This is a genomic window from Micromonospora sp. NPDC002575, from assembly GCF_042889525.1.
In the GTDB taxonomy this organism is placed as follows: domain Bacteria; phylum Actinomycetota; class Actinomycetes; order Mycobacteriales; family Micromonosporaceae; genus Micromonospora; species Micromonospora carbonacea.
The window spans coordinates 1-55,886 of the sequence record NZ_JBIARA010000032.1 but is presented as its reverse complement, the minus strand read 5'-3'; the positions used below and the strand labels follow the sequence as shown (position 1 = coordinate 55,886).

Genomic DNA, 55,886 nt, shown 5'->3' with positions numbered 1-55,886 from the left:
GGACAACCCAGCCGAGCGCCTACGTGATCTACTGACAACCACATAAGCCATCAGGTGTTGCGAGGACCCCCAGAAACCGCCCTGTTGTACAGGGGCCCCCTGCAAACACGTCCCTGCACCGCCGACGCACCCGCCGACGCGCCGGTGGTGGGACGCCGGCAGGGCGCTGGTGGGGCGTGGCGCGTACGGTGTGCCGCGTGCGTGTCGTACCCCGGTGGGCCCTGCTCTCCGCCGGCGCGGCGCCGGTGTTCCTGGTCGGCGGCTGGCTGCTCGGCGCGGCCCGGCAGCCCGGCGGGTTCGACCAGGTCTCCGGCACGATCAGCGCGCTCGCGGCCGTCGGCGCGGCCGACCGGTGGATCATGACGCTCGGTCTCGTCGGGCTCGGACTGTGCCACTGCGTGACCGCCGTCGGGCTCCGTCCACTGGCGCTCGGGGGGCGGGCGCTGCTCGCGCTGGGCGGGGTCGCCACGCTCGCGGTGGCGGCGTTTCCGCTGCCGGCCGACGGCGGCTCGACGCCGCACGCGCTGGCCGCCGCCGTCGCGTTCGGCGCGCTGGCCCTCTGGCCGGCGCTCGCCCCCGCCGGTGACGGGCCACGGGCCGGCCACCCACGCCCCGACGCTCTCGGGCCGGCCGGCGGCGTGGGCCACCGGCCGCGGCCCACCCTTGGCGGGTACGCCGGTGGGCGGGCGGCCTGGGCGGCGGTGGCGGTGGGACTGCTGGTGCCGGTCGCCTGGTTCGCGGTCGAGCTGGCCACCGGCGGGGAGCGGATCGGCCTGGCCGAGCGGGTGGCCGCCGGCGCGGAGGCGCTCTGCCCGCTGCTGGTCGCCGGGTGGCTGAGCCGGCGCTGACCACGGCACCGCCGGGCGCACCGCGGCCTCGACCTGTTAGCAGGGGGCCCCTGTACAACAGGAAACGTTAACAAGGGGCCCTTCCTTGTGCTCGCCCCCGTTACGGATCGTCGGCGGGGAGGAGGTGGGTCACGTGCGCCTCGCCCTCGGTGAGCGCCCTCGCCCGTTCCTCCGCCGCCCGGTCGGCGCCGGTGAGCCGGCCGCCGTGCTGGCGTAGGTGCTCCGCCCAGGACGGCACCTGGTAGACCTCGACGAAGCCGTGCGCCCGCTCCCCGGCCCGGAACAGCCCCCAGCGCATCGCCCCGGTGCGCCGCCGCGACCGGCCCACCGCCCGCATCGCCTCGACGAAGGCGTCCTGCCGCTCGGGCGGCACGGTGTAGGAGACGGTCACCAGCACCGGCCCGGTGCGCGGGTGCGCGTCCAGGGTCAGGTGCGGCTCGGGCCAGTAGACGGCCGGGTCCCGGTCGACCCCCCGGGTGTCGCGCAGCGGCCACAGCGGCACGGTGAGCGCGGCGACGGCCATGGCCGCCCCGGCCACGGCGAGCGCCGCGACCAGGCCGGCGAGCTCGCCGAGCGCGCCCCAGGCGATCGCGCCGAACGCCTGCCCGCCCGCGAAGACCATCTGGTAGACGGAGAGCCCCCGGGCGCGTACCCAGCCGGGGAGGAAGAGCTGCATCGCGGCGTTCACGGTGGACAGCACGGTCATCCAGGCCAGCCCGGCGGGCACCAGGGCCGCCGTGACCAGGGCCGGCACGGGCACGAGGGCGAGCACCAGCAGCACCCCGCCGTAGACCAGCCCGGCGACGAGGAGGAGCTGGCTGGCGGTGAGCGCCAGGCGTACCCGGGGCAGCACGAGCGCGCCGGCCACCGCGCCGACGCCGAGCGCGGCGAGCAGCACGCCGTACCCGCCGGGGCCCAGGTCGAGGCGTCGGCTGGCCACCAGCGGCAGCAGCGCCCACAGCGCGCTGCCGGGCACCACGAACAGCGCGGCCCGCAGCAGGATGCGGCGGACGACCGGCGAGTGGCGCACGTACCGGCCGCCGGCGCGCAGCGCGGCGGTGAACCGTTCCGGCATGGCCGCGCCGTCGGGGCGGTCGGGCCGCCAGCGCAGCAGCACGCCGGCGAAGATCGCGAAGGAGACGGTGTTCACCGCGAAGACCACGGCCACCCCGGCCTGGGCGACCAGCACGCCGGCCACCGCCGGGCCGACGGAGCGGGCCAGGTTGACGCTGATGGAGCCGAGCGCGGAGGCGCTGACGAGCTGCGCCCGGGGCACCAGCTCGGGGATCACCGCCTGCCAGGCGGGCAGGGTCAGCGCCTGGCCGACGCCGAGGGCGAAGGTGAGGGTGAGCAGCAGGGCCGGCGGCATCCGGTCGGCGGCGGTGAGCGCGGTCAGCAGCACCCCGACGGCGGCCAGGAAGCACTGCACGCCGATGAGCAGCCGACGCCGGTCGAGGGTGTCGGCGAGCGCGCCGGCGGGCAGGGCCAGCAGCAGCACCGGCAGCATGCTCGCGGTCTGCACGAGGGCGACCAGGGTCGGTGCGTTGGGTTGGTCGACCAGCAGCCACTGGGCGCCGACGGTCTGCATCCAGGTGCCGACGTTGCTGGCCAGCACGGCCAGCCACAGGCTGCGGAACGCGGCGAGGCGCAGCGGGGCCCAGGCCGACGCGGGCGGGGCGGGGGTCGGTGTGGCGCTCACCGGGCGCAAGGTACCCCGGTTCGGCCCGCCCAGTCGATCCTCGCGCGGATGCCGCCCGAGCGGCGGTTCCCGCCGGACCGGGCCGCCGGTCCCGACCGGCCCGCCGGTCCCGGCCTGCTCCGGCTGCGCCGGGTTCCGGTACGCCGGAAGCGGGCCGCCGGAGGCCGGCGACCCGCTTCGGGGAGGGCGAGGTGGATCAGATGATGCTGACGCCGTAGACGCTGAGCGCCTCGGTGACGGGCTGGAAGTAGGTGGTGCCGCCGCGGGTGCAGTTGCCGCTGCCGCCGGAGGTGAGGCCGATGGCGCTGCTGCCGCTGAACAGCGAGCCGCCGCTGTCGCCGGGCTCGGCGCAGACGTTGGTGCGGATCAGGCCGGAGACGGAGCCCTCGGCGTAGTTCACGGTGGCGTTGAGCGCCTGGACGGTGCCGCCGCGCAGGCCGGTGGTGCTGCCGGAGCGCTGCACGCTCTGGTTGACGAACGCGTTGGCCGCGCCGGTGACGTCCTGGTAGCTGCCGTTGTAGAGGTAGACGTTGCCGGTCGCGTTGGCGGAGTTGCTGTGCCGGACGATGCCGTAGTCGTTGCCCGGGAAGCTGGTGCCGGCGCGGGTGCCCAGGGTGCTGGTCTGGCCCGAGTTCGAGTACCAGGTCGAGGCGATGTTGGTGCAGTGCCCGGCGGTCAGGAAGTAGGTGGTGCCGGAGCTGCTGCGGACGTTGAAGCCGAGCGAGCAGCGGCCACCGCCGGCGGCGTAGATCGCCTGGCCGCCGGAGATGCGGGTGCTCAGCACGCCGGCCTCGGCCTCGATGCGGACCGCGCCGCCGGTCCGGGCGGCGGCGGCCTTCACGCGCTCCAGCTTGGCGCCGGTGACGGTGCTGTCGACGGAGACGACGACCTGGTTGGTGACCGGGTCGGTCCACCAGGCGGTGCCCGGGATCTTCGCGGAGCGCTCCAGCTCGGCGGTGGCCCGGTCGAGCTCGGCGGCGCCCCGCTTGACGAGCTTCGGGATGGCGCCGGAGGCGCGGACCTGGCGGGCGGCGGCCGCGTCGGTCACGGTGACGACCATCTTGCCGCTGGCGTCGGCGTACGTGCCGGCGGAGCGGTCACCGAGCCGGTCGGCCAGGGTGGCGGCGGCGTCGGGCGAGGCGGCGGGGGCGGCCTGGACGGGTGCGCCGATCAGCGCGGTGGCGACCAGGGTGCCGGCCGCGGCGACGGAGACGGCGCGGAGGAGCGATGACCTCGTGGGTCGCATGTAACAACCTCCCGGAAGGGGGTGACGGGTCGCGCCGGGGGTGACGGACCCGAGGACCACCGGCCGGAGCTGGGGTGAACCGGCCGAGTGATCTGAAGTATTCACATACTTAGATTAACTGGCAAGACCCGGCTTCGCCCTGTTTCGCCCGAGCCGCCGATGACACAGGTTCGAAACATTGTGGCCATCTGCCGACCCCGGTCCGTCGGCCGTCCCCCGGCGCCCTCAGCCCTCGCGGCGGCGGGCGCCGGGACCGGGCCGCGGGATCACGTCGCGCGGGGCGAGCACCTCGTGCCCGGCGGCGCAGCGCAGCTCCACCCGCACCTCGGCCCCGCAGTCGCGGTGCCCGACCGACAGCGGCGAGCCGTCCGGGTCGGCGAGGTGGCGGTCCCCCCAGCCGAGCACGGCGACCAACACCGGCCACAGGTCGAGCCCCTTGTCGGTGAGCCGGTACTCGTGACGCACCCGGCTGCCCGGCTCGCGGTACGGCTCGCGGCGCAGCACGCCCTGCTCCACCAGGGCCGCGAGGCGGTTGGTCAGCACCTGCCGGGGGATGCCGGTGCGCGCCCGCATGTCGTCGAAGCGACGCACGCCGTTGAACACCTCGCGGAGCACGACCAGGGTCCACCGCTCGCCGAGAATCGCCATCGCGCGGGCGATGGTGCAGTTCTCGACGGACCAGTCCAGTGCCGCGGGCCTCATGCCCACCAGGCTAGGTCTGATTGACAGACTCAGCAACGCGCTGCCAGGCTGCGTCCATGACACAGACGCAGCAGCCCGAGCGCAGCCGTACCTTCTCCTGGTCCGATCCCGTGGCGGGAGCGGCCCACATGGGCCGGCGCGGCGGCCTGGACCTGCTCCGGGCGATGATCGCCGGCGAGCTGGCCGCACCGCCGGTCATGCACCTGATCGACATGGGCCGGATGGAGGCCGACGAGGGGCGGGTGGCCGTCGAGCTGACGCCGCAGGAGTTCCACTACAACCCGCTCGGCACCGTGCACGGCGGGATCATCTCCACCCTGCTGGACACCGCCGCCGCCTGCGCCGTGCACACCACCCTGCCCGCCGGCGTGGGCTACACCTCGCTGGACCTGAACGTGAAGTTCCTCCGCCCGGTGACGGTGGACAGCGGCACCCTGCGCTGCGAGGGCACCGTCCTGCAGTCCGGCCGCCGCACCGCCCTGGCCGAGGCGAGACTGACGGACGAGTCGGGCCGCCTGGTCGCCCACGCCACCTCCACCTGCCTCCTGTTCCCCCTCCCCTGACCGTTCCCCCTCCCCCGACGGATCACGGGGTGGGTCAGCGGGCGGCGGCCAGGCGGGCGGCCCGGGCGTCGCGCTTCTCCTCGAAGCGGGACGCGTGGACCTGCAGGGCGTCCAGGTGGGCGGCGATCTGGTCGCGGGCGGCCTCGCCGTCCGCGTCCAGCCCGGTCACGTTGAAGACGTCCCACTGGCGCAGCACCGGGACGACCACCTCGTCGCGGTGCTGACGCAGGTCGTAGATGCCGGCCAGGGCGATCGCCACCGACTTGCGGGCGAAGCCCTCGATGCCCACGCCGGGCATCTGGAAGTCGGCGAGGACCTCGGCGATGGCCCGCATCGCCTGGCTCGGGGCCACCTCCAGGGCGGCGGCGAGCAGGTTGCGGTAGAAGACCATGTGCAGGTTCTCGTCGGCGGCGACGCGGGCCAGCAGCGCCTCGCACACCGGGTCGCCGGCCACCCGGCCCGTGTTGCGGTGCGAGATCCGGGTGGCCAGCTCCTGGAACGACACGTACGCCAGCGAGCGCAGCATCGAGTCGTCGTGCGAGTTGCTGTAGCCGGCGGTCATGTGCACCATCCGGGCCCGCTCCAGCGCCACCGGGTCCACCGCCCGGGTCACCGTCAGGTAGTCGCGGATGGCGGTGCCGTGCCGGCCCTCCTCGGCGGTCCACCGGCCCACCCACGTCCCCCACGCCCCGTCCGGGCCGAAGAGGGTGGCGATCTGGTGGTGGTACGAGGGGAGGTTGTCCTCGGTCAGCAGGTTCACGATCAGCGCGGTGCGCGCGATCTCGGGGATCGTCGAGTCCTGCGGCGACCACGCCTGCCCACCGAGCGGGCCGTCGAAGGTGCGCCCCTCGCTCCACGGCACGTACTCGTGCGGGAACCACTCCTTCGCCATCGAGAGGTGACGGTCGAGGTTCTTCGCCACGACGGGTTCGAGCTCGACGAGCAGGGCGGTCTGGCTGAGTGCGGTCACGAGGTTCTCCCTACGGTGGCGTAACTTACGCCACCGTAGGTCCTCCGCGCCGTACGCGCCAGTAACGCCCGCCCCGCGCGGCGTCCCCTCAGCTCACCAGGGGCGTCAGGTCCGCCCGGGGCGGCGTCCACTCCCCGGCCGCCGCGACCACCTGCTCGCCGGAGCGGATGTCCTTCACCTCGTCGGGCGCCCCGTCGGCGCCGGGGAACCAGACGTACGGGATGCCGCGCCGCTCGGCGTGCCGGATCTGCTTGCCGAACTTCGCCGCGCTCGGCGCGACCTCCGTGGGCACCCCCCGGCGGCGCAGCGCGTCGGCGACCGCGTTGCTCGCCGCCCGCCGCTCCTCGCTGGTCACCGCGACCAGCACGCACGTCGGCACGCTGCGGGACACGGTGAGCGCGCCCGCGCCGAAGAGCAGCCCGAGCAGCCGGCTCACCCCGATCGAGATGCCCACCCCGGGGAAGGCCGCGCCACCGGCGCTGACCAGGTTGTCGTACCGGCCGCCGGAGCAGATCGAGCCGAACCGCTCGTAGCCGGCCAGCGACGTCTCGTAGACGGTGCCGGTGTAGTAGTCGAGCCCGCGGGCGATCCGCAGGTCGGCCACGCACAGCCCCGGCGAGTGCGCGGCAGCGGTCTCCACCACCGCGGCCAGCTCGGCGACGCCCTCGTCGAGCAGCGGGTGGGTCACCCCGAGGCCGCGCACGGCGTCGGCGAACGAGGCGTCCGGCGCGGAGATCTCGGCCAGCGCCAGGCACGCCTTGGCCTGCGCCTCGCTCGCCCCGGCCGTCTCGGCGAGCAGCTCGGCCACCTTCGCCGGGCCGATCTTGTCGAGCTTGTCGACCGCGCGCAGGGCGGCCTCCGGGTCGGTCAGCCCGATGCCCCGGTAGAACCCCTCGCAGATCTTGCGGTTGTTGACCTGGATGGTCACCGGCGGGATCGGCAGCGAGCGCAGCGCGTCGCCGATGACCAGCGGCATCTCCGCCTCGTAGTGGGCGGGCAGGGTGTCCCGGTCGACGATGTCGATGTCGGCCTGGAGGAACTCCCGGTAGCGGCCCTCCTGCGGGCGCTCGCCCCGCCACACCTTCTGGATCTGGTAGCGGCGGAACGGGAACGGGAGCTTGCCGGCGTTCTCCAGCACGTAGCGGGCGAACGGCACGGTCAGGTCGAAGTGCAGGCCGAGGGCGTCGTCGCCGGCGGGGCCGTCGGTGTCGGCCTGGAGGCGGCGCAGCACGTAGACCTCCTTGGAGGTCTCCCCCTTGCGCAGCAGCTGGTCCAGCGGCTCGACGGAGCGGGTCTCCAGCGGCGCGAAGCCGTACAGCTCGAAGGTGGCCCGGATCCGGTCGAGCACGAACTGCTCGATCATCCGCTGCGCCGGGGTCCACTCGGGGAACCCGGAGATGGGCGTGGGCTTGCTCATGACGCTCCGTTCAGCATCCGCGCCGCCGGCGCGGGAAAGGTCGAGGCGCGGCCTAGAGACCGCGGGTGGGTGCGGCCGGGCGCGCGTCGCCCGAGGCCGCCACCTCGATGAGGTACGGGTTGCTCGCGCGCTCGCGGCCGATGGTGGTCGCGGGGCCGTGGCCGGGCAGCACCACCGTGTCGTCGGCCAGCGGGAGGATCTTGTCGCGCAGGCTGGCGAGCATCCGGGGCATGCTGCCGCCCCACAGGTCGGTGCGGCCGATCGAGCCGGCGAACAGCACGTCGCCGGAGAGGCAGACCTGCTCGGCCTCCCACTGCGAGCCCTCACCCGGCAGCCGGAACAGCACCGACCCGCCGGTATGGCCCGGGGCGTGGTCGACGGTGATCTCCAACCCGGCCAGCGACAGCGTCGCGCCGTCGGTCAGCTCGGCGACGTCGTCGGGCTCGGAGTAGGGCAGCCGGCCGCCGAAGAGCCCGCGCAGGTCCATCGACAGCCCCTTGGCCGGGTCGGCCAGCAGCTCGCGGTCCTCCGGGTGGACGTACGCGGTGACGCCCCGCGCGCCGCAGACCGGCGCGACGGAGAACGTGTGGTCGAGGTGGCCGTGGGTCAGCAGCACGGCGGCGGGGTGCAGGCGATGCTCGGCGAGGACGGCGTCGAGCCGGTCGATCACCCCGATGCCCGGGTCGACCACCACGCACTGCTCCCCCGGCCCGGTCGCCACCACGTAGCAGTTGGTGCCGAAGGCGTCCGCGGGAAAGCTCGCCACGAGCACGGCGCTCCCCTTCCGTCGCTGTCTTAGCCTGCACCGGAAGCCTAGCCGCAGCGACGCACGGACCGCGCCGGCCCACCCGCCCCCGTGGCCACACCGGCCCAGTGAGCAACTCCGATAAAGCCAGCCCGGACCTCGTACACCACTTTCCCAGCCGCTACCCGTACACTCTGGCGGGCGTGTGGCGTGGCGCACGTGACGCCCGACGGGTCGCGACGCCGACCGCCGGCGACCATCAGGGTAGAGGAAGGGGAGCACGGGTGGCTTCCAGCAGGGACCGGCAGCGCAAACTGGCGCGGGCCAAGCTCGACCGGCAGCTGGCGCGACGGGCCGCCCGGACCAGACGCCGGCGGCAGATCCAGGCCGGTGTCGGCGCCGCCGTGGTGCTCGTGCTGATCGTGGCCGGTTCGGCCTGGGCGCTGGGCGCCTTCGACGACGACCCGAAGCGGGACACGGCCGCCGAGGACGTCTGCCTCTGGACGCCGCAGGACGCCACCGCGAACACCAACCTCAAGGACGTGGGCACCCCGGCCACCAAGGGCCTGCCGACCGCCGGCACCCGGGCGCTGACCGTCACCACCAACCAGGGCGCCCCGATCACCGCCGAGCTGGACCTCGCGTCGGCACCGTGCGCCGGGGCGAGCATCGCCCACCTGGCGAGCAAGGGCTTCTACGACAACACCACGTGCCACGAGATCACCTCCGAGGGCGCGCTGCGCTGCGGCGACCCGAGCGGCACCGGGCTGGGCGGCCCGACCTACTCGTTCTACGACGAGAACGTGCCGGTCGCCCCCGAGGCCAGCCCGTCGGCGAGCCCCGCGCCCGACCAGCCCCCGGCGTACCCGAAGGGCACGGTGGCGATGATCGCCAACCCGCCGGGCGCCAACGGCAGCCAGTTCCTGATCTTCTTCAAGGACTTCAACCCGGACAAGCCGGCCTACCCGGTGATCGGGAAGGTCACCGGCGGCCTGGACGTGATCACGAAGATCGGCGCCCTGCCGACCGTGGACAATGGGAGCGGAGCCAAGGTCAAGCCGAAGACCGACGTGGTGATCCAGAGCCTCACCGTCGGCGAGCCGACGACCGCGCCGGCCCCGGCGCCCAGCGGCGCGTCGGCCAGCCCCAGCGCCGGCTGACCCGGCTTCCGCACACCCACAGCCTTTTGCGGCACCGGCCGCGCCCGAGACAGTCCAGGAGGATCGACCGTGACGTCCACCAGAGAGCGGCAGCGCGCGGCGGCGCGCGCCCGGCTCGAGCGGGAGATGGCCGAGCGCGCGGCCAGGGCCCGCAAGCGCCGGCAGACGCAGGCGATCGTCGGGGCCGGGGCGGCCCTGCTGCTCGTGGTCGCCGGCACCGTCTGGCTCGCCACCAGCATCGGCGGCGACGACGAGGCGCAGGAGACCGCCGCCGACCCCGGCTTCGTGCAGTGCACCTGGACCGAGGTTCCCAAGGAGCAGCGGACCAAGGAGATCAAGGACGTCGGGCTGCCGGCCGCCCAGCAACCGAACACCGGCACCCAGACCCTGACGTTCGACACCAACCTGGGCCCGATCACCGCCAAGGTCGACCGGTCCGCCGCGCCGTGCACCGCCGCCAGCTTCACCCACCTGGCGAGCAAGAACTTCCTCGACAACACCAAGTGCCACCGCCTGGTCACCGAGGGCATCAAGGTGCTCCAGTGCGGCGACCCGAGCGCCACCGGCAAGGGCTGGCGGGACACCGACGGCACCGGCGGCCCGAGCTACCGGATGGCCGAGGAGAACCTGCCGACCGACAAGCGCCCGCCGTACCCGGAGGGGGTCATCGCGATGGCCAACTCGGGGCAGCCGGGCAGCACCGGCAGCCAGTTCTTCATCGTCTACGGCGACTCGCCGCTGGACCCGAACTACACGGTGCTGGGCACCATCACCGGCGGGATGGACATCGTCAAGGACGTGGCGAAGGCCGGCGACGACGGCGCGTACGCCAAGCAGGCCGGCGGCGGCCACCCCAAGAAGGAGGTCGTCATCGAGAAGATGACGATGAGCGAGGCGCAGGGCTGACCGCCCGCCCCGCCCCGCACGACGAAGCGCCCGCCGGTCACACCGGCGGGCGCTGTCGTATTCGGGCCTTCGTGGGCGGCTCAGGACCCCGAGGTGACCCGGTAGGCGTCGAACACCCCGTCGACCTTGCGGACGGCGGCCAGCAGGTGCCCCAGGTGCTTCGGGTCGGCCATCTCGAAGCTGAACCGGCTCACCGCCACCCGGTCGCGGGTGGTGGTGACCGTCGCGGAGAGGATGTTGACCCGCTCGTCGGAGAGCACCCGCGTGACGTCCGCGAGGAGCTTGTGCCGGTCGAGGGCCTCCACCTGGATGGCCACCAGGAACGTGGAGGCGGAGGTCAGCTTCCAGCTCACCTCGACCACCCGCTCGGCCTGGGCCCGCAGGTCCTCGGCGTTGGCGCAGTCGTCGCGGTGCACGCTGACCCCGCCGGAGCGGGTGACGAACCCGAAGACCGAGTCGGGCGGCACCGGCGTGCAGCAGCGGGCCAGCTTGATCCACACGTCGCTGACGCCCCGCACCACCACGCCCGGGTCGGCGCTGTTCTGTCGGCTGCGCGGCGGCCGGGTCGCCACGGCGGTCTCGGCGATGTCCTCCGCCGCGCCCTCCTCGCCCCCGTACGCGGCCATCAGCTTCTGCACCACCGACTGCGCGGAGACCTGACTGTCGCCGACCGCCGCGTACAGCGACGCCACGTCGGCCAGGTGCAGGTCCCGCGCGATGGCCATCAGCGCGTCGGAGGTGAGCATCCGCTGCAACGGCATGCCCTGCTTGCGCATCGCCTTGACGATCGCGTCCTTGCCGGCCTCGATCGCCTCCTCGCGCCGCTCCTTGTTGAAGTACTGCCGGATCTTCGTGCGCGCCCGGGGGCTCTTGACGAAGCCCAGCCAGTCCTGCGTCGGCCCGGCCGTGTCCGACTTCGACGTGAAGATCTCGATCACGTCGCCGTTGGACAGCGTCGACTCCAGCGGCACCAGCTTGCCGTTGACCCGCGCCCCGATGCACTTGTGCCCCACCTCGGTGTGCACCGCGTACGCGAAGTCCACCGGCGTCGAACCCGTCGGCAACGGGATGACGTCACCCTTCGGGGTGAAGACGTACACCTCCTGGCTGGACAGGTCGAAGCGCAGCGCGTCGAGGAACTCGCTCGGGTCCGCCGCCTCCCGCTGCCAGTCCAGCAACTGCCGCAGCCAGGTCATCTCGTCGATGTGCGCGGGCGGGCCGACGATCTGGGTGCCCTTGTGCTCCTTGTACTTCCAGTGCGCGGCGATGCCGAACTCGGCGGTGCGGTGCATCGCGTACGTGCGGATCTGCATCTCCACCGGCTTGCCGGTCGGCCCGATGACCGTCGTGTGCAGCGACTGGTACATGTTGAACTTGGGCATCGCGATGTAGTCCTTGAACCGGCCCGGCACCGGCTGCCAGTTCGCGTGGATCACGCCCAGCGCGGCGTAGCAGTCGCGCACCGTGTCGACCAGGATCCGCACCCCGACCAGGTCGTAGATGTCGTTGAACTCGCGACCCCGCACGATCATCTTCTGGTAGATCGAGTAGAGGTGCTTCGGCCGGCCCGTCGTCTCCGCCTTGATCTTGGCGGCCTTCAGGTCGGTGCCCACCTTCTGCGTCACCTGGCGCAGCAGCGACTCCCGCTGCGGCTGGTGTTCCCCGATCAGGCGCAGGATCTCCTCGTACCGCTTCGGGAACAGCGTGCCGAATGCGAGATCCTCCAGCTCCCACTTGATCGTGTTCATGCCCAGGCGGTGTGCCAGCGGCGCCAGGATCTCCAGCGTCTCCTTCGCCTTCTGCTCCCGCTTCGGCACGGGCAGGAAGGAGAGCGTGCGCATGTTGTGCAGCCGGTCGGCCAGCTTGATCACCAGGACCCGCGGGTCCTTCGCCATCGCCACGACCATCTTGCGGATCGTCTCGGCCTTCGCGGCGTCGCCGAGCTTGACCTTGTCGAGCTTGGTCACCCCGTCGACGAGCAGGGTGACCTCGGGACCGAAGTCGGCCCTCATCTGGTCGAGCGTGTATTCGGTGTCCTCGATCGTGTCGTGCAGCAACGCGGCGACCAGCGTCGTGGTGTCCATGCCCAGGTTGGCCAGGATGGTCGCCACCGCGAGGGGATGCGTGATGTACGGGTCGCCGGACTTGCGGTACTGACCCGAGTGCCAGCGGTTCGCGGTGTCGAACGCGGTCTGGATCAGCCGCGCGTCGGCCTTGGGATGGTTCTCCCGGTGGCTGGAGATCAGCGGCTCCAGCACCTCGCTGACCTGGGAGGTCTGCCAGGGCGCGTTGAACCGGGCCAGCCTCGCCCGCACCCGCCGACCCGTCGGCGCGTTGGAGAGGGCGAAGCCGCCGCTCGGTGAGGGATCGTAGGTGACCTGCGACGGATCGTCGGCGACGTCGACCGGGGAAAGCGACGCCCCGGCACCCGCCCCCGCGTCGTCGGCGGCGGAAGCCGCGCCGTTCCCGTCAGCCACCGCCAGGGCGTCAGCGCCCCGATCGGTCACCGAACCGTCAGCGTCGCCTGTCGGGTGCACCGTGCCCTCCACCGGAGGGACGACATCGTGGGACACCGGCCTCCTCACCGATCGCCGGGATGCGCCGACCGTCCGGCCGGCCTGGTCTCGCGCCGCCCGGACGGTCACCCGCCCGGTCAGCAATGGGCAATCCTACCCGCACGCACGGTGCCCCGCCGCTCCGCCGGACGGTCCCCACCGGGTCCGCCCGGCGGCCGGGCCACCAATCGGGCACCGGGGCACGAACAGGCGCCCCACCCGCCCCGCGCCCCGGGGTCGTCGACGCCGGGACGAGGGGACGCCCCGGGCGGGTCACACGCTCAGCAGGGCGTGCACGGGGCGGGGGGCGAGCCGCTCACGCCCGCCGAGGAAGCCCAGTTCCAGCAGCACCGTGAAACCGGCCACCGTGCCACCGGCCCGCTCGACCAGGTCGAGGGTGGCCTCGGCGGTGCCCCCGGTGGCGAGCACGTCGTCGACCACCAGCACCCGGTGCCCGGCGGTGAACGCGTCCTCGTGCACCTCCAGCGTCGCCTCGCCGTACTCCAGGGCGTAGGAGGCCGAGTAGGCGGGGCGGGGAAGCTTGCCGGCCTTGCGCACCGGCACCACGCCCACCCCCGCCGCGTACGCGATGGCCGCCGCGACGACGAAGCCCCGCGCCTCGATGCCCACCACCGCGTCGAACGCGTCCCGCCCGTGGTGGGCCACGATCCCGTCGACGACCTGCCGGAACACCTCGCCGTCGGCGAAGAGCGGCATCAGGTCCTTGAACATCACGCCGGGCTTCGGGAAGTCCGGCACGTCCAGCACGCGGCTGGCGACCAACTCGGCGACCCGCGGGCCGCTGTCTCCCCGTACCCCGGCGCTGTGCGTCTCCGTCACGGCGGCCCGTCTCCCTTCATGGCCGACGGCGTCCCGCACGCTGCTCGCACAGCCTGCGGGACGCCGTCGGAACGTGTTTCCTACCGGTGTGGCCGATCAGCGCCGCTTGGCGCCGCCCGGCCGGTTGCCGCCGCCACCGGCGGGGCGCCCGCCCCGGGCGCCTGTCGAACGCTTGCCGGCGGGCCGGGCGCCCACCTTCGGGGCGGCCCCGGCCAGGGCCGCGTCGGCGTCGACGGGCTCGTCGGCGTCCGCGGCCGGGCGCGGCGCGCCCTTCGGGGTGATCTCACCCTTGGCGAGGGCCGTCCGGCGGGTCATGACCCGCTTGTTGTGCGCCTGGATCCGCGGCTCGTAGTTCTTCAGCAGCACCAGCAGCGGAGTGGCCAGCAGGATGGAGGTCAGGAAGGCGACCGCCATACCGACGAACAGCACCAGGCCGAGGTCCTTCAGCGTGCCCGCGCCCAGCAGGCCGGCGCCGATGAAGAGCAGACCACCGACGGGCAGCAGCGCGACCACCGAGGTGTTCAGCGACCGCATGAGGCTCTGGTTGATGGCCAGGTTGGCCGCCTCGCCGTACGTCTGGTTGTTGTTCGCCGTGATGCCCCGCGTGTTCTCCTGCACCTTGTCGAAGACCACGACCACGTCGTAGAGCGCGAAGCCCAGGATCGTGAGGAAGCCGATGATCGTCGACGGGGTGACCTCGAAGCCGACCAGCGAGTAGATGCCGGCGGTGAGGATCAGGTTCATGAACAGCGAGGAGACGGCGGCGGCTGCCATCCGCCACTCGAACCGCAGGACCAGGTAGACCGTCACCAGCAGGACGAAGATCACCAGACCGAGCAGCGCCCGGGAGGTGACCTGGCTGCCCCACGCCTCGCTGACCTGGTTGCCGCTGATCTGGTCGGCCTGGATGCCGAAGGCGCGGGCGATCTCGGCCTTGGCCGCGTTGGCCTGCTCGGCGTCGAGCTGCGTGGTGCGCATCTCGTAGAAGTCGCCGCCGGTGCCGCCGACCTTCTGCGCGGTGACCACCTCGGCGCCCGCCGCGGTGCTCGCCAGCGCCGTGTCGACCGTCTTCTCGGCGTCGTCGAGGGTGCCGACGCTGGCCGGCACCTGGAACGAGTTGCCGCCGGCGAACTCGATGCCCAGGCTGAAGCCGCGCAGGGCGAAGCTGAGCACGGCGACGAGGATCAGCGCCCCGGCGACGCCGAACCACAGCTTGCGCCGGCCGATGACGTCGAGGCCGGCCTCGCCCGCGTAGAGGCGGCTCGCCAAACCAGTCTTAGCCATCTCAGGCCTCCTTGACGCGCGAGGTGCGGTTGGCCTGCTCGCTCCGCGCGGGCGGAAGGATCCGGCCGAGACCGCTGACCCGCGGGGACAGGAACGCCCGGGTGCGGGCGAACATCGTCATGATCGGGTGACGGAAGAGGAAGACCACGACCAGGTCGAGCACCGTGGCCAGGCCGAGCGCGAAGGCGAAGCCCTTCACCGCGCCGACCGAGACGATGTAGAGCACCACGGCCGACATGATGGTGATCGCGTTGGCCGAGATGATCGTCCGGCGGGCCCGGGTCCACGCCCGGGGCACCGCGCTGCGCGGGCTGCGGCCCTCCCGGATCTCGTCCTTGAGCCGCTCGAAGTAGATGACGAACGAGTCCGCCGCCACACCGAGTGAGACGATCATGCCGGCGATGCCGGCGAGCGTGAGGGTGAAGCCGATCTGCCGGCCCAGGAAGACCAGCGCGCCGAAGACCAGCAGACCCGACAGCACCAGGCTCAGGAAGATGACCGAGCCGAGCAGCCGGTAGTAGAAGAACGAGTAGATGATGACCAGCAGCATGCCGATGCCGGCGGCGAGCAGGCCCGCGCGCAGGTGGCTCGCGCCGAGGGTGGCGGTGACGTTCTGCTGCTCCTGCGCCTCGAAGGTCACCGGCAGCGCGCCGTAGCGCAGCTGACCGGCCAGGGCGTTGGCCGTCTTGTTGTCGAAGCTGCCGGTGATCTGCGAGTCACCGGTCAGCACGCCCTGGATTTCCGGCGAGGAGACCACCTTGTTGTCCAGCACCACGGCGACCCGGCACTTGCCGTCCTGGCCCAGCGCGGTCTGGTCGCAGGCCTGGCCCTCGTTGTTGAACGCCTCGCGGGTCAGGTTGGTCCACTTCTCCTGGCCCCCGCCCTTGAAGTCGAGGCTCACCACCCAGGAGCTGGTCTGGTCGAGCACGGCGTTGGCGTCGCCGACGTCGGTGCCGAGCACCTTCGCCACGTCCAGCAGGTATTTCTGGACGCCGTCCTCGCAGGCGACCGCCTTCTGCTTCTCGTCCTTGATCGACGCCGGGGGGCGCTGGTCGAGCTGCGCGCAGGTGATCGTCGGCACGTTGAACTGCATCTCCGCCGGCAGCACGGCGACCTCGCGCGGGCTGAGCGCGCCGAACGGCTTGAGCTTGTCGGCCAGCGACGGGTCGGCGGTCAGGTCGGCCGGGGCCTGGAGGCCGCTCGCGGCCTGCCAGGCGGCGGCGCCGACCTTCTGCTCGACGGCCTTGCGCTGCTCCTCGACGCCCACCGGCACCGGCTCGGCGCTGGCGCTCGACGACGGCGCGGCGGCGCTCGACGAGGGCGACGGGGTGGCGCTGGCGCTCGGGGCCGGCGCCCCGCCGCCCTGGCCGCCCGCGCTCGGCGACGAGCTGGCCTTCGCCCCGGACGGCGACGCGCTGCCCGACGGCTTGGCGCTGCCGGACGGGGACGCGCTGCCCGACGGGGCCGGCGTCGGGGTGGGCGCCGGGGCCGCCGCCGCGCCGCTGCCGTCGGCGGCCTTGAGCACCTTGCGGAAGCGCAGCTCGGCCGCGCTGCCGACGTCGGTGAGGTCGCGGTTCTCGCCGGGCAGGGAGATGACGATGTTCCGGTTGCCCTCGGTGACCACCTCGGCCTCGGCCACGCCGTAGGCGTTGACCCGGTTCTCGATGATCTGGCGGGCCTCTTCGAGGTTCTCCGCCGTCGGGGGCCGGCCGTCGAGGCTGTTCGTCGCCTCCAGCGTCATCCGGGTGCCGCCGACCAGGTCCAGGCCGAGCCGGGGCTCCAGCCGGTCCTTGAAGCCACCACTGGCGCCGCCCGAGAAGAACACCAAGAGATAGAGGACGACGAAGATGAGCCCGAGCACGGCGAGCTGCCGTCCGGGCCGCATCTGTCCCTGAGGTGGTGGTGCCACGGCTGTCTGTCTCCCTGTTACGGTCGCACCGCCTTCGGCGGCGGCACGAGGGTCGGGCCGGGGGTCCCGGCGACGGGTGTCCGGGCCGGCGACCCGACGTCGACACGGCTGCCCACGGCCGCCGCGGGGGCGGCGGCCGGCAGCGCTCACGCGTCGGCGTCGGGCATCGGCCCAACTATCCAGTTTTATCGCTGTCTCCGCTGCCCCGTCCCCGGGACGACGGTCACTCCTTGACGGTCTCGGCGTCCTCGCTGGCCTCGGTGGCCTCGGTTGACTCGGGCCGCTCGGCCTGGCTCACGACGCGGGCGATGGCCGGGCGGGCGTACCGGGTCTGCACGCCGGGGGCGACCTCGAGCAGGACGGTCTCGTCGTCCACGCCGGTGACCGTGCCGTAGAGACCGCCGATGGTGACCACCTCGTCGCCGGGACCGAGGGTGGACTGCATCCGCTCCGCCTCGCGGCGGCGCTTCTGCTGGGGGCGGATCATCATGAAGTACATGACGCCGAAGAGCAGGGCGATCATGAGGATCGGCGTGAGACCGCCGGCCCCCCCGCCACCCGCTGCTGCGTAAAGCACGGTTACTGACCTTCCGATTGGCCTCCGGCTCGGCACGAGGGGCACCGGAGCGGAGGCGGATTCTCACGTCCTGTACAGACCGCGGCGAGTCTAGTCCCTGCACCTGGGAACGCCGAATGCGGCACAGATCACGAACGGATCACGGCTCATCGGGCGCGCCGGAGAACAGATCGGGCGCGGGAGGGGCACCGGTGCCAAATGTACCATTCGGTGGGGTACGACCCAGATGCCGCCAGGCCGCCTCGGTGGCCACCCGACCCCGGGGCGTACGCGCCAGCAACCCGGCCCGCACCAGGAACGGCTCGCACACCTCCTCGACGGTGTCCGGCTGCTCCCCCACCGCCACGGCCAGCGTCGACAGGCCCACCGGGCCGCCCCGGAACGAGTCGACCAGCGCGGTGAGCACCGCCCGGTCCAGCCGGTCCAGCCCGAGCGCGTCGACGTCGTACACCGTCAGGGCCGCCCGGGCCGTCTCCACCGTGACCGTGCCGTCGGCCCGGACCTCGGCGAAGTCGCGCACCCGGCGCAGCAGCCGGTTGGCGATCCGGGGGGTGCCCCGGGACCGGCCGGCGATCTCGGCGGCCCCGTCGTCGGTGATCGGCACCCCGAGGATGCGCGCCGACCGGCGCAGCAGCACCTCCAGGTCGGCCGGGGAGTAGAAGTCCAGGTGCGCGACGAAGCCGAAGCGGTCCCGCATCGGCCCGGTCAGCAGGCCCGACCGGGTGGTCGCCCCGACCAGGGTGAACGGCTCGACGTCGAGCGGGATGGCGGTCGCCCCCGGCCCCTTGCCGACGACCACGTCGACCCGGAAGTCCTCCATCGCGCTGTAGAGCAGCTCCTCCGCCGGCTTCGCGATCCGGTGGATCTCGTCGATGAACAGCACGTCACCCTCGGTGAGGCTGGTCAGGATCGCCGCGAGGTCGCCCGAGCGCTCGATGGCCGGGCCGCTGGTCACCCGGATGCCCGCGCCCAGCTCGGCCGCCACGATGTTGGCCAGGGTGGTGTTGTGCACCACCAGATCGTTGACCGTGAAGGTGTGGTCGCCGTCGACCGTCAGGCAGCGGCACCGGTGCAGGCCCGCGGGCTCCACCGAGGCGACCCGGTCGACGGCGAGACGCTCCTCGAAACGACCCCGGCGCGGCATCCACTCCGCGAGTCGCACGCCACGCTCCCCGATCACCGTCACCCGCTCGACGAACCGGGCGACGTCGTCCTGGCTGGTGATGCTCAGCCGCCACGACTCGTGCGGGCGGCCCTGGTAGCGGCCCCGCTTGAGCTTCAGCCGGGACTGCACACCGAGCCGCAACAGCAGGTGCTGCACGTCGGCGAGCAGCTCCCGGGAGACGCTATAGCAACCGACGACGATGTCGTAACGGTCCCGGCCACGACGGCTGACGGTGCCGTCGCAGGCGAAGTATGCCCCGAGGAACGCCCCGACCTGCCACGCGTCACCCTGGTAGACGAAGTCGGGCACCCGCTTCTGCCAGGCGGTCTTGCCCAGCAGCTCGTGCTCGGCAAGCCACGACCGCAGCCCGGAGACCCGCACGCGTGAACTGCGGGCGCTGTTGGGCCTCGTGACGTGACCGTGGCCGAGCCGGTCGCAGACGGCCCGGAAGTCCGCCAGGGCACCCGCGTCGCCACCGGTGAACGTGACCTGGTTGCTCGTGCAGCCGTCGCCGATCAGGTAGCCGGCCAGCTTGTATTCGTCGAGGGCCTCGGTGCCGTCCGGGACGAGCTCCGGGCACAGGACGTTGGCCAGGAAGTCCCGCTCGGTCAGGTCACCGGCCTTGACCCAGCCCTCGGGCGTCCAGAACGGATGGTCGGGCGCCGCGACGACGACCCGCCCGCTGGTCGTACGGATGCGAACGGAATCCAACTCGCCCTGCTCGTGCACGGCCGTCACCGTCGCGCCCACGCCGGTGCGGGTGATGACCCGGTCGCCCACGACGATGTCACCGAGCCGACGGCGGGAACCGTCTTCAAGGAGGACCAGCGCGTCGACGGAGACGGGCTTGCCGAGGCCGGGCGGGCCCGACAGGAGGATGTGGTCGGGCGGGGAGCCGCGCCGCATCGCGCTGCGCAGCAGCAGGTCGAGCTGCTCGCGGACCCGGTGCTGGGCGATGAACTCCTCCAGCCGCTTCGGCCGGACGCTGGCCTCGGCGTCGCGCTCCGCGTCGTTGACGTACGCGGAGACGAGGTTGCCGTCGGGGCCGGTCATCGGGTCCGGCCGAGCAGGCGGATGGCCTGCTTGAGCAGGACCGGCACGGGCGGCGGCGGGCCGTCGACGGTCTCCGCCACCGCGGCCACCGCCTGGTCGGCCTGGCCCGCCGTCCAGCCCAGGCCAACGAGGGCCTGGCGGACCTGCTCGGGCCACGCGCCCCCGGTCACCCCGGCCGCCCCGTCGGCGCCCACCGGCACCGGGCCGATCCGGTCCCGCAGCTCCAGCACCAGGCGCTCGGCGCCCTTCTTGCCGATGCCGGGCACCCGGGTCAGCGCGGCGGTGTCGGCGTTGGCGATGGCCTTGCGCACCGCGTCGGGGGTGTGCACGGCGAGCACCGCCTGGGCCAGCCGGGGCCCCACCCCGCTCGCGGTCTGGAGCAGCTCGAACAGCTGCTTGGCGTCGTCGTCGGCGAAGCCGTAGAGGGTGAGCGAGTCCTCCCGGACCACCAGGCTGGTGGCCAGCCGGGCCGGCTGGCCGATCCGCAGGTCGGCGAGCGTGCCGGGGGCGCAGTGCACCGCCAGGCCCACCCCGCCGACCTCCACCACCGCGTGGTCCGGGCCGGTCGCGGTCACCGTCCCGCGCACACTGGCGATCATCGTGCTCCTCCTCGTCGTGCCCGGTCGGCCGCGGCGGCCAGCTTCGAGCGGGTGCCGCCGCGCCAGACGTGGCAGATGGCCAGGGCCAGGGCGTCGGCGGCGTCGGCCGGCTTCGGCGGCTCGGGCAGCCGCAGCAGCCGGGTCACCATGGTCGTCATCTGCGCCTTGTCGGCCTGGCCGGAGCCGGTGATGGCGGCCTTGACCTCGCTCGGGGTGTAGGTCTGCACGGGCAGCCCGGCGCGCGCGCCGGCCAGCACGGCGATCCCGCTGGCCTGGGCGGTGCCCATCACCGTGCGCACGTTGTGCTGGCTGAACACCCGCTCGACGGCGACGGCGTCCGGCCGGTGCTCGGCGACCAGGTCGGTGAGCGAGCGGTCCAGGTGCAGCAGGCGCAGCGGCAGGTCGTCGTCGGGGTCGGTGTAGACGACGTAGTAGGCGACCAGGGTGCAGGGCCGGCCCGGCACGCCCTCGACCACGCCGACCCCGCACCGGGTCAGCCCCGGGTCGACGCCCAGCACGCGCACGCCGCCTCCTCCCCACCACGTCGGCAGTACGTGTGTTCGACACCCTACTGGGCGGCCCCGACGCCCGGCTGCGGGGACACGCCGGGGGCCAGGGGACACGCCGCCGACGGGCCGGGGGCCGTGCCGCCGAAGGAGAGGGGGTCCCGCCGCCGTGGGGCCGGGGGTCGCACCGGCACACAGCCGGGACGTCGAGTATGTGCCCCGACCCCATGTGCCCCCGGGCACCCAGCTCGTAGCTTTGTGCGCCATGACGGCAGAACCCGTGGCGGGCCCCCACGTCGTACACGTCGACCTGGCCGGTCGGACCGCGCTGGTGACCGGCGGTGGCGGCGGCATCGGCCGGGCCTGCGCCCTGCGGCTGGCCGCCGCCGGGGCCCGCGTGCTGGTGGTCGACCGCGACGCGGGCGCGGCCGAGGAGGTCGCGGCGCTGGCCGGCGGCCGGGCCGAGCGGGTGGACCTGGCCGACCCGGCGGCGGTGGACCGGCTCGACGCCGACGTGGACATCGTGGTCAACAACGCCGGCCTGCAACACGTCGCGCCGGTGCCGGACTTCCCGCCGGAGCGGTTCGCCTACATCCACCGGGTGATGGTGGAGGCGCCGTTCCGGATCGTGCGGCGGGCGCTGCCCCACATGTACGCCCGGGGCTGGGGGCGGATCGTCAACATCTCCTCGGTGCACGGGCTGCGGGCCTCGCCGTACAAGTCGGCGTACGTGTCGGCGAAGCACGCCCTGGAGGGGCTGTCGAAGGTGGTCGCGCTGGAGGGCGCCGCGCACGGGGTCACCGCCAACTGCATCAACCCGGCGTACGTGCGCACGGCGCTGGTGCAGGGCCAGATCGCCGACCAGGCCGCCACCCACGGCATCGGCGAGGCCGAGGTGGTGGAGAAGATCATGCTGGCCCGGGCGGCGATCAAGCGGCTGATCGAGCCGGAGGAGGTCGCGGAGCTGGTGGCGTACCTGTGCGCGCCGCCGGCCGCGTTCATCACCGGCGCGTCCATCGCCCTCGACGGGGGCTGGACGGCGAACTAGTGGCCCCGCGCACAATGTCGGTCATGTCGTCGCCGGTGGAGTTCCTGGAACTGCTCGCCCGAGAGGCCGCCGCGGTGGAGTTCGAGGGGCCGCTGGTGGCGGCCCGCGCGGCCGGCGTGCCCGCCGACCGGCTCGCCGAGCTGGAGCAGGCGAAGGTGGTCGCGCTGCGGGTCCGCGCGCTGCTGGAGCGCCGCCGCCGCCGGGAGACCGAGCTGTCCGGCCTGTACGACACCGCGAGCGACCTGGCCGGCCTGCGCGACCTCGATGCCGTGCTGCGGGCGATCGTGCACCGGGCACGCCACTTGCTCGGCGCGGACGTGGCGTACATGACGCTCGACGACGACGAGCGCGGCGACACGTACATGCGGGTCACCGACGGGTCGATCTCGGCGCGGTTCCAGCGGCTGCGGCTGCCGATGGGCGCGGGCCTGGGCGGCCTGGTGGCCCAGTCCGGCACCCCGTACGTGACCGCGAACTACCCCGAGGACGAGCGGTTCCACCACACCGGGGAGATCGACGCCGGGGTGGGCGAGGAGGGCCTGGTGGCGATCCTCGGCGTGCCGCTGCGGCTCGGCTCCACCTCGATCGGCGTGCTGTACGCGGCCAACCGCTCCGCGCGGCCGTTCGCCCGGGAGGAGGTGTCGCTGCTGGTGTCCCTCGCGGCGCACGCGGCGGTGGCCATCGACACCGCGCGGCTGCTGGCCGAGACGCAGGCCGCGCTGGCGGAGCTGTCGGCGGCCAACACCACCATCCGGGCGCACAGCAGCTCGGTCGAGCGGGCGGCGGCGGCGCACGACCGGATGACGGCGCTGGTGCTGCGCGGCGGTGGGGTCGAGGACGTGGCGTCCGCCGTCACCGACGTGCTCGGCGGGGCGGTGCTGGCGCTGGACGCGCAGGGGCGGCGGCTGGCCCGGGTCGGTCAGATCGACGAGCCGGACCGGGTGGACCTGGTGGAGGCGGTGGCGGCGTCGCGGACTGAGGGGCGCAGCGTCCGCCGGGGCCCCTTCTGGTACGCCGCGGTGGTCGCCGGCACGGAGAACCTGGGCGCGCTGGTGCTGCGCCCCGACGACGAGCTGGTCGACGCCGACCAGCGCATCCTGGAGCGGGCGGCGCTGGTGACCGCGCTGCTGCTGCTGTTCCGCCGCACCGTGGCCGAGGCGGAGGGGCGGGTGCGGGGCGAGCTGCTCGACGACCTCATCGCCCGGCCGCTGGCCGACACCGACGCCCTGCGCAGCCGGGCCCGCCGCCTCGGTGTCGACCTGGACGCCCCGCACGTGCTGGTGGCGGTCGGGGACGACGCGATCGCCGCGACCGGTTCCGCCCGGCAGCGGGTGCTCTCCTGGGCCACCACGTACGCCTCGACGCGCGGCGGGCTGGCGGCGGCGCGCGACGGCCGGGTGGTGCTGATGCTGCCCGGCCGGGACGCGGGCGGCGCGGCCCGCGCGGTGTCCCGGGACCTGTCCCGGGTGACGGGCCGGCCGGTGACCGCCGGGGCGAGCGGTCCGTCGACCGACCCCGCCTCGCTGGCGGCGATCTTCCAGGAGGCGGACCGCTGCCTGACGGCGCTCGGCGCGCTGGGCCGCACCGGGCAGGGGGCGAGCACCGCCGAGCTGGGCTTCGTCGGGCTGCTGCTGGGGGCGGTGGGCGACCGGGGCGACGGGGACGTGGCCCGGTTCATCGCCACCACCGTCGGGCCGGTGGTGGACTACGACGCCCGGCGGGGCACCGCGCTGGTGAAGACCCTGGAGGCGTACTTCGGGGTGGGTGGCAGCCTGGCCCGGGCGGCCGAGCTGCTGCACGTGCACGTCAACACGGTGACCCAGCGGCTGGAACGGGTCGGCCAGCTGCTCGGCCCCGACTGGCAGAAGCCCGGACGGGCCCTGGAGGTGCAGCTCGCGCTGCGCCTGCACCGGCTCCGCGAGCCGACGCCCTGACCTGGACGCCGGCCTCGCGGTCCGACACGTCGCTGCCCGGCGCGGGGTCGCGTCAGCGGGCGCGGATGCCGTCCAGGACGCCGTCGACGATCCGGTCCGGAAGCAGGACGTCGTCCAACTCGGGGTGCCAGCGCAGCATCCGCTGCACCAGCATCGGCCCGGTGAGCAGCGCCATCGCCACCTCGATGTCGAGGTCGGCGCGCAGCTCGCCGAGGCGTATCCCCCGGCGGAGCACCTCGCGCATGAGCTGCCGGCGGGGCGCGATGATGTTCTGGTAGAGCCGGAAGTGGTCGGGGCTGCGGTTCACCTCCGGCACCAGGCAGGGCATGATCTTCGCGGCGCGCGGGTCGATGTTGTGCCCGACCGCGCCGACCAGCAGCACCAGGTCGTCCCGCACGGAGTGGCCCGCCGGATTCGGCAGCACGCCCTTGAGCCGGCGCAGCGCGTCCAGCAGCAGCGCGTCCTTGCCCGGCCAGCGGCGGTAGATGGTGGCCTTGCCGACGCCGGCGCGGGCCGCGATCGCCTCGATGGTGAGCGCCTCGATCGTGCTGCCCTCGGCGAGCAGGTCGAGGGTGGCCTCCACGATCGCCTCGTCCGCGCGGCTGCTCCGCGGTCGCCCGGGCGACCGCGGAGCCTCGGCGGCGGAAGTCATGTCCGACATTGCTTCCGGACCTACGCTGTTCCGGCCAACTCGGGTTCACCCGCCGTCGCCGGGGCGCCGGCCGCCCGGTCCAGGGCCCGGCCGGGCATCCAGCGCAGCACGACCACGAAGCCGAGCGCGGCGACCACCGCGGAGAGCGCCGCGGCCCAGTGCATGGCCGAGACGAAGGCGTCGTTGGCGGCCGTGACCAGCGTCGGCCCGGTCGGACCGAGCTGCCCGGCCGCCGCGTACGCGCCGGAGATCGACTCGCTCGCCGCCTCGTGTGCCCCCGCCGGCAGGCCCCGCAGGGCCGGGGCGACGTCGTCCCGGTAGACCGCGGAGAGCACCGAGCCGAGCACGGCCACGCCGAGGGCGCCGGCGACCTGACGCACCGTGTTGCTGACCGCCGACCCGACGCCGGCCTTCTCCCGGGGCAGCGCCGACATGATCGACTCGGTGGCCGGCGGCATGATGTTGGCCATGCCGATGCCCTGGAGGAGGAAGACCACCAGGACCACCCAGATCGGGGTGCTCGCGTCGATGAACGCGAACGCCGCGAGGGCCACGCTGGTCAGCGCCAGCCCGACGGCCGCGACGGCCCGGCCCCCGTACCGGCGGACCATCGCCGCGCTGCGCGGGGCGAAGACGAGCTGGGCGGCGGCGAAGGGCAGGAAGAGCAGGCCGGTCTGGAGCGGGGTGTAGCCGCGGGCCAGTTGCAGGTAGAACGAACTGAAGAACATCACGCCCATGGCGGCGAAGAAGACCAGCCCGACCAACGCCACCGGGGCGGCGAAGCGGGGCACCCGGAACAGCCGGACGTCCAGCGACGGGTGGTCGCTGCGCAGCTCCAGCAGCACGAACCAGGTCAGCACGGCCAGGCCGCCGAGGATCGACACCCAGACCAGGGGCCGGCCGAAGCCGTGCTCGCCGCCGTCGATGATGCCGTAGGTCAGGGCCACCAGGCCCACCACCGACAGCAGCACGCCGGGGACGTCGACCCGGCCCGGCTCGGGGTCGCGGGACTCGGGCACCAACAGGGCGACCAGGACCACGCCGGCCGCGACCACCGGCACGTTGATCAGGAAGACGGAGCCCCACCAGTAGTGTTCCAGCAGCGCGCCGCCGAGGATCGGGCCGATCGCCACGGCGAGGCCGACCGCGCCGGCCCACACGCCGATCGCCCGGCCGCGCTCCCGTGGGTCGAAGACGTTGGAGATGATCGACAGGGTCACCGGCATGATCGCCGCCCCGCCGACCCCCATCAGCGCGCGGGCGCCGATGAGCTGGGCCGGGCTCTGCGCGTACGCCGACAGCAGCGACGCCAGCCCGAACAGGACCAGCCCGACCAGCAGGAAGCGCTTGCGCCCCGCCCGGTCGCCGAGCACGCCGAAGGTGAAGAGCAGACCCGCGAAGACCAGGGTGTACGAGTTGATCGACCACTCCAGCTCGCCCTGGCTCGCGCCGAGGCCGTGCACCGGGTCGGCGAGGGTGCGCAGGGCGACGTTGAGGATGGTGTTGTCGAGGACGACGACGAGGAGGCTGATCACCAGCACCCCGAGGATCGCCCACCGCCTCGGGTGTCCGGTGTTCTCGTGCGGTTGCATGGGCCGTTCCCCTCCCCGATGTCGCCCGCCCGCAAATACGACACGGGGCAGACTCGTAACCTGCACGAGGCTAGGCGAAGCCTTTTCGATACGGAACCGGTTCGTATCGTTTGTGCGCCACGTCACGCGCCGCATCCGGCGCGATCACCGCCCGCCGCCCTCCGTTGATCGACTCCATGTCGGGGAGATGGCGGTGTCCCGTCCCGTTGATACCCCCGTCTCCCCGACATGCCGTCACCCCTCGGCCGGGTTGGGCGGTTTGTCCGACCTCGGCGGACCGGGCCGGGGTGGGGTGGGGCGGGGCGGGCTGGGGTGGTGACCGGCGGCACCCCCGGGCCGGAATCCCGGCCGGGCCGGGGTCGTTACACCTGACGGACCACCGAAGCAGCCCCCGCACCCTGGGTGTCGTCGCCCCCCGGAATGCGGGCCGGCCGCCGGTCGTTACACCCGGACCCGGCGCCGCACGGCAGCCGCCCCCGCTCGTTCTTCTGAGTTCGTTGTTCGGGCGCCTCGACGTGGTGCTCGCGCACCCCCTCACCGTCCCCCCTTGCGGGCGTGGGGTGCGCCGACCCCCGGATTGGAGACACCCCCATGAACACGACCATCCTGCGCAAGAGCATCCTCGGCATCGCCGGACTCGCCTTCGCCGGCGGCCTCGCCGCCGGACCCCTCCACACCACCACCCCCGACGCCGGCACCGGCGCGGTCGACGCGCGGCCCGTCGCCGCCGTGCAGGCCGACAAGCCCACCGCCGGGGTGGACACCGGGAAGCTGATCCCGCACGGTGTGCAGGGCGCGCAGTCGCGCATCGACCTCGACACCGAACAGACCGCCAACGCCAAGGCGATCATCGCCGCCACGAAGAAGACCGGCCTGGACGAGCGGGCCGCGGTGATCTCGATCGGCACCGCCCTGCAGGAGTCGAAGCTGCAGAACCTGGGCCACCTCGGCGACCGCAACGACCACGACTCCCTCGGCCTGTTCCAGCAGCGCCCCTCCAGCGGCTGGGGCTCGCCGGAGCAGATCACCGACCCCGAGTACGCCACCACAGCGTTCCTCAAGGGCCTCAGGCAGGTCGACGGCTGGCAGGACATGGCCCTGACCGACGCCGCCCAGACCGTGCAGGTGTCCGCGTACCCCGACGCGTACGCGCAGTGGGAACAGCAGGCCGCCGACCTCGTCACCCAACACTGGAACAGCTGACACACGCACAGGCACATGTGCCGACGGCCGGACCCCCGACCACCAAGGGGCCCGGCCGTCGGCGTCCCCACCACCCCGCCCAGCGTGGCGTTAACAAGGGGCCCTTCCTCTACAGAAAGCGTTAACAAGGGGCCCTTCCTTGCAAGCAGGTGGCGGCGGGTCAGCCGGTCAGCGCGTCGAGGGCCAGGTCGACGTCGGCGTCGGTGGTGTAGAGGTGGAACGACGCCCGGACCCGACCGGCGCGCACCGCCGCCCGGATGCCCGCCCGTTCCAGTTTCTCCTGCGCGCCGGGCACCTCGACGGCGACGATCGCGCTGTCGCCGGGCGGCCGGCCCAGCCCGGCGAGGAACCGGTTGGCCAGCGCCACGTCGTGTTCGCGCACGGCGGGCAGGCCGATCTCGGCGAGCAGTTCCAGGGCGGGGGCGGTGCCGATCCAACTGAACCACGCCGGGGACTGGTCGAACCGCCGGGCGTCGGCGGCCAGCCGCAGCGGCGGGCCGTAGTAGGCGGAGAATGGGTCCTCGGCCGCGTACCAGCCGGCGCCGTCGGGGCGCAGCCGCTCGCGCAGCGCCGGCGCCAGGTAGGCCAGGGCCGACCCGCGCGGCCCCATCAGCCACTTGTACGCCCCGACGGCGACGACGTCGGCCAGGCCGGCGTCGAACGGCAGCCAGCCGCACGCCTGGGTCGCGTCGACGACGACCAGCGCGTCGTGGGCCCGGGCGGCGGCGACGATCCGGTGGTAGTCGGCGACGGCGCCGTCGGCGGACTGCACGAGGCTGAACGCGACCAGGTCGGTGTCGGCGTCGATCGCGTCGACCAGGCCGGCGAGCGGGACGGTGCGCACCCGCACCCCCCGCTCGGTCTGGGCGAGCCAGGGGAAGAGGTTGGAGGTGAACTCCACCTCGGGGGCCACGACGGTGGCCCCGGCCGGCAGGGCCGCCGCGACGGGGGCGAGCAGCCCGGCGACGGTGCTGCCGACCGTCACGTCGGTGGCCGCCACGCCGACCAGGCCGGCGAAGGCCGCCCGGGACCGGCGGGTGGCGTCGTCCCAGCCCTCCCAGGAGGTACGTCCCGTCCGCCAGTCGGCCAGCGCCTCCTGCACCGCCGCCCAGGCCGGCTCGGGCGGCAGCCCGTAGCTGGCGGTGTTCAGCCAGCCGGGCTGCGGCTGCCACAGCTTGCGTGCCTGCTCCAACTCCATGCCGCCGACGATAGTGCGGCCGCTGTCGCCGCCGTGAGCGCCAATCCACCGATGGTGGCCGCCGCCCCCGGTCGCGGCCCGGTGGGCGGCGGGCGGGACGGACTCGGGCTCGGCGGCGGCCGGGCGGCGCGCCGGTCAGGCGGATACGCCGCTGAGCGCCGGGCGCTGCGGGCCGGCCGGCGGCTGCGGGTCGTCGCCGGGGGCGTCCTCGTCGAGCATGGTGGCCTCGTCGAAGGGGCGGCGGCCGGCGAGCACGTCGTGGGCCTGCGCGCGGTCGAACTCGCCGGTCCAGGTGCCGACCAGGACGGTGGCCACGGCGTTGCCGGCGAAGTTGGTCAGCGCCCGCGCCTCGGACATGAACCGGTCGATGCCGACGATCAGCCCGACGCCGTCGAGCAGGTCGGGGCGGTGCGACTGGAGGCCGCCGGCCAGGGTGGCCAGGCCCGCGCCGGTGACGCCGGCCGCGCCCTTCGAAGCGATGATCATGAACAGGAGCAGGCCGACCTGCTCGCCGATCGACATCGGCTTGCCCATGGCGTCGGCGACGAACAGCGCCGCCATGGTCAGGTAGATGGCGGTGCCGTCGAGGTTGAACGAGTAGCCGGTCGGCACGGTGATCCCGACGACGGGCTTGCTGACGCCGACGTGCTCCATCTTGGCGATGAGCCGGGGCAGCGCCGACTCCGACGACGAGGTGGACAGGATCAGCAGGAACTCCCGGCCCAGGTAGCGAAGCAGGGCGAAGATCGAGATGCGGGCGACGAACCAGAGCAGCGCGCCGAGCACCACGACCACGAAGATCAGGCAGGTGGCGTAGAAGCCGAGCATGATCTGGGCGAGGCTGGTGAGCGCGTCCATGCCGGTGGCGCCGACGACGGCGGCCATCGCGCCGAACGCGCCGATCGGGGCGACCCACATGATCATCGCCAGGACCTTGAAGACCAGCCGTTGCAGCAGCCCGACGGCGCGCAGGACGGGCTCGCCGCGTCCGCCCAGGCCCTGCACGGCGAAGCCGACCAGGAGGGCGACCAGCAGCGTCTGGAGCACCTCGCCTCCGGTGAGCGCGGAGACCAGCGTGGTCGGGATGATCCCGAGCAGGAACTCGGTCGTACCCCCGCTCTCGCCGGCCGCCGCCGCCTGGCCGGCGTCGGCGGTCTGCGCGCCCAGGTCCAGGCCGGCGCCCGGCTGGATCACGTTGCCCACGACGAGCCCGATGGCCAGCGCGACGGTCGACATCAGCAAGAAGTAGCCGAGCGCGAGGCCGCCGACCTTGCCGACCTTCGCGGCCTGCCGCACGGAGCCGACGCCGAGGACGATCGTGCAGAAGATCACCGGGCTGATCATCATCTTGATGAGCGCGACGAAGCCGGTGCCGAGCGGTTTCAGCGCCTTGCCGACCTCGGGCGCGACGAGCCCGACGACGATGCCGGCGAGCGCGGCGGCGATCACGGCCAGGTAGAGGTAGCGGGTGGGGTCCCGGCGGGCCGGGGTGGACTTCGCGGTGGCGGTGGGGGTGGTGTCCATGCCCACAATGTGAACTGCGCCTCACCGCAGGGCAGCCTTGTGGTCATTCTGTTCACTCCCGTGACCCACGGCCGACACCGGCCGCCGGCCGGCGCGCCAGACTTGCCCCACCAGCCGAGCACGGACAGGAGGTGTCGTGGCCCGACGCCAGTGGAGCATCGCGGGGCAGCTCTTCGCCCTCCAGGCCCTGGTGGTGGGCCTCCTGGTGCTGGCGGCCTCGGCCGGCGGGGTGTGGCTGGCCCGCAGCGACGCGCGCGACGCCGCCCGGGAGGAGGTGCTGGCCGTGGCGCACACCGTCGCCGGTTCCCCGGACGTGCGCGCGGCCCTTGCCTCGGCCGACCCGTCGGCGGCGTTGCAGCCGTACGCGGAGGCCACCCGGGTGGCGACCGGGACGGACTTCGTCGTGGTGATGGCCCCCGACCGGACCCGCTACTCCCACCCCCGTCCGGAGCGGATCGGCCAGCCGTTCGTCGGTGACATCGGCCCAGCGCTGGCCGGGCGGGCGTTCACCACCACCAATGTGGGCACCCTCGGCGAGTCGGTGCGGGCGGTGGTGCCGGTGCGCGCCGCCGACGGGCGGATCGTCGGGCTGGTCTCCGTCGGCATCACCACCCACGCGATCAACCGCCGCCTGCTGGCCCAGGCCCCCGTGCTGCTCGCCGCCGCCACCCCGGCGCTCGCCGTCGCGGCGGCCGGCTCGTGGCTACTGAGCCGGCGGCTGCGCCGGCAGACGCACGGCCTGGGCCCCGCCGAGATGACCCGGATGTACGAGTACTACGACGCGGTTCTGCACTCGGTGCGGGAGGGGCTGGTGGTGGCGACGGTGGACCGCCGGGTGGCCCTGGTCAACGACGAGGCGCGGCGGCTGCTGGGGCTCGCCGACGACGCGACGGCGGTGGTGGACCGGCCGGCCGGCCGGGTCGACCTGCCGCCGGCCGTGGCGGAGCTGCTGGCCTCGGGGCGGGACGCGCACGACGAGGCGGTCGTGGCGGGCGACCGGGTGCTGGTCGTCAACCAACGCACGGCGCTGTTCGAGGGGCGCCGCCTCGGCACGGTGCTGACCCTGCGGGACCAGACGGAGCTGCGCGCGCTCACCAGCGAACTGGACTCGGTGCGGGCGCTGACCGACGCGCTGCGGGCGCAGACCCACGAGTCGGCCAACCGGCTGCACACCGTGCTGACCCTGGTGGAGCTGGGCCGGGCCGGCGAGGCGGTCCGGCTGGCCACCGAGGACCTGACCGTGGCCCAGCAGCTCACCGACCGGGTGGTCGGCGCGGTGACCGAGCCGGCCCTGGCCGCCCTGCTGCTGGGCAAGTCGGCGCAGGCCGGCGAGCGGGGCGTGGACCTGGTGGTGGAGCCGGACTGCCGGCTCGACGGGACGCCGCTGCCCGTGACGGACCTGATCACCGTCGTCGGCAACCTGATCGACAACGCGCTGGAGGCGGTCGCCGGCACCGGGACGCCCCGGCGGGTCCGGGTCTTCGTCGGCGTCGACGACGGGGCCGTCGTGGTCCGGGTCGGCGACAGCGGACCGGGGCTGACGCCGGACCGGGTGGCCGACGCGTTCCGGCGCGGCTGGTCCACCAAGAGCGCCGGTCGTGGCCTCGGCCTGGCCCTCGTCGGTCAGGTGGTACGCCGCCACGGCGGCCGGGCCGACGTGGGCCGCTCCGTCGACGGCGGGACCCTGTTCACCGTCCGGCTGCCGATGGCGAAGCCGGTCGCGGAGCCGGGGCGGGTGGGGCGGCCGTGACCGACATCCGGGTGCTCGTGGTGGAGGACGAGCCGCTGCTGGCCGAGGCGCACCGCACGTACACGGAGCGGGTGCCGGGGTTCGCGGTGGTCGGGGTGGCGCACACCGGCCGGGAGGCGCTGGCGGCGCTGCGGCGGCGCGCGGAGCAGCCGGTCGACCTCGTCCTGCTCGACTTCCGGCTGCCCGACCTGCACGGGCTGGAGGTGTGCCGGGCGCTGCGGGCCGCCGGCAGCGCGGTGGACGTGCTGGCCGTGACGTCGGCCCGGGACCTGACGGTGGTCCGCACCGCCGTGTCGCTCGGCGTGACCCACTACCTGCTCAAGCCGTTCACGTTCGCGGCGTTCCGCGACAAGCTGCACCGGTACGCCGAGTACCGCCGCCAGGTGCTGGCCGAGGGCGAGGTGGCCGCCCAGCACGAGGTGGACCGGATGTTCGCCACCCTGCGGGGCCCTGCCGCGCACACGCTGCCGAAAGGGCTCGACGAGCAGACGCTGCGCGCGGTGCTCGGCACGCTCAGCGGCGACGCCGGCCGCTCCGCCTCGGAGGTGGCGGGGCTGGCCGGCGTCTCGCGGGTCACCGCCCGGCGGTATCTGGAGTATCTGGTGGCCGCCGAGCGGGCGGTGCGGGCCCCCCGCTACGGCACCCCGGGCCGCCCCGAGATGGAGTACCGCCCCGCCTGACCGCAGCCGCCGGGTGCGGGCCGGGTCGGGGCAGGTCGGGTCAGCTCACGTTCGCCGGCCCGAGGACGCTCTTGAGGTCGCCCATGAGGGCGGTGGTGGCGGCGACCCGGAAGGGGCCGAGGCGCAGGGTGGTGGTCTTGCCGCCGTTGAGGAGCTTGACGTGGACCTCGGTGTCGCCGGGGTGCAGGACGAGGGTTTCCTTGAGGCGTTCGACCAGGGGCGGGGTGCAGCGGTGCACGGGGATGGTGAGGGTGACCGGTTTGCTGCCCGGGTTGCTGGTGACGTCGGGGAGCTGCATGTCCATCGCCATGATGCGGGGGGTGTCGTCGCGGCGGTCGACCCGGCCCTTGACCACCACGATGGCGTCCTCGGCGATGTACTGGCCGATCACCTCGTAGGTGTTGGGGAAGAAGAGGGTCTCCACGCCGCCGGCGAGGTCTTCCAGGGTGGCCGACGCCCAGGCCCGGCCCTGCTTGGTGACGCGGCGCTGCACGCCGGAGAGGATGCCGGCAAGTTGCACGACGGCGCCGTCGGGGACTGTTCCCTCTTCGGCTAGAGCGGCGATGGTGGTGTCGGCCGCCGCGCCGAGGACGTGTTCGAGGCCGAACAGGGGGTGGTCGGAGACGTAGAGGCCGAGCATCTCGCGTTCGAAGGCGAGCTTGTCGCGCTTGTCCCACTCGGCCTCGCCGATGGTCGGCATGACCGTGGTGTTGCCGCCGACGGTCTCGGCGTCGCCGAAGCCGGCGCCGAACAGGTCGTACTGGCCGACGGCCTCCTTGCGCTTGACGTCGGCGTAGGCGTCGATGGCGTCGGCATGGACTTGAAGTAGTCCTTTTCGGGTGTGGCCCATGACGTCGAACGCGCCGGCCTTGATCAGCGATTCGATGGTCTTCTTGTTGCAGACCACCGCGTCGACCTTGGCCAGGAAGTCGTAGAAGTCGGCGTACTCGCCCTTCTCCTGCCGGCACCGCATGATCGAGGCGACCACGTTCGCCCCGACGTTGCGGATCGCCGCGAGGCCGAACCGGATGTCCTTCCCGACCGGGGTGAACGGCCCGGCGGAGGTGTTCACGTCCGGCGGCAGGACCTGGATGCCCATCCGCCGGCACTCCGACAGGTACAACGCCATCTTGTCCTTGTCGTCGCCGACGGAGGTCAGCAGCGCCGCCATGTACTCGGCCGGGTAGTGCGCCTTCAGGTACGCCGTCCAGTAGGACACCAGGCCGTACGCCGCGGAGTGCGCCTTGTTGAAGGCGTAGCCGGCGAACGGCACCAGGACGTCCCACACCGCCTGGATCGCCTCGTCGGAGTAGCCGCGCTCGCGGCAGCCGTCCCGGAACGGCACGAACTCCTTGTCGAGGATCTCCTTCTTCTTCTTGCCCATCGCCCGCCGCAGCAGGTCCGCCTGGCCGAGGCTGTAGCCGGCGAGGATCTGCGCGGCCCGCTGCACCTGCTCCTGGTAGACGATCAGGCCGTGGGTGGGGGCCAGGATCTCCCGCAGCGGCTCCTCCAGCTCCGGGTGGATCGGCGTGATCTCCTGCAACCCGTTCTTGCGCAGCGCGTAGTTGGTGTGCGAGTCCACGCCCATCGGGCCCGGCCGGTACAGCGCGAGGACGGCCGAGATGTCCTCGAAGTTGTCCGGCTTCATCAGCCGCAGCAGCGACCGCATCGGCCCGCCGTCGAGCTGGAACACCCCCAGGGTGTCGCCGCGCGCCAGCAGCTCGTAGGCGGCCTTGTCGTCCAGGTCCAGGCCCAGCAGGTCCAGGTCCTTGCCGTGGTTGAGCTGGATGTTCTTCACCGCGTCGTCGATGATCGTGAGGTTGCGCAGGCCGAGGAAGTCCATCTTCAACAGCCCGAGCGACTCGCACGTCGGGTAGTCGAACTGGGTGATGATCACCCCGTCGGAGTCGCGCCGCATCAGCGGGATGTGCTCGATGATCGGCTCCGCCGACATGATCACCCCGGCGGCGTGGACGCCGGTCTGCCGGATCAGCCCCTCGATGCCCTTCGCCGTGTCGATGACCTTCTTCACGTCGGGGTCCGACTCGTACAGGCCCCGGATCTCCCCCGCCTCCGCGTAGCGCGGATGCTTCGGGTCGAAGATGCCCGACAGCGGGATGTCCTTGCCCATCACCGCGGGCGGCATCGCCTTGGTGATCCGGTCCCCCACCGCGTACGGGTAGCCCAGCACCCGCGCCGAGTCCTTGATCGCGGCCTTCGCCTTGATCGTGCCGAACGTGGCGATCTGCGCGACCTTGTCCTCGCCCCACTTGTCGGTCACGTACTTGATGACCTCACCGCGCCGACGCTCGTCGAAGTCGATGTCGACATCCGGCATCGAGACCCGCTCGGGGTTGAGGAACCGCTCGAAGATCAGCCCGTGCGGGATCGGGTCCAGGTCCGTGATCCCCAACGCGTACGCCACCAAAGAGCCGGCCGCCGACCCACGGCCCGGGCCCACCGCGATGCCCTGGCTCTTGGCCCACTGGATGAAGTCGGCGACCACGAGGAAGTACGACGGGAACCCCATCTGGATGATGACGCCCAGCTCGTACTCCGCCTGCACCACGTGGCCCTCGGGGATCCCGCCCGGGAACCGCCGGGCCAGGCCCTTGAACGTCTCCTTGCGGAACCACGACTCCTCCGTCTCCCCCTCGGGGATCGGGAAGCGCGGCATCAGGTTGTGGAACTCGAACATCCCCGCCGGGTCGACCTTCTCCGCCACCAGCAGCGTGTTGCGGCAGCCCTGGAGCCACAGGTCGGAGGAGTCGACGGCGCGCATCTGGTCGGCGGACTTGATGAAGTAGCCGCCGCCCTCGAAGCGGAACCGGTTGGGGTCGGCGATGTTGCTGCCGGTCTGCACGCACAGCAGGACGTCGTGCGCCTCGGCCTGCGCCTCGTGCGTGTAGTGCGAGTCGTTGGTCACCACCGGCGGGATGCCGAGCTTCTTGCCGATCTCGGTGAGCCCGTCGCGGACCCGGCGCTCGATGTCGAGGCCGTGGTCCATCAGCTCCAGGAAGTAGTTGTCCTTGCCGAAGATGTCCTGGTACGCGGAGGCGACCTTGATCGCCTCGTCGAACTGGCCCAGCCGCAGCCGGGTCTGCACCGCGCCGGACGGGCACCCGGTGGTGGCCATGATCCCCTCGGCGTGCTCGGCGATCAGCTCCATGTCCATCCGGGGCCACTTGACGTAGTGACCCTCCATCGAGGCACGCGAGTTGAGGGTGAACAGGTTGTGCAGGCCGGTCTTGTTCGCCGCCCACATCGTCATGTGGGTGATCGCGCCGTTACCGGAGACGTCGTCGCTCTTCTGCTCCGGCCGGCCCCACTTCACCCGCGCCTTGTGGTAGCGCGACTCCGGCGCCACGTACGCCTCGACGCCCAGGATCGGGGTGATCCCGGCGGCCATGGCCTGCTTGTAGAAGTCGTTCGCGCCGTGCATGTTCCCGTGGTCGGTCATCGCGACCGCCGGCATGCCGAGTCGGTTGGCCTCGGCGAACAGGTCCTTCAGCCGGGCCGCACCGTCGAGCATCGAGTACTCGGTGTGCACGTGCAGATGCGCGAACGAATCGCCCATGCGTGGCGCCCCCCCGGGTCGGATCATGGGTTGTCGAGATCAGTCGGCCCACCCTATCGCCGGGGGATCGGCGACCTCCAGCAGCCGCGCGGGGCGGGTCCGCTCGGGTGGCAGGGATCTCTGCGGCCGGGACGACGACGGCCGGCCCGCACCGCGCGGCTCCGAGGGGTCGCCGCCGGGGGGCCGGGGCCCGGGGGCTGGCCGACGTCGCGCCCCCCGGGCACCGTCGGACCGTCGCCGCAGCGCCGGCCCCAACCATTCACCAATGGCAGGAGAAACGATTTTATCCGGCCATCCTTTAGGCAGGCTAAATCGTCACCGGGACAGCAGCGAGCCTTGACACCATCCCATTTACGAACCTAGTGTGTGAACCAAACCTCGCGGGCACGGAAGCGACTTCAGCTGCGCATACGCCCGCTCGGAGGAGGTGCTCTTGATGCCCCACAATCTGGTCGAGGAATGTCACCTGGAGGGCGGCCCCGCACACTTGCCGGATCATTTGCGCACCGCGCTGGTCCCGATTGACGACAGCAAGGTGAAGGTTCCTTTCCACAACGGCTGGGAGCATTTCGAGCGGAACCACGAATTCACCCAGGCCGGCGCTCCCATCTTCCGCTGGACGATGCGCACGAAGATCGCGGAGTGATCTGCGTCGTCCCTGCCCGGGCAGCCTGGCGGTCGGCCACGCCCGCCCCTGACGCACGACGACTCGGGAGACCTGCGTGATCATCGCGTGTGCCACCCAGCCCGCCCCGGGCCACTTCCTTCTCATGACGGGACTGCTGCGGGCGCTACAGGCTCGTGGACACCAGGTCACGGTGCTGTCCTCGCCGGCCTTCGGCAGTTTCGTGGAGAGCCGGGGTTTCGCCTTCCGTGGCGTCGGAAGGCCGTGGCTGGCGGCGCAGCGCGCGCCCCTGCCATTCACCGTCGGGGAGAGCCCCACCGCCCAATCGACCGATTACTCGTTCGCCGAGACCGCGATCCGGGACAGCTTCGGGGCGGCGACCGCCGTACTGGACGACCTGTCGCCGGACCTGCTGCTGCGGGAGCCGACCGAATTCGGTGTCACTTTCGCCGCCGAACGGGCCGGCATCCCGCTGACCACCATCGGGATCGGCTTTCTCCGCACCGGTGACCGGCTGATGGCCGACGGCGGGTCGCGGCTGCTCCGGCTCCGCGCGGAGGCCGGGCTGCCGGCGGCCCCCGCCGACCTGGACGCCCTCAGCCGTCGCCGCTACGTGCAGACCACCCCGCCCAGTTTCGAGCAGGTGCCGCAGGCGCTGACCATGATGCGGGCGGTGGACCGCGACGTCGCGCACGCTCCCCGCGAGCCCCGCCTGCTCGTCACCCTGGGCACCCTGGTCAACCGGAAGGAGCTGCTCACCCGGGTCCTGGCCGAGCTGGCGCGCATCCCGGTCGACTGCGTGCTCGCCGCCGGTGACCGCGCCGCGGAGATCGCCGAGCACGCGCCCGCGCACGTGGAGGTGCAGCCGTTCGCCGATCTTGGCCGACTGGCCGCGGGCTGCACCGCACTGGTCTGTCACGGTGGCTTCGGTTCGATACTGCACGCCCTGGTGTACGGCCTGCCGGTGATCGTCATTCCGTACAACGCCGACCAGGAGTGGAACGCGCAACGAATACGAGCCATCGGCGCCGGGCGCCGGGTGGGCTGGGACGAGCTGGGCGACGGCGCGCTGGCCGCCGCGGTCGGGGAGGCGCACTCGCCGCCCCCGCTGCACGCGGCCCGACTCCTCGCCGCCGAGCTCGGCGGCATGCCGTCCCCGGACCAGGTCGCCGATCTGCTCACCGCCGGGGTCGGAGCCAGCCGCTAGGACGACTCGGCAGGCACACCGTGCCGGCACGAGGCGTGGCTCGACCGTCCCGCCCAGGCGGCAGGGAAGGCGGCCGAGACTGGCAACCGCCGGCCGGCATCCATGCGTCGCGGAAGGATCGGTATGGCCGAGAGCCGGGTGGAGCCGGTCGACCTCGCTGCGGCGGGCATCGACCCGCTTGAGTTCCGTGGGGTTCTGGGTCACTTCGCGACGGGTGTCGCGGCGGTGACCGGGGTGGACGCGGGTGGTCCGGTGGGGTTGCTGGTCAACTCGTTCACCTCCGTGTCGCTCGATCCGCCCCTGGTGGCCTTCTGCGTCGCCCACACCAGCACGAGTTGGTCCCGGCTACGCCGGGGGGAACGTCACTGCATCTGCTTCCTGGCGGCCGACCAGCGGGAGCAGGGGCTTCGCCTGGCCGGCCGGGGGGTCGACAAGTTCCGCGGCGTGGCCTGGTCCCCGTCGCCCTCGGGGCTGCCCGTCCTCGACGGGGCCCTGGCCTGGCTGGAGTGCGCGGTCGAGGTCGAGCATCCGGCCGGCGACCACGTCATCGTCGTCGCCCGGGTCCATCACCTGGCCGGGTCCGGCGACGACTCGCGTGCCGAGCCGCTCCTGTTCTATCGCGGCCGTTGGGCGCGGCTTCCCGGGGCATGAGGCCCGGGACGGCGGCGCCCACCGAGGGACGGTCCGCGCCGGCCGTTACCGGCGCAGGGCGGCGAACCCCGGCCAGCCACGGGCCGCTCGGGTCCTCCTGAGCTGCCGCCACAACCGGCGCTCCACCTTGGTCGGGGGCGCCGTCGAAAGCCGCTCGGGATGGCCGGGCGGCGGCCCCACCGCGATGACCTCGTCCCGCAATTGTGAGCGCTCCAGCGGCGGCAACGGGACTCCGGACATCGTCCAGCAGGCGTAGCCGAGCTCGGCGAGATAGCGGATCAGGAGCGGGCTGATGGTGTTCTGCGCGCGGGAGGTCACCGGGAAATCCTCGTTCCGGGAGCTAAAGCCGGGTTAAAGCTGGTGGCCGTCCGCCATCGACGCGGGCCGCCCGCAGACCGGCCCGCCACCGATCACGCGACTCGCCGATCGCCGCGCAACCCCCCGGAGGACAAATCGGTCAACTTGAATCTGTCCACCGGGAGATCGAAACCGTCCGACGGGCCGGGACCGCCGATCACCATGGCCACGGGCCCGTTCCGGAACCGTGCCACGAATGGTGAAGCTGCGCCCGGCCACGCGCAGGGCGTATTCTTACCGGTGGATACATGGCACCAGAGCTGCGTTAGCGGGGGCGAGGACTCACCATGACTCGATCGGCGACCAATCGGCGGGCTAAAACAAAACAACGACGAGACCACCGCGTCGGCCCGCTACGTTTCAACGACGACGAGTTGCGGATCGTTCAAATGGCGGCCGACAAAGCCGGTCTTTCGCTCGGGGCATACGTGACCGCGGCGGCGGTGAGATCGGCACGTGGAGAACTTCACCTGGGCCACCCCGAATGTGAATCGCGCACCGAACTCCACGACATCCGCACCATCCTGACCCTCCTGCGCTGGCGCCTGGGCATGACCGGCGGCGACAGCAGGCAGGCGGACCTGCTCAACGACCTGCTCACCGAGGCCATCAACGCGACGCTGAACCAGCAGGCCGAGGCGACGACACAGGCCGGAGCACCGGCTTCGTGCCCCCCGCCGCGGCACGGCCCCGGCCGCGAGGACCCGCCGCCCCCAGTTCCCAGATAGTGGAACGAGCGCGCCCGCAGGGACGGCGCTGCGGGGGTGGCGCGGGCTCCACACGCTCGGCGCGGGACGCGCGATCCGCCACCCGAGCAGCCTGACGACATCGTGAACATTCGTGGCCGCAGCCTGCGCGCTCCACCGGCGCCGACCACCACTGCGAGAACACAGAGCATCACTGTGCGTACATGCCTGCCGGGGAGAGGCCGCCGCCACCGCCGGCCCTGCGTCGCAGGAAGGCGAAATGTGGCACCCGCACCGGCGGCGCCCACCACCGCAGGCGAGCCGCAGCGCAGGGCACCGATCAGCGCCGATGCAGGGCCGAACGGCGTCCCGACGGAGGCCGCCGAGACGCGATCCTTGACGCCAGATCTGACACGCGTGAAATAATCCATTGATAATGATCATCGTTTGTGCAATATGGCTAACATAACTCTGAGCGACGATAAGGCGAGCGCTAACAGCATGTCAGACATACACTCCGGTAGTCCGACAAGACGTGCTGCCCAACACTAAAATCCCTATAAATTCCCAGCTAGCTCGACCCGCGACCGCCGTGTGGCGCAGATCACACAACCTTCGGCGTTTGCCGGTCAACAAGGCGCTTGTTAGAGTTCGTCCGGTTCGAATGAACGGCTGCCGGACGGGGGGGCCGCGATCTGCGCCTAAGCGCGAGAAGAAACCATTTCCGCCGGGATGAGGTTTACTATCGTCGCGCCGCTCCGATTGGAGTACTTGGAGGCCACGGCTTGAGATACGAGATTCTTGGTCCCGTTCGCATCACGGCCGGCATGGACACGCCATCGGTGGGGACGCACAAGATGGAGGTGTTGCTACGGACCCTCCTGATCCGCAACGGACATATTCTATCTCTTGATCAGCTAGCCACAGAATTGTGGGGCGACAGACCTCCCATCCGAGCACGCGCCTCCATTCACGTCTACGTCTCCCAACTGCGCAAGGTGCTCAACAAGTTCTCGCAGAACAGTTGCGTGATAACGACGAGGGCCCCCGGATACGTCCTGGAGCTGGGCGGGGACGAGCTCGACCTCGAACTGTTCCTCGCCCTGGTCGAGAAGGCGCGGCTGCAGCGCTCGGTACACCGGCACGACCTGGCTGTCGACACCCTGACCGAGGCGCTGCGGTTCTGGCGGGAGCCGGTCCAGGCGTCCTCCTACGAGGGCCCGATCATCCGGGAGTTCGCCAACTGGGCCGAGGAGCTGCGGGTCGAATGCACGGAGCTGCTGGCCCGCTCGCTGCTCGCCTCCGACCAGAACAGCAAGGCCGTGCGAATACTGTACGGACTGATCGCCGAGTTCCCGCTCCGGGAGAAGCTCTACGCGTTCCTCATGGAGGCGCTCAGCCAGTCCGGACGCCGAGCGGACGCCTTGGAGGTCTACCAGACGGCGCGGAGGCAGATCCGCGACGAACTCGGCCTCGAGCCGTGCCGGTTCCTGCGGGAGACGCAGGAAATCATCCTCAAGGACAACCTCGACGAGCTGAGCTTCCGGCGCGCTCGCCACGAACAACCCGTGCAGCCGTACGCCGTGTGATTCTCAAGCGGTCCCGGCGAGAGCCGAAACCGATGAAACGGAGCTGATGTGGATAGTATGGACTTCACCGAAACCTCGATCCCGGGCGCCTACCGGATCACCGTCACCCAGCACTCGGACCGCCGTGGCAGCTTCTTCGAGGCGTGGCGATTCAGCGAGTTGCTCCAGCAGGTCGGCCAGCGATTCGAGATCCGTCAGGTCAACTACTCCGTCTCCCGGCGGAACACCCTGCGCGGGATCCACGGCACCACGCTGCCCCCCGGCCAGAGCAAGCTGGTCACCTGCGTACGGGGAGCGGCGATGGACGTCGCGGTCGACCTGCGTGTCGGCTCACCGACCTTCGGCAAGTTCGACGTGACGTTCCAGGACGCGACGTCCGGGATCGGCGTCTACCTCACCGAGGGCATCGGACACGCCTTCCTGGCCCTGGCCGACGACACCTGCATGAGTTACCTGTGCGGGGCGGAGTACGTGCCGGGCACCATGATCGACGTGGCCGCGCTGGACCCGGCGCTGGGCATCCCCTGGGAGCTGGACGGCCCACCCGTCATGTCCGACAAGGACGCGGCAGCGCCGACCCTCGCCGAGGCCGCCGAGTCGGGGCTGCTCCCCACCTACGAGCAGGTGCTGGCGACCGCCCGATCCGACGTCCGCTGAAGGCCCATCTCCCCCGGTGGCAGTTCACCGACCGAAACCTCGCCCAAGGAGTGCCGATGGAGCACATGGGGAACACCAAGCCGGTCCGCATGGGGGTGATCGGATGCGCCGATATCGCGTGGCGACGAACCCTGCCGGCGATGGAGAACGAGCCTCTCATCGCGCTCACCGCCATCGCGAGCCGACACAGGGACAGGGCAACCCAGTTCACCGAACGGTTCGGGGGCGCGCCTGTCGAGGGATACGACGCGCTGCTGGAGCAGGACGACATCGATGCGGTGTACGTGCCGCTGCCGGCCGTGCTGCACGCCGAGTGGATCGAGCGGGCGCTGCGCGCGGGCAAGCACGTGCTGGCCGAGAAGCCCCTCACGACCGACCGTAAGCAGGCGGAGCACCTGTTCCGGGTGGCGGCCGACCACCGGCTCGTGCTGATGGAGAACTTCATGTTCCTCCACCACCACCAGCACCAGCGGGTCGCCGACATGCTCGCCGACGGGGTCATCGGGGAGGTCCGGTCGTTCGCGTCGAGCTTCACGATCCCGCCCAAGCCGCAGGGCGACATCCGCTACCAGGCCGACGTGGGTGGCGGCGCGCTGCTGGACATCGGCGTCTACCCCATCCGGGCCGCGGGCCGTTTCCTCGGACCGACGCTGGAGGTCGCCGGCGCCGTGTTCCGCCACGAGCGGTTCCGCGACGTGGTGGTCGGGGGCAGCGCTCTGCTGGCCACCGACCAGGGGGTGACCGCGCAGCTCACGTTCGGTATGGAGCATTCGTACACCAACACGTACGAGTTCCGGGGGAGCACCGGCCGGCTCTGGCTGAATCGGGTGTTCACGCCGCCGGCCACGCACCAGCCGGTCATCTACATCGAGCGGCAGGATCACTTCGAACAGTTCGTCCTGCCCGCCGACGACCAGTTCGCCAAGATCATCCGGGCTTTCGCGCAGGCCGTCCTCGCCGGGCGCGCCGAGCCGGCGTGGACCGAGGGATCCCTGGCGCACGCGTCCCTGGTCGACGCCGTCATCGCGAACGCGCTCAAGTTCCCCTTCTCGTAGCGCGCCGAGGGCTTCGTCCTCCCGGCCGGGCCCGGCCGTCGTTCCTGCGCGCAGGCGGCGGGCCGGAGGCCCGGCCACGGCCCCGCAAACGGCACGGCGTGATCGTCGCCGACCGGATCGGCGACGATCACGCCGTGGGCCGCTGCCGGCAGCCGCCGGGCTATCGGGCCGAGTCGGCCAGCGCCTGGAGCGTGGGAACGAGCTGCGTCGCGTCCGGCCGGGCGGCGTTGCGTTGCGCGAGCGCCTGGGCCGCCGCCCGGATGCTGGACCCGTCGAGCAGCTCCGCCACCGTCTTCCCGATGGACTCGGCGGTGACCTCGTCGGGGGTGAGGGACAGGCCGGCCCCGCTCGCCGTCAGCAGCTCGGCGCCGAGGGGCTGCGCGCTGATCTGGGGCACGACGAGCTGCGGCACGCCGGACGCGACGGCGGCCAGCACCGTGCCGGGCCCGCCCTGGTTGATGAGCGCGTCGCAGGTCGGCAGCAGCATCGACAGCGGAAGCCAGTCCACCACCCGCACGTTGTCCCGGGGCGCCCCGAGCAGCGTGCGATCGATCTTCCCCAGCGCCGCCACCACCTCCACGTCCATGTCCGCCAGCGCCTCGACGATGCGCAGCGGGGTCCGCAGCACCTCGGCGCCCATGAAGTCGCTCGTGGTCCCCCAGCTGATGCAGACCCGTGGCCGGCCCGCCGGCTCGTCCAGCCAGGAGGGGGTGAGGGCGGAGCCGTTGTACGGCACGTAGCGGGTCGCGTGCCGGCTGGCCATCCGGATGGCGAGGAGCTCGTCCGGGCAGGGATCGATCACCAGGTCGGCGTAGTCGGGGCCCAGGGGCACGTCCCACCTGTCGAGGAAGGCCAGCAGTTCCTTCGGCCAGTTCTGCCGCACCTCGCTCTCGGCGACGAGGTCCGCCCAGAGCTGGTCGGGCATCGGCCCCCACGTGTGCAGGACCAGCGGCGCGCCGACGGCCCTGGCGACCACCGGGGCGACGAACGCGGCGGGATCCGCCACCACCAGATCCGGCGACCAGCGCCGGGCGAACGGCACGAGGTCGGCCGCGAACGCCTCGGCGATCCGGACGTGCGGCACGACGATCTGCTCGATGCTCGGTGTGGTGCCGCCCGGCCCCTCCAGGCCACCGGCGAGGGCCTTCTTCAGCTCGCTCATGAAGTCGGGGCCGGCGCCGGCCTCGACCGCGGGCAGGCCGGCGCCCAGCACGTCCCGCACCAGGGGAGGTTGGACCGCGACCCGCACGTCGTGGCCCGCCGCGCGAAGCGCCCAGGCCAGCGGGACGAGTGGGAAGAGATGCGACCGGAAGGTGGCCGAGGTGAACAGGACCCGCATCAGATACTCCTCGCATTGGTGTTCGGCCCGCACGGGCCGACGTCGGTTCTGCTGGATGTCGCACGGCTCCCGGCTAGCCGGGACGCTGCCCGACCAGGTGGAAGTTCCGGGCGGTGAGGGGGTAGGGCATCCGGTCGGCCAGGGCGATCTCGAGCTTCTCCAGCCGGGCGAAGAACTCCGGATCGGACTTGATGTCGTTGTCGGCGATGACGTTGCAGACGTTGATCACCCCGTAGTGGCCGACGATCTCCAGGCCGCTGTCCCGGAGGTCGGCGCCGATCTGCTCGGCGGTGAGCACGGCCACCTCCCTGCCGTACACCGGGACCTGCTTGGTCCTCGCGGTCACCGCCCGCAGGGCCGCGTCCAGGTCGAGCTCGCGCACGGCCGCCTCCAACGGCACGGCGTAGGCGTTCGGGCCGACGACCGACAACGACCCGCCCGGCTTGAGGACCTTGACCAGGCCGCGGATCACCACCGCCGGGTCGGCGACGTACTGCAGGAGGTTGTGGCACAGCAGCAGGTCGAACTCCTCGCCGGCGAAGAGCTCCGGCACGTCGTGCGCGTCGCCCTCCCGGACCTCGATGCGCTCCCCGACCCCCTCGTCGGCCGCCAGCCGCTGCGCCATGGCGAGGGAGACGGGCGCCGAGTCCAGGACGGTGACGTGGTGGCCGCGCGCGGCGATCGGGACGGCGTCCCGGCCGTTGCCGCCGGCCACGTCGAGCACGCGCAGCGGGCGGTCGCCGAGATGGCGGGCGACGTTGGCCTCGACGACCGAGTAGCGCAACCGGCCCCAGGGAGTCTTCTGCCATTGTTGAAATTGGGCGAGGCGCTCGTCGAAGAGCGCGTTCTCGATAGCGTTGCCCACGGTCCTACCTCCGGGACGGGGATGAAGTGTCGTGCACCGGACGACCGGCCCTGCAACGACTATCCATGCGCCCTGAAGCTATGCTAAAGCTGGAGCCCCGACAGGTTTAGTCGGGATTTAGGGAAAGTCACAATAATCTGCATCGACCCGTGGCGCAGGCGAGTGCCCAATCATTTCGACCTGCAGTGTCACCATGACCGGGAGACGCGTGCATGATTAATGTGACCCAGCCCAGCATCGGGGCAGAGGAGCTCGCCGCGATCAATGCAGTTTTCGACAGCAAGTGGCTCGGCAGCGGCCCCCGCACCGAGGAGTTCGAGGGCCTGTTCGCCCAGCACCTGGGGGTGCCGGCCGACAACGTGCTGTTCCTCAACTCGGCGACGTCCGCGCTCTTCCTCGCCGTCGAACTGCTCGGCATCGGGCCGGGCGACGACGTGGTCATGCCGTCGAACGGTTTCGTCGCCAACGCCAGCGCCGTGGTCGCGGCCGGCGGCCGCCCGGTGTTCTGCGACATCGACGAGCATCACCTCAATCCGTCGGTGTCGGACGTCCTGGCGGCGCTCACCCCGCGTACCAGGGCGGTCATGGTGCTGCACTACGGCGGTTACCCGGGAGACGTGGACAAGATCGCCGCGGTGTGCGCCGAACGTGGCATCGCGCTGATCGAGGACGCGGCGGTCTCCATCGCCTCCAGCGTGCGCGGCCAGATGTGCGGAACCTTCGGCGACCTCGGCATCTGGAGCCTCGACTCGCGCAAGGTGATCACCACCGGCGACGGCGGCGTGTTGTACGCGCGGGACCCGGCCGTGGCCCAGCGGGCCCGCCGGCTGTCGTACCACGGGCTGGACGACCGGAGCTCGTTCACCACGGCCACGAAATCGCAGCACGTGTGGTGGAGCTTCCAGATCGAGGACATCGGCCGCCGACTGGTCGGCAACGACATCACCGCGGCGATCGGCACGGTGCAGTTGGGCAAGCTCGCCGGGTTCGTCGAACGACGCCGGGCGATCGGGCAGCGTTACGACAAGGCGCTGGGCGGCTTCTCCGGCATCCGGCTGCCTCCCCCGCTGCCCGAGGGGCACCGCTCCACCCACTACTTCTACTGCGTGCGGTTCGACTCGCAGGCCATCCGCGACGGGGTGAGCGAGGACCTGCTGGCGAACGGCATCTACACGTCCTACCGCTATTACCCCCTGCACCGGGTGCGGCGCTACGGCGCCACGGACGCCGCGCTGCCCGTGACCGACGCGGTGTCGGACACGTCGCTGCTGCTGCCCGCGCACCAGTCGCTGCTCGACGACGAGGTCGACATGATCGCGCAGCAGGTGCTGGCGGCCGTCGAGGCGCGGCTCTGACCGGGCCGACGCAGCCCGCAACAACCCCCGGCAATCCCCAACCAGCAGGACTTGCAGCAACCGGGCCACCGCGGACGGTCGTCACTGCCTACAGGCCGAAAGGAAAGGCGTGCCACATGGTGGACGAAAGTAAAGTGAGCAGACTCGACTCACTGACCGGCGCCCGGTTCATCGCCGCTGTCTCGGTGTTCATCTTCCATGCCGCGAGCATTCGGATCTTCCAGCCCACCGGCCCGGACAGCGATTTCTTCCTGACCATTTCGGCGACTTCCGGCACCATGGCGGTCTCGTTCTTCTTCGTGCTCAGCGGCTTCATCCTGACCTGGTCGGCGCGCAAGTACGACACGGCCCGGGAATTCTACCGACGGCGCTTCTTCAAGATTTTCCCGAATCACGTCGTGACGTTCCTGCTGTCGCTGGTGGTCTACGCCAGCCTGGCCGGCGCGCTCCTGCCGGCGCTGCTCAACATCACGCTGCTGCACGCCTGGGTCCCGAAGATGCCGTACTTCATCAGCTTCAATCACGTGACCTGGTCGCTGTCGTGCGAGCTGCTGTTCTACGCGTCCTTCCCCCTGCTGTACAAGCTGGCCCAGCGCATCCCGGCCCAGCGGCTCTGGTGGGCGGCGGGCGGGGTCCTGGCGGCGATCTTCGCCGTGCCGCTGGTCGCGAAGCTGCTGCCCACCGAGCCGCGGATGATGCTGTTGCTGACCGACAACCAGAGCTTCTCCGAGCCGATCCTGCAGTACTGGTTCGTCTACATCTTCCCGCCGGTGCGGCTGCTCGACTTCGTCCTGGGCATCCTGATGGCGCGGATCGTGCTCGCCGGGCGATGGATCAACCTCCGGCCGCTGCCCGCGCTGGCCGTGGTCCTGGCATGCTACGTCCTGGCGAGCTTCGTGCCGTTCCTCTACTCCCTGAACGCCGTCACCATCGCCGCGGTGGCGCTGATCATCCCCGCGGTGGCGAGCGCCGAGGTCGCGGGCCGGCCGACGTTCCTCGCCAGCCGGCCGATGGTCTGGCTGGGCGAGATCTCGTTCGCGTTCTACATGGTCCACATGATGGTGATCCTCTACGGACGTCAGCAGGTGGGATACCGGCACTTCCTGCCCACGACGCAGGGGATCGGCTGGGTCCTGCTGATGTTCGCGATCACGCTGGCCGGCGGATGGCTGCTGTACGTCGCCGTGGAGCGGCCGATGATGCGGCGCTTTGCCAGGGCCAGACGCAAGCGTCCGGCCGTGGAGACCAGCGTCTCCTGAGACATCCATACCAGACCGAACCCGTCCTCAGGTTGCAGAGGTGCGCTCGTGAAGGGAATCGTTCTGGCCGGAGGGTCGGGCACACGCCTGCACCCCCTGACCGTGGCCTTCTCCAAGCAATTGCTTCCGCTCTACGACAAGCCGATGATCTACTACCCGCTCTCGACGCTCATGCTCGGCGGGATACGGGAATTCCTGATCATCTCCACGCCGGCGGACCTGCCGCTGTTCCGCAAGCTGCTCGGCACCGGCGCGGAGCTGGGTCTGCGGATCAGCTACGCCGAGCAGCAGCGGCCGGCTGGGATCGCCGAGGCGTTCCGGATCGGCGCCGAGTTCGTCGGATCGGACCCCGTGTCGCTCATCCTGGGCGACAACATCTTCCACAGCCCCCAGTTGCCGGACCTGCTCGCCCGGGGCATGGCGGAGGCCGACGGCTGCGCGCTGTTCGGCCACACCGTCGCCGATCCGCGCCCCTACGGCGTGGTGGAGAAGGACGCCGACGGACGCCTGGTCGGCATCGAGGAGAAGCCGGCCCACCCCCGCAGCTCCGAGATCGTGACCGGCCTGTACGTCTACTCCCCCGACGTGGTCGAGCTGGCCCACCGGATCCGCCCGTCGGCGCGCGGCGAACTCGAGATCACCGACGTCAACCGCCACTACCTCGCTCAGGGCCGGGCCCGGTTGCACTCGCTCGGGCCGGACAGCACCTGGCTGGACGCCGGCACCTACGACGGGCTGCTCGACGCCGCCGCGTTCGTGCGCTCGGAGCAGCGGCGGGGCAGCCGGATCGCCTGCCCGGAGGAGATCGCGTTCCGCATGGGCTACATCGATGCGGACGCCTGTTACCGCCTCGGCAGCAGACGGCAGAACTCCGGCTACGGCCGGTACCTCATGGACATCTCCCGGGCGGCGGTCGAGGCGGGTGTGGGTGCATGACGACGAGCAAACGCGTGGTCGTCACCGGGGGCGCCGGTTTCATCGGCTCGCACTACGTCCGGCAGCTCATCGGCGGCGCCTATCCGGCGTTCGCCGACGCCAGCGTCGTCGTGCTCGACAAGCTGACCTACGCGGGCAACCTCGACAACCTGGCCACCGTCTCCGGCGACGAGCGGTTCGAGCTGGTGGCCGGAGACATCTGCGACGCGGAGCTGCTCGCCGGGCTGCTCCCGGGCGCCGATGTCGTCGTCCACTTCGCCGCCGAGTCGCACGTGGACCGCTCCATCGCCGGCGCCGCCGACTTCATGCACACCAACGTCCAGGGCACGTACACCGTGTTGCAGGCCTGCCTGGACGCGGGCGTCGGGCGGGTGGTGCAGGTGTCCACCGACGAGGTGTACGGCTCGATCGCGACCGGCTCGTGGCCGGAGAGCGACCCGCTCGAACCGAACTCGCCGTACTCCGCCTCGAAGGCGTGCGGCGACCTGATCGCGCGGTCGTACTTCCGGACCTACGGCCTGCCGGTGTGCCTGACCCGGTGCTCGAACAACTACGGGCCCCACCAGTACCCCGAGAAGATCATTCCGCTCTTCATCACCAATCTTCTCGACGGCCGGCCGGTGCCGCTGTACGGCGACGGGCGCAACGTGCGCGACTGGCTGCACGTCGACGACCACTGCCGGGCCATCCAGCTGGTGGTGGAGGGCGGCAGGCCGGGCGAGGTCTACAACGTCGGCGGCGGGACCGAGCTCAGCAACCACGACCTCACCGCGCGGTTGCTCGCGGAGCTCGGGGCCGACTGGTCGTCGGTGCGGCACGTACCGGACCGGCCGGGACACGACCGGCGCTACTCGGTCGACTGGCGAAAGATCAAGAACGAGCTCGGCTACGAGCCCCGCATCGGCCTGGAGACCGGCCTCACCGAGACGGTCCGGTGGTACGTCGAGAACCGGGACTGGTGGGAACCGCTCCGCAAGACCGGAGCGTCCGTGTGATTCCGCTTCCCAGACCGCCGAGATCACGCAGATGACCGGCGGCGCGAACAGTACGGAGCAGCCCATGTCCACAAGGCCAGCACGCCAGGAGCCGATCCCGGGACTCTACGAACCGGTCACCGCGGCGGGCCACGCCGTGCTCGACCGGCTCCGCGGTTACCTGCCGCTGATCAGGTCCACCGCCGCCGAGCACGACCGCGCCGGCACCTTCCCCACCGGCACCTTCGACACCTTCCGCAAGGAGGGCATGCTGGGCGCCACGGTCCCCGCCGAGCTGGGCGGCATGGGCCTGGACCGGCTGTACGACGTGGCGGTCGCGATCCTGGCGGTCGCGCAGGCCGACGCGTCGACGGCCCTCGCCCTGCACATGCAGTTCAGCCGGGGTCTCACCCTCGGCTACGAGTGGCGTCACGGCGGACCGCCCGCGCGGGCCCTGGCCGAACGCCTGCTCCGGGCGATGGTCGCCGGTGACGCGGTGGTCTGCTCGGGCATCAGGGACCACCACTCGGCGGTGACGACGCTGTCGCCCGACGGGTCGGGCGGTTGGCTGCTGTCCGGCCGCAAGACGCTGGTCAGCGCCGGACCGGTCGGCACCCACTTCGTCATCAACGCGCAGACCGACGGCACCGGTGAGCCGCCCCGGCTGGCGTCGCCGGTCGTCACGCGCGACAACCCCGGGCTCTCGGTGCTGGACAACTGGGACGGTCTCGGGATGCGGGCGTCGGGGACCGTCGACATCGTCTTCGACGACTGCCCCATCCCGGCCTCGGACGTCCTGATGCGTGACCCGGTGGGCGCCCGCAACGACGCGGCGCTGGCGGGACAGACGGTCAGCTCCATCGCCATGCTGGCGATCTACGTCGGCGTCGCGCAGGCCGCCTACGACCTGACCGTGGCGGCGCTCACCCGCCGGGCCGAGCCGCCGTCGGCCGCCGCGCGCACCCTCGTCGCGGACGCCGGCGCCCGCCTCTACGCGCTGCGCGCCACCGCCGGCACCGCGCTGACCACCATCGACGTGCTCAACACCGATACGTCGATGGACCCCGCCGAGCGCGGCCGGCAGATGATGCGGCCGTTCCAGCACGCCAAGATGATGGTCAACCAGCTCGCCCCCTCGATCGTCAACGACTGCCTGACGCTCGTCGGCGGCGCGGCGTTCACCGCCGGGCACCCGCTCGCCCGCTGCTACCGCGACGTGCGGGCCGGCGGGTTCATGCAGCCGTACACCTATGTCGACGCGGTTGACTTCCTCAGCTCGCAGGCGTTCGGGATCGAGCGGGACAACAACTACATGAGCCACTGGGCGATCCGCGCCCGCAGTCAGGGCAGTGCCACGTCCGAATCACCCTCCAAGCTTCGGTCACGGTGAGGAACATGACGACGCGCGTATGGGACTACCTGCCGGAGTACCGGCAAGAGAAGGCGGACCTGCTCCGGGCCGTCGAGACGGTCTTCGGGTCCGGCCAGCTGATTCTCGGCGACAGCGTGCGAGGCTTCGAGGCGGAGTTCGCCGCCTATCTCGGTGTGCCGCACTGCGTCGGCGTCGACAACGGCACCAACGCCGTCACACTGGGGCTGGAGGCCCTGGGGATCGGCCCCGGCGACGAGGTGATCACCGTGTCCAACACGGCGGCGCCCACCGTCCTCGCCATCGACAACGCGGGCGCTGTCCCGGTCTTCGTCGACGTGCGCGAGGACGACTTCCTGATGGACACCGACCTGGTCGCCGCCGCGATCACACCACGGACCAGGGCGCTGCTGCCCGTCCACCTGTACGGCCAGTGCGTCGACATGGCCCCGCTGCACCGGCTGGCGGCCGAGCACGGCCTGCTCGTCCTGGAGGACTGCGCGCAGGCGCACGGCGCCCGCCACCACGGCCGGCTCGCGGGCACGATGGGCGACGCCGCCGCCTTCTCCTTCTACCCCACGAAGGTGCTGGGCGCCTACGGCGACGGCGGAGCGGTCGTCACCGGCGACCCGCACGTCGCCAAGCGCCTGCGCAAGCTGCGGTACTACGGCATGGAGCAGGTGTACTACGTCGTGGAGACGCCGGGACACAACTGTCGGCTCGACGAGGTGCAGGCCGAGATCCTGCGCACCAAGCTGCCCCGGCTCGACTCCTACATCGCCCGCCGGCAGGCCGTGGCGCGCCGGTACCAGGAGGAACTGGGCGACCTCGCCGACTCGCACGGCCTGATCCTGCCGGCGGTCGCCGAGGGCAACGAGCACGTCTACTACGTGTACGTCGTGCGCCATCCACGCCGTGACGAGATCATCGAGCGGCTCAAGCAGTACGGCATCCTGCTGAACATCAGCTACCCGTGGCCGGTGCACACCATGCGGGGCTTCGCCAAGCTCCAGTACGCCGAGGGCTCCCTGCCGGTCACCGAACGACTGGCCAGGGAGATCTTCTCGCTGCCCATGTACCCGTCGCTGTCCCAGGACCTGCAGGACAAGGTGATCAGTGCGGTGCGCGAGGTTCTGACTGATCTGTGACCCACCCGAAGGAGCTCGATGATGACCAACCTGGCCGACGCCTCCCCGCCGGCTGCCTGCCGCGTCTGCGGCGGCGGTGTGCAGGAGTTTCTCGACCTGGGCCGTCAGCCGCTGTCCGACCGGTTCCGCAGGCCCGACGAGCTGGGCGACGAGTTCACCTACCGGCTCGCCGTCGGCCGGTGCGACTCGTGCGCGATGGTGCAGCTGACCGAGGAGGTTCCGCGTGACCTCATGTTCCACGAGGTGTACCCGTACCACTCGTCGGGCTCCTCCGTCATGCGGGAGCACTTCGCGATGCTCGCCCGCGAGTTCCTGACCTCCGAGCTGACCGGGCCCGACCCGTTCATCGTGGAGATCGGCTGCAACGACGGGATCATGCTGCGGACGATCCAGGAGGCGGGCGTACGGCACCTGGGGTTCGAGCCGTCGAGCGGCGTGGCCGAGAAGGCGCGGGAGAAGGGGGTGCGGGTCCGGACCGACTTCTTCGAGAAGTCCACGGCCGACGACGTGCGCCGCAGCGAGGGCCCCGCGAACGTCATCTACGCCGCGAACACGCTGTGCCACATCCCGTACGTCCAGTCGGTCCTCGAAGGGGTGGACGCGCTGCTGGCGCCGGACGGCGTCTTCGTCTTCGAGGACCCCTACCTCGGTGACATCGTCGCCAAGACGTCCTTCGACCAGATCTACGACGAGCACTTCTTCCTCTTCTCGGCCACGTCGGTCCAGGTCATGGCGCAACGGTGCGGCTTCGAGCTGGTGAACGTGCAGCGGCTTCCCGTGCACGGCGGCGAGGTCCGCTACACCCTGGCCCGGCAGGGCAGCCGCGCCCCGTCGGCGGCGGTGGCGCAGCTGCTGGCCGCCGAGCGGGAGCAGGAGCTCAGCGACATGGCGACGCTGCGGGCGTTCGCCGCAAACGTGGTCAGGATCCGGGACGAGCTGACCGCCCTGCTGACCCGCCTGCGCGCCGAGGGACGCAGCGTGGTGGGGTACGGCGCCACCGCGAAGAGCGCCACGGTGACGAACTTCTGCGGGATCGGCCCCGACCTGGTGCACTCGGTGTACGACACGACACCCGACAAGCAGAACCGGCTCACCCCCGGCATGCACATCCCGGTCCGGCCGGCCTCGGCGTTCAGCGATCCGTACCCGGACTACGCCCTCCTGTTCGCCTGGAACCACGCCGAGGAGATCATGGCCAAGGAGCAGGAGTTCCACCAGGCCGGCGGGCGGTGGATCCTGTACGTGCCGGAGGTGCACATCCGCTGACCCCGTTGTTGCGGGTGACTGGGCCGGACGAGGCGCGCCTCGTCCGGCCCGGTCACCTGACGGGTCCACTTCGGCCGCGCACTGCCGCGACGACAAGCGCATTAGGCTGAATTAAGAGCCGCTGACCATGATTTCTTCCGGGGCCGCAAGACCCCTTTCCCGGCCGCGCCCACGGTGCCCGCCGGGCCCGCGGCGTTTCGAAGAATCAGGGACGGATCTCATGTATCTCGAAAAGCTCAGAGAGGTCTGCCACACGAATGTGCACCGGGAGACCCGTCCGGGCGTGGGGCATCACCTCACCTTCACCGAGGAGCTCTACGACGTCGAGGGCAACCTCGTCTCCACCTCCGAGGGCATGGCGGTGGTCTACGGCGACCCGACGGACGGCAGCCTGATGCAACTGATGACGGCCACCGAGAGGCTGGCCGACGGCACCATCAGCTGGACCGGCACGGTGCGGCAGGAAGACCCCGCCGGGACCGAATTCGTGGTCAACAGTTTCCCGGCGATCGGCGTGAGCGGACGCTACGCCGGAAAGACCGGGACGCGCACCTTCAAATTCGTCGAGCGGCCCGACGAACACACCACGATCTGTGAGGCCACCATTTACATGGAGGACTGAGAACGGCTGCGCCGGCAACGCGGCGGTGTGTCGTCCCGCCCGGCCGGTTCCCGTTCCAGTGGACCGCCTTCAGCCGTGCGAGGAAAGCGACCAGGACCTGATGAACGATCACGCCACCGTCCCTGCGCGCCCGCTCCCGGAGCCGGACGACGCGATAGCCGTCGTCGGGCTGTCCTGCCGGCTGCCCCAGGCAGCGAACCCGGCCGCGTTCTGGCGGCTGCTGGCCCAGGGACGCAGCGCCATCACTCGCACGCCGCCCGACCGCTGGCCGGACGCCGCGGGAGACAACCCGGGCCTGCGGCACGGCGGTTTCCTGGACGACGTCGACCGGTTCGACCCGGCCTTCTTCGGCATCTCGCCGCGGGAGGCCGCGGGGATGGACCCGCAGCAGCGGCTGATGCTGGAGCTGGCGTGGGAGGCGCTCGAAGATGCGATGATCATCCCTGCGAGCCTGGCGGGCGTCCCGGCGGGCGTCTTCGTCGGCGCCATCGGCGACGACTACGCGGCCCTGCTGCACCACGGGGGTCCGGACGCCGCCGACCAGCATTCGCTGACCGGCACCCGGCGGGGCATCATCGCCAACCGGATCTCGTACACGCTGGGCTTGCGGGGCCCCAGCCTCACGGTCGACGCCGCGCAGGCGTCGGCCCTGGTGGCCGTGCACCTGGCGTGCGAGAGCATCCGGTCCGGCGAGTCCACCCTCGCCCTGGCCGGCGGCGTCAACCTGAACGTCGCGACGGCGACGGCCGTGGAGACGGAGCGCTTCGGCGCGCTCTCCCCGGACGGCCGCTGCTACACCTTCGACTCGCGGGCGAACGGCTACGTCCGGGGCGAGGGCGGCGGCTTCGTCGTGCTCAAGCGACTGTCGGCCGCGCTGGCCGACGGCGACGAGGTCTACTGCCTCGTCCGCGGCACCGCGGTGAACAACGACGGCGCCACGGCCGGGCTCACCGTGCCCAGCGCCGCCGCCCAGCGCGAGGTGATGCTCCGGGCCCACGAGCGCACCGGCCTCGCGCCCGGCTCGGTCCAGTACGTCGAGCTGCACGGTACCGGGACGAGGGTCGGCGACCCCGTCGAGGCCACCTCCGTGGGAACGGCTCTCGGCACGGCCCGCCCCGGCTCGCCTCTGCTCGTCGGTTCCGCCAAGACCAACGTCGGCCACCTGGAGGGCGCCGCCGGCATCGTCGGTCTCCTCAAGGCCGCCCTCAGCATCAAGCACCGGCTGCTCCCGCCGAGCCTGAACTTCGCGGAGCCCAACCCGGACATCGACACCGCCGCCCTCAACCTCGAGGTCAACACGACGCTGCGCCCGTGGCCGCGAGCGGACCAGCCGCTCGTCGCCGGGGTCAACTCGTTCGGCATGGGCGGCACGAACTGTCACGTGGTCGTCTCCGAGCCACCGGCCGCCCCCGATCGCGCGGCGTCGGCGGCTCCGGCCGCTCCCCCGGTCGTGCCCTGGGTGGTGTCGGCCCGGGACGGGGCGGCGCTGCGCGAGCAGGCGGCCGCGCTGCTGGCCGCCGTCGAGGAGCAGCCGGACCTCGACCCGGTGGACGTCGGCTGGTCGCTGCTGACCACGAGGTCCGCGTTCGAGGAGCGCGCCGTCGTCCTCGGCGGCGACCGCGAGGGGCTGGTGCGCGGCCTGGGCAAAATCGCCGAGGGCGACGCCGGGCCCGAGGTGGTCACCGGCCGGGTCGCCACGGGACGGGGCAAGACCGTTTTTGTGTTTCCCGGTCACGGAACCCAATGGCCCCGCATGGGCCTCGACCTCTACACCACCAACCCCACCTTCGCCCACCACCTCCACACCTGCGACACCGCACTCCAACCCCACACCGGCTGGTCACTGCTCGACGTCCTCCACCAACACCCCGACGCACCACCCCTCGACCGCGTCGACGTCGTCCAACCCGCCATCTTCGCCATCACCGTCGCCCTCGCCCGCACCTGGCAACACCACGGCATCCACCCCCACGCCGTCATCGGCCACTCCCAAGGCGAAATCGCCGCCGCCCACATCGCCGGCG

General features: G+C 72.0%; 47 protein-coding genes and 2 pseudogenes. 25 read left to right on the top strand and 24 right to left on the bottom strand.

The annotated features are described in order from the left end of the window. The first annotated feature begins 197 nt into the window (after nt 1-197). Entirely contained in the window at nt 198-848 is a 651-nt protein-coding gene (locus tag ACFYWL_RS29880; protein WP_386979709.1) for a DUF998 domain-containing protein, read from the top strand. 100 nt (nt 849-948) lie between these two features. Here ACFYWL_RS29880 and ACFYWL_RS29875 read toward each other — a convergent pair whose 3' ends face one another. The 3 genes from ACFYWL_RS29875 to ACFYWL_RS29865 form a co-directional block, all read right to left on the bottom strand. Next, nucleotides 949-2,547 carry an MFS transporter gene (locus tag ACFYWL_RS29875; protein WP_386979707.1) on the bottom strand — a complete coding sequence of 533 codons (1,599 nt, stop codon included), beginning with the start codon at nt 2,545-2,547 and terminating at the stop codon, nt 949-951. A 196-nt stretch (nt 2,548-2,743) separates the two neighbouring features. Continuing rightward, nucleotides 2,744-3,793 (bottom strand): S1 family peptidase, encoded by a 1,050-nt coding sequence (locus ACFYWL_RS29870; RefSeq protein ID WP_386979704.1) that lies wholly within the window; start codon nt 3,791-3,793, stop codon nt 2,744-2,746. A gap of 225 nt (nt 3,794-4,018) precedes the next feature. Then, a complete protein-coding gene (locus tag ACFYWL_RS29865; protein ID WP_386979701.1) occupies nt 4,019-4,495 on the bottom strand; it encodes a winged helix-turn-helix transcriptional regulator in 477 nt (158 codons plus the stop codon). Nucleotides 4,496-4,551: 56 nt separating this feature from the next. Here ACFYWL_RS29865 and ACFYWL_RS29860 point away from each other — a divergent pair, with 56 nt between their 5' ends. Next, entirely contained in the window at nt 4,552-5,058 is a 507-nt protein-coding gene (locus ACFYWL_RS29860) for a PaaI family thioesterase (RefSeq protein ID WP_386979698.1), read from the top strand. A gap of 34 nt (nt 5,059-5,092) precedes the next feature. Here the strand turns inward: ACFYWL_RS29860 and ACFYWL_RS29855 are convergent, their stop codons facing one another. The 3 genes from ACFYWL_RS29855 to ACFYWL_RS29845 form a co-directional block, all read right to left on the bottom strand. Further along, nucleotides 5,093-6,028 (bottom strand): acyl-ACP desaturase, encoded by a 936-nt coding sequence (locus tag ACFYWL_RS29855; RefSeq protein ID WP_386979694.1) that lies wholly within the window; start codon nt 6,026-6,028, stop codon nt 5,093-5,095. 88 nt (nt 6,029-6,116) lie between these two features. Further along, nucleotides 6,117-7,445 carry a histidine--tRNA ligase gene (gene hisS / locus ACFYWL_RS29850; protein ID WP_386979691.1) on the bottom strand — a complete coding sequence of 443 codons (1,329 nt, stop codon included), beginning with the start codon at nt 7,443-7,445 and terminating at the stop codon, nt 6,117-6,119. Between the two features lie 52 nt (nt 7,446-7,497). After that, a complete protein-coding gene (locus ACFYWL_RS29845; protein WP_386979688.1) occupies nt 7,498-8,217 on the bottom strand; it encodes an MBL fold metallo-hydrolase in 720 nt (239 codons plus the stop codon). A 257-nt stretch (nt 8,218-8,474) separates the two neighbouring features. Here ACFYWL_RS29845 and ACFYWL_RS29840 point away from each other — a divergent pair, with 257 nt between their 5' ends. Beyond that, nucleotides 8,475-9,350: a peptidylprolyl isomerase gene (locus tag ACFYWL_RS29840; RefSeq protein WP_386979685.1), complete on the top strand. Its 876-nt coding sequence runs from the start codon at nt 8,475-8,477 to the stop codon at nt 9,348-9,350. A gap of 69 nt (nt 9,351-9,419) precedes the next feature. After that, entirely contained in the window at nt 9,420-10,256 is an 837-nt protein-coding gene (locus ACFYWL_RS29835) for a peptidylprolyl isomerase (protein ID WP_386979682.1), read from the top strand. 80 nt (nt 10,257-10,336) lie between these two features. Here the strand turns inward: ACFYWL_RS29835 and ACFYWL_RS29830 are convergent, their stop codons facing one another. From ACFYWL_RS29830 to ruvC, 10 genes and pseudogenes are all read right to left on the bottom strand, one after another. Further along, nucleotides 10,337-12,829, bottom strand: coding sequence for a RelA/SpoT family protein (locus ACFYWL_RS29830; protein WP_386979679.1), 2,493 nt, complete (start codon nt 12,827-12,829; stop codon nt 10,337-10,339). A gap of 255 nt (nt 12,830-13,084) precedes the next feature. Continuing rightward, nucleotides 13,085-13,651: an adenine phosphoribosyltransferase gene (locus ACFYWL_RS29825; protein WP_178065594.1), complete on the bottom strand. Its 567-nt coding sequence runs from the start codon at nt 13,649-13,651 to the stop codon at nt 13,085-13,087. Nucleotides 13,652-13,747: 96 nt separating this feature from the next. Beyond that, entirely contained in the window at nt 13,748-14,935 is a 1,188-nt protein-coding gene (gene secF, locus ACFYWL_RS29820) for a protein translocase subunit SecF (RefSeq protein ID WP_386979676.1), read from the bottom strand. Between the two features lies 1 nt (nt 14,936). Continuing rightward, nucleotides 14,937-16,820, bottom strand: coding sequence for a protein translocase subunit SecD (secD, locus tag ACFYWL_RS29815; RefSeq protein WP_386979673.1), 1,884 nt, complete (start codon nt 16,818-16,820; stop codon nt 14,937-14,939). Between the two features lie 247 nt (nt 16,821-17,067). Beyond that, a complete protein-coding gene (yajC, locus tag ACFYWL_RS29810) occupies nt 17,068-17,421 on the bottom strand; it encodes a preprotein translocase subunit YajC (protein ID WP_386979670.1) in 354 nt (117 codons plus the stop codon). A 139-nt stretch (nt 17,422-17,560) separates the two neighbouring features. Next, nucleotides 17,561-18,565, bottom strand: coding sequence for a Holliday junction branch migration DNA helicase RuvB (gene ruvB, locus ACFYWL_RS29805; protein ID WP_386979717.1), 1,005 nt, complete (start codon nt 18,563-18,565; stop codon nt 17,561-17,563). Nucleotides 18,566-18,616: 51 nt separating this feature from the next. Continuing rightward, nucleotides 18,617-19,315 (bottom strand): annotated as a pseudogene (locus ACFYWL_RS29800) (LAGLIDADG family homing endonuclease); the annotation flags it as partial. Then, a pseudogene (locus ACFYWL_RS29795) lies at nt 19,307-19,639 on the bottom strand (Holliday junction branch migration DNA helicase RuvB); the annotation flags it as partial. The pseudogenes ACFYWL_RS29795 and ACFYWL_RS29800, both read right to left, overlap by 9 nt. Beyond that, nucleotides 19,636-20,238, bottom strand: a complete 603-nt coding sequence (ruvA, locus tag ACFYWL_RS29790) for a Holliday junction branch migration protein RuvA (RefSeq protein WP_229398393.1) — start codon at nt 20,236-20,238, stop codon at nt 19,636-19,638. The pseudogene ACFYWL_RS29795 and the gene ruvA, both read right to left, overlap by 4 nt. Further along, nucleotides 20,235-20,762, bottom strand: coding sequence for a crossover junction endodeoxyribonuclease RuvC (ruvC, locus tag ACFYWL_RS29785; protein ID WP_386979665.1), 528 nt, complete (start codon nt 20,760-20,762; stop codon nt 20,235-20,237). Before ruvC ends, ruvA begins: the two co-directional genes overlap by 4 nt. A 247-nt stretch (nt 20,763-21,009) precedes the next feature. On the opposite strand from ruvC, the gene ACFYWL_RS29780 reads away from it, so the two are divergent. Then, nucleotides 21,010-21,792, top strand: a complete 783-nt coding sequence (locus ACFYWL_RS29780) for a 3-hydroxybutyrate dehydrogenase (protein ID WP_386979662.1) — start codon at nt 21,010-21,012, stop codon at nt 21,790-21,792. A gap of 14 nt (nt 21,793-21,806) precedes the next feature. Continuing rightward, entirely contained in the window at nt 21,807-23,726 is a 1,920-nt protein-coding gene (locus tag ACFYWL_RS29775; protein ID WP_386979714.1) for a helix-turn-helix domain-containing protein, read from the top strand. A gap of 52 nt (nt 23,727-23,778) precedes the next feature. Here the strand turns inward: ACFYWL_RS29775 and ACFYWL_RS29770 are convergent, their stop codons facing one another. Continuing rightward, a complete protein-coding gene (locus tag ACFYWL_RS29770; protein WP_386979659.1) occupies nt 23,779-24,387 on the bottom strand; it encodes a TetR/AcrR family transcriptional regulator in 609 nt (202 codons plus the stop codon). Between the two features lie 11 nt (nt 24,388-24,398). Beyond that, nucleotides 24,399-25,970 carry an MFS transporter gene (locus ACFYWL_RS29765; RefSeq protein ID WP_386979657.1) on the bottom strand — a complete coding sequence of 524 codons (1,572 nt, stop codon included), beginning with the start codon at nt 25,968-25,970 and terminating at the stop codon, nt 24,399-24,401. Between the two features lie 591 nt (nt 25,971-26,561). Here ACFYWL_RS29765 and ACFYWL_RS29760 point away from each other — a divergent pair. Beyond that, nucleotides 26,562-27,173 carry a hypothetical protein gene (locus tag ACFYWL_RS29760; protein ID WP_386979654.1) on the top strand — a complete coding sequence of 204 codons (612 nt, stop codon included), beginning with the start codon at nt 26,562-26,564 and terminating at the stop codon, nt 27,171-27,173. 160 nt (nt 27,174-27,333) lie between these two features. Here the strand turns inward: ACFYWL_RS29760 and ACFYWL_RS29755 are convergent, their stop codons facing one another. Both ACFYWL_RS29755 and ACFYWL_RS29750 read right to left on the bottom strand, forming a co-directional pair. Further along, nucleotides 27,334-28,371 (bottom strand): aminotransferase class V-fold PLP-dependent enzyme, encoded by a 1,038-nt coding sequence (locus ACFYWL_RS29755; protein WP_386979650.1) that lies wholly within the window; start codon nt 28,369-28,371, stop codon nt 27,334-27,336. 135 nt (nt 28,372-28,506) lie between these two features. After that, a complete protein-coding gene (locus ACFYWL_RS29750) occupies nt 28,507-29,895 on the bottom strand; it encodes a cation:dicarboxylate symporter family transporter (RefSeq protein ID WP_386979647.1) in 1,389 nt (462 codons plus the stop codon). A 136-nt stretch (nt 29,896-30,031) separates the two neighbouring features. Here ACFYWL_RS29750 and ACFYWL_RS29745 point away from each other — a divergent pair, with 136 nt between their 5' ends. Continuing rightward, nucleotides 30,032-31,645, top strand: a complete 1,614-nt coding sequence (locus tag ACFYWL_RS29745) for an ATP-binding protein (RefSeq protein WP_386979644.1) — start codon at nt 30,032-30,034, stop codon at nt 31,643-31,645. Then, entirely contained in the window at nt 31,642-32,325 is a 684-nt protein-coding gene (locus ACFYWL_RS29740) for a response regulator (RefSeq protein ID WP_386979641.1), read from the top strand. The genes ACFYWL_RS29745 and ACFYWL_RS29740 overlap by 4 nt, the downstream gene beginning before the upstream one ends. A gap of 40 nt (nt 32,326-32,365) precedes the next feature. On the opposite strand, the gene dnaE is transcribed toward ACFYWL_RS29740, so the two are convergent. After that, a complete protein-coding gene (gene dnaE, locus ACFYWL_RS29735) occupies nt 32,366-35,902 on the bottom strand; it encodes a DNA polymerase III subunit alpha (RefSeq protein ID WP_386979638.1) in 3,537 nt (1,178 codons plus the stop codon). A gap of 436 nt (nt 35,903-36,338) precedes the next feature. Here dnaE and ACFYWL_RS29730 point away from each other — a divergent pair, with 436 nt between their 5' ends. From ACFYWL_RS29730 to ACFYWL_RS29720, 3 genes are all read left to right on the top strand, one after another. Continuing rightward, a complete protein-coding gene (locus ACFYWL_RS29730; RefSeq protein ID WP_386979635.1) occupies nt 36,339-36,548 on the top strand; it encodes a DUF5988 family protein in 210 nt (69 codons plus the stop codon). Nucleotides 36,549-36,624: 76 nt separating this feature from the next. Next, the gene (locus ACFYWL_RS29725; protein ID WP_386979632.1) at nt 36,625-37,734 is read left to right on the top strand and encodes a glycosyltransferase; all 1,110 of its coding nucleotides are present in this window, start codon (nt 36,625-36,627) and stop codon (nt 37,732-37,734) included. Between the two features lie 123 nt (nt 37,735-37,857). Next, entirely contained in the window at nt 37,858-38,385 is a 528-nt protein-coding gene (locus ACFYWL_RS29720) for a flavin reductase family protein (protein WP_386979629.1), read from the top strand. Between the two features lie 45 nt (nt 38,386-38,430). Here the strand turns inward: ACFYWL_RS29720 and ACFYWL_RS29715 are convergent, their stop codons facing one another. Next, nucleotides 38,431-38,703: a DUF6059 family protein gene (locus ACFYWL_RS29715; RefSeq protein WP_386979626.1), complete on the bottom strand. Its 273-nt coding sequence runs from the start codon at nt 38,701-38,703 to the stop codon at nt 38,431-38,433. A 326-nt stretch (nt 38,704-39,029) separates the two neighbouring features. On the opposite strand from ACFYWL_RS29715, the gene ACFYWL_RS29710 reads away from it, so the two are divergent. From ACFYWL_RS29710 to ACFYWL_RS29695, 4 genes are all read left to right on the top strand, one after another. Further along, the gene (locus ACFYWL_RS29710; RefSeq protein WP_386979623.1) at nt 39,030-39,470 is read left to right on the top strand and encodes a hypothetical protein; all 441 of its coding nucleotides are present in this window, start codon (nt 39,030-39,032) and stop codon (nt 39,468-39,470) included. An 815-nt stretch (nt 39,471-40,285) separates the two neighbouring features. Beyond that, nucleotides 40,286-41,017, top strand: a complete 732-nt coding sequence (locus tag ACFYWL_RS29705; protein WP_386979620.1) for a BTAD domain-containing putative transcriptional regulator — start codon at nt 40,286-40,288, stop codon at nt 41,015-41,017. A 57-nt stretch (nt 41,018-41,074) separates the two neighbouring features. Beyond that, nucleotides 41,075-41,674 carry a dTDP-4-dehydrorhamnose 3,5-epimerase family protein gene (locus ACFYWL_RS29700; RefSeq protein ID WP_386979617.1) on the top strand — a complete coding sequence of 200 codons (600 nt, stop codon included), beginning with the start codon at nt 41,075-41,077 and terminating at the stop codon, nt 41,672-41,674. Nucleotides 41,675-41,730: 56 nt separating this feature from the next. Beyond that, nucleotides 41,731-42,729: a Gfo/Idh/MocA family protein gene (locus ACFYWL_RS29695; RefSeq protein WP_386979614.1), complete on the top strand. Its 999-nt coding sequence runs from the start codon at nt 41,731-41,733 to the stop codon at nt 42,727-42,729. A 160-nt stretch (nt 42,730-42,889) separates the two neighbouring features. Here the strand turns inward: ACFYWL_RS29695 and ACFYWL_RS29690 are convergent, their stop codons facing one another. Both ACFYWL_RS29690 and ACFYWL_RS29685 read right to left on the bottom strand, forming a co-directional pair. Further along, a complete protein-coding gene (locus ACFYWL_RS29690) occupies nt 42,890-44,068 on the bottom strand; it encodes a nucleotide disphospho-sugar-binding domain-containing protein (RefSeq protein WP_386979611.1) in 1,179 nt (392 codons plus the stop codon). Nucleotides 44,069-44,141: 73 nt separating this feature from the next. After that, entirely contained in the window at nt 44,142-44,933 is a 792-nt protein-coding gene (locus ACFYWL_RS29685) for a class I SAM-dependent methyltransferase (protein ID WP_386979608.1), read from the bottom strand. 212 nt (nt 44,934-45,145) lie between these two features. Here ACFYWL_RS29685 and ACFYWL_RS29680 point away from each other — a divergent pair, with 212 nt between their 5' ends. From ACFYWL_RS29680 to ACFYWL_RS29640, 9 genes are all read left to right on the top strand, one after another. Next, nucleotides 45,146-46,288: a DegT/DnrJ/EryC1/StrS family aminotransferase gene (locus ACFYWL_RS29680; protein WP_386979605.1), complete on the top strand. Its 1,143-nt coding sequence runs from the start codon at nt 45,146-45,148 to the stop codon at nt 46,286-46,288. A gap of 116 nt (nt 46,289-46,404) precedes the next feature. Further along, a complete protein-coding gene (locus ACFYWL_RS29675) occupies nt 46,405-47,547 on the top strand; it encodes an acyltransferase family protein (protein ID WP_386979602.1) in 1,143 nt (380 codons plus the stop codon). A gap of 48 nt (nt 47,548-47,595) precedes the next feature. Further along, nucleotides 47,596-48,483, top strand: a complete 888-nt coding sequence (gene rfbA, locus ACFYWL_RS29670) for a glucose-1-phosphate thymidylyltransferase RfbA (RefSeq protein WP_386979599.1) — start codon at nt 47,596-47,598, stop codon at nt 48,481-48,483. Further along, nucleotides 48,480-49,478 (top strand): dTDP-glucose 4,6-dehydratase, encoded by a 999-nt coding sequence (rfbB, locus tag ACFYWL_RS29665; RefSeq protein WP_386979596.1) that lies wholly within the window; start codon nt 48,480-48,482, stop codon nt 49,476-49,478. The genes rfbA and rfbB overlap by 4 nt, the downstream gene beginning before the upstream one ends. A gap of 64 nt (nt 49,479-49,542) precedes the next feature. After that, complete coding sequence (locus ACFYWL_RS29660; protein WP_386979593.1) at nt 49,543-50,847, top strand: acyl-CoA dehydrogenase family protein; 1,305 nt, start codon at nt 49,543-49,545, stop codon at nt 50,845-50,847. 5 nt (nt 50,848-50,852) lie between these two features. After that, nucleotides 50,853-51,974: a DegT/DnrJ/EryC1/StrS family aminotransferase gene (locus ACFYWL_RS29655; protein ID WP_386979590.1), complete on the top strand. Its 1,122-nt coding sequence runs from the start codon at nt 50,853-50,855 to the stop codon at nt 51,972-51,974. A 21-nt stretch (nt 51,975-51,995) separates the two neighbouring features. Then, nucleotides 51,996-53,240 (top strand): methyltransferase domain-containing protein, encoded by a 1,245-nt coding sequence (locus ACFYWL_RS29650; protein WP_386979712.1) that lies wholly within the window; start codon nt 51,996-51,998, stop codon nt 53,238-53,240. Nucleotides 53,241-53,460: 220 nt separating this feature from the next. Next, nucleotides 53,461-53,862 carry a hypothetical protein gene (locus ACFYWL_RS29645; protein WP_386979587.1) on the top strand — a complete coding sequence of 134 codons (402 nt, stop codon included), beginning with the start codon at nt 53,461-53,463 and terminating at the stop codon, nt 53,860-53,862. Between the two features lie 100 nt (nt 53,863-53,962). Further along, the coding region (locus ACFYWL_RS29640) for a type I polyketide synthase (RefSeq protein ID WP_386979584.1) at nt 53,963-55,886 on the top strand (1,924 nt) is incomplete at its 3' end.

Excerpts from the sequence above, each read along its gene's own strand:
- rfbB (WP_386979596.1), top strand. The coding sequence starts at position 48,480 with ATGACGACGAGCAAACGCGTGGTCGTCACCGGGGGCGCCGGTTTCATC.
- secD (WP_386979673.1), bottom strand. The coding sequence starts at position 16,820 with ATGCGGCCCGGACGGCAGCTCGCCGTGCTCGGGCTCATCTTCGTCGTC.
- ACFYWL_RS29750 (WP_386979647.1), bottom strand. The coding sequence starts at position 29,895 with ATGGACACCACCCCCACCGCCACCGCGAAGTCCACCCCGGCCCGCCGG.
- ACFYWL_RS29765 (WP_386979657.1), bottom strand. The coding sequence starts at position 25,970 with ATGCAACCGCACGAGAACACCGGACACCCGAGGCGGTGGGCGATCCTC.
- ACFYWL_RS29645 (WP_386979587.1), top strand. The coding sequence starts at position 53,461 with ATGTATCTCGAAAAGCTCAGAGAGGTCTGCCACACGAATGTGCACCGG.
- ACFYWL_RS29700 (WP_386979617.1), top strand. The coding sequence starts at position 41,075 with ATGGACTTCACCGAAACCTCGATCCCGGGCGCCTACCGGATCACCGTC.
- ACFYWL_RS29650 (WP_386979712.1), top strand. The coding sequence starts at position 51,996 with ATGACCAACCTGGCCGACGCCTCCCCGCCGGCTGCCTGCCGCGTCTGC.
- ACFYWL_RS29860 (WP_386979698.1), top strand. The coding sequence starts at position 4,552 with ATGACACAGACGCAGCAGCCCGAGCGCAGCCGTACCTTCTCCTGGTCC.
- ACFYWL_RS29775 (WP_386979714.1), top strand. The coding sequence starts at position 21,807 with ATGTCGGTCATGTCGTCGCCGGTGGAGTTCCTGGAACTGCTCGCCCGA.
- ACFYWL_RS29710 (WP_386979623.1), top strand. The coding sequence starts at position 39,030 with ATGACTCGATCGGCGACCAATCGGCGGGCTAAAACAAAACAACGACGA.
- dnaE (WP_386979638.1), bottom strand. The coding sequence starts at position 35,902 with ATGGGCGATTCGTTCGCGCATCTGCACGTGCACACCGAGTACTCGATG.
- ruvB (WP_386979717.1), bottom strand. The coding sequence starts at position 18,565 with ATGCCGCGCCGGGGTCGTTTCGAGGAGCGTCTCGCCGTCGACCGGGTC.
- secF (WP_386979676.1), bottom strand. The coding sequence starts at position 14,935 with ATGGCTAAGACTGGTTTGGCGAGCCGCCTCTACGCGGGCGAGGCCGGC.
- ACFYWL_RS29705 (WP_386979620.1), top strand. The coding sequence starts at position 40,286 with ATGGAGGTGTTGCTACGGACCCTCCTGATCCGCAACGGACATATTCTA.
- ACFYWL_RS29660 (WP_386979593.1), top strand. The coding sequence starts at position 49,543 with ATGTCCACAAGGCCAGCACGCCAGGAGCCGATCCCGGGACTCTACGAA.
- ACFYWL_RS29675 (WP_386979602.1), top strand. The coding sequence starts at position 46,405 with ATGGTGGACGAAAGTAAAGTGAGCAGACTCGACTCACTGACCGGCGCC.
- ACFYWL_RS29780 (WP_386979662.1), top strand. The coding sequence starts at position 21,010 with ATGACGGCAGAACCCGTGGCGGGCCCCCACGTCGTACACGTCGACCTG.
- ACFYWL_RS29720 (WP_386979629.1), top strand. The coding sequence starts at position 37,858 with ATGGCCGAGAGCCGGGTGGAGCCGGTCGACCTCGCTGCGGCGGGCATC.
- ACFYWL_RS29695 (WP_386979614.1), top strand. The coding sequence starts at position 41,731 with ATGGAGCACATGGGGAACACCAAGCCGGTCCGCATGGGGGTGATCGGA.
- ACFYWL_RS29655 (WP_386979590.1), top strand. The coding sequence starts at position 50,853 with ATGACGACGCGCGTATGGGACTACCTGCCGGAGTACCGGCAAGAGAAG.
- ACFYWL_RS29870 (WP_386979704.1), bottom strand. The coding sequence starts at position 3,793 with ATGCGACCCACGAGGTCATCGCTCCTCCGCGCCGTCTCCGTCGCCGCG.
- ACFYWL_RS29760 (WP_386979654.1), top strand. The coding sequence starts at position 26,562 with ATGAACACGACCATCCTGCGCAAGAGCATCCTCGGCATCGCCGGACTC.
- ACFYWL_RS29865 (WP_386979701.1), bottom strand. The coding sequence starts at position 4,495 with ATGAGGCCCGCGGCACTGGACTGGTCCGTCGAGAACTGCACCATCGCC.
- ruvA (WP_229398393.1), bottom strand. The coding sequence starts at position 20,238 with ATGATCGCCAGTGTGCGCGGGACGGTGACCGCGACCGGCCCGGACCAC.
- hisS (WP_386979691.1), bottom strand. The coding sequence starts at position 7,445 with ATGAGCAAGCCCACGCCCATCTCCGGGTTCCCCGAGTGGACCCCGGCG.
- ACFYWL_RS29770 (WP_386979659.1), bottom strand. The coding sequence starts at position 24,387 with ATGTCGGACATGACTTCCGCCGCCGAGGCTCCGCGGTCGCCCGGGCGA.
- ACFYWL_RS29680 (WP_386979605.1), top strand. The coding sequence starts at position 45,146 with ATGATTAATGTGACCCAGCCCAGCATCGGGGCAGAGGAGCTCGCCGCG.
- ACFYWL_RS29690 (WP_386979611.1), bottom strand. The coding sequence starts at position 44,068 with ATGCGGGTCCTGTTCACCTCGGCCACCTTCCGGTCGCATCTCTTCCCA.
- ACFYWL_RS29755 (WP_386979650.1), bottom strand. The coding sequence starts at position 28,371 with ATGGAGTTGGAGCAGGCACGCAAGCTGTGGCAGCCGCAGCCCGGCTGG.
- ACFYWL_RS29730 (WP_386979635.1), top strand. The coding sequence starts at position 36,339 with ATGCCCCACAATCTGGTCGAGGAATGTCACCTGGAGGGCGGCCCCGCA.